This window comes from Spirosoma aerophilum (genome assembly GCF_054782495.1).
The window spans coordinates 1-42,719 of sequence record NZ_BAAGSJ010000022.1; the positions used below are offsets into that span (position 1 = coordinate 1).

Sequence of the window (42,719 nt, forward strand, 5' to 3'; positions counted from 1 at the left end):
GAATACATTAACGAGTCGGTGCCCCATGATCACAAGTTGATCGACCGGGAGTTAAAAAACTTTCCCATTCAGCTGCGACAGGGAATTACTACCCTGTATCTGCGCCAAACCGGCTAGCCACAGGGCGTAAGGGGGATATCCTGTACAAGTGGTACATAAGTTTCACTTACTTAATCACAAGAGTCTGTAACTAATTAGTTATCAGTAGTTTCATGTGCAACTATTTCATTCAAACGGTCGATTGGTTGAAAAAGGAGAGATTTAGCAGAATCTTATCTCTTAAGCCTTTAAAACCGTTTCATCCGGGGCGGCAAGGCTTAGCCACGGCTGGCCACTTGCCATTTGTAAAATCAACCGGGACGTCGGAGCGTTTGCACGAAACCTGCTCATTTATTGAGTTTCTGAAAGGAACCGGGCCGCGCCACGGTGGCTGCCGGAGCAGTATACATCCTGAGTGATTCAGCCATGAAGTCCCCAAAATTAGGCTTGCAAGTAACTTATTGACAATGGATTATAATGTGAGATGAAAGTACTGTACCAATTATACAGGATACCCCGTAAGGGCAGCGTTGACAAGGATAATTTACCGCCTGGACTATAGGCGGAGGGGGGCGACTACGCCCTTGTATCGGATGGGCAAACCACCGGAAAGGCGCCTCTGCCCAGGTAAAGAGCTACAACGTGTCTTGCCCTATTTGGAGTCGGATACTTGATTGAACGGTAATACAGTCAGTATGAGGATGGCCAATTTTTACTATCTGTCAACGGCTATGAGTCGTATACGGCATGTGAATTCACTGAATGCAAGTTCAGGTAATTTGGTTGATCAAATTTTCTTTTTGGTCAATTTATCCGTACTTAAAACGTCAAGTTCGGATCACGGTCATCTCAACTTTTTTAACTGTAGTCAATGACAAAAAGATCAGTCCTACTGGTGGGGTTTATTACCTTGAAGTTTTTGTTGCAGTATGTCTTAATTAGTCCCGAGTATGATTTACATCGGGATGAATATCTGCACCTGGATCAAGCCAACCACCTGGCTTGGGGGTTCATGTCAGTGCCGCCCTTCACTTCCTGGATTGCCCTGATTATCCGCTGGCTTGGGAACCCGGCTTGGGCAGTTCGATTCTTTCCGGCCTTCTTTGGGGCGTTGACCATCCTGATCGTTTGGAAGGCGGTAGAAGAGTTGAAAGGAAATTTATTTGCCTGTGTGCTAGCGGCTACGTGTTTGGTCTTTTCCGTCTTATTACGATTAAACCAGCTTTTTCAGCCCAACTCCTTCGACGTCTTGTGTTGGACCAGCCTGTATTTCGTTTTCATTAAATACATCAATTCCAAAAACAAGCAATGGCTCTTGGTTTTTGGGGCTGTCTTCGCGCTTGGGTTTTTAAATAAGTATAATGTTGTTTTTCTGCTAATTGGACTCTTTCCAGCCCTACTGCTGACCCAGCAGCGTCGGTTGTTGTTGGGTCAGCACGTTTATCTAGCGGTGGGGGTAAGCCTGTTGTTGATCTTGCCCAATTTGATCTGGCAATACCAACATGAGTTTCCCGTCATTCACCACATGCGGCTTCTGGCCCAGACTCAACTGGTCAAGGTGAATCGGGCCGATTTTTTGAAGGAACAACTCCTATACTTTATGGGCTCCTGGGTTGTGATCATCGCTGGATTATATGCCCTTCTCGTTTACAGGCCATTTGTAACTTACCGATCTTTCTTTCTTGCTTTCCTATTCACCTTATCAACCTTCACTTTTTTACGAGCCAAAGGATATTACGCAATCGGGATTTATCCGATTTACTTGGCGTTTGGCGCTGTGTTTATTTCGGTTAAGATACAATCGGTTTGGTTACGAGCCGTCTTGATTGCCATTCCAATTCTGTTGTTTGTTCCAGTATATCAGGTAGCGTTTCCCAATAAAACACCGCAGGAAATCACCCAGCATCCTGAGCGGTATCAAAAACTGGGGCTCTTGCGCTGGGAAGATGGAAAAGAGCATGCATTACCCCAGGATTTTGCGGATATGTTGGGCTGGCGGGAGTTAGCCAAAAAGGTGGATGCGGCTTACACTCATTCTTCCGATCAACGAGCCACACTGGTTCTATGTGACAATTATGGACAGGCCGGGGCGATTAACTATTACACGCGTCAAGGCGTTAAGGCGGTTACTTTCAATGCAGATTATATTAACTGGTTTGAACTTGACAGGAAATATAGCCATCTGATTCGAATCAAAGAAGCCGGACCTGTAGCGAATGAACTGAAGGAGACGGGGCCTTTATTCAAGACGGCTTATGTTGCCGATTCGGTTCGAAGTTCATTTGCCCGGGAGCAGGGGACAACCATCTTTGTCTTTGAGTTTGCTAGAGTAGATATTAATCGACGACTGGCTAAAGAGATTGAGGAAGAACGTTGGTAGTGCTATTGCTGTCTCCTCCGGATTTTATTCGAAGGTTTTTGTGAACGGCGCAACTTAGCTGGAAGGATTCTGTAAAATCATAGTCGCTACCCGTCAATTTTTGTACTTATGCCTGGTAGCAAGCAACTATCTCTACTAAAGCATAGGTAAGTTAATCTGGTTGTGATTTCGAATAGGACTTTGTTGAACGTAGTTGGGAAAACTGGCTAAGATGAATCTTGCTTAATCAGTTCCCCAACGTACTTACTCGTTTTGCCCTTTATAGACGTTCATCGCGATGAGGGAACCCAGCATAATGAGGATGCCAACTAGCTGGATACTGTCGAGACGCTCTTTCAAAAGGAAGTGAGCGGTTATGATGGCTACCGGTAACTCTGCTGTCATCAGGATTCCACTGAGTCCGGCCCCAATAGGAGGAATTCCTTTAGCAAACAAAACCGGAGGTATCACCGTCCCAAATAAGGCCAGGAATAAGGCCCATTTGAGGAGTCCACTACCTATGTGATTTTCAAACATAAGGGTGGGGGCATTGACCGCTAGAATAGCCAGCGCGGAGCCAATCATAATAATGGCACTTTTCGTTAAATAAGGGATACCTTTTCCAACCCGGCTATTGGCTATAATATAACTGGCGTAGGTTAGAGAAGCGACGACGACGTAGAAAACGCCCGACCAGGAAAAACCAGTACGCTTTTCCTCGAGTAGGTTACCGGCCAATACGGTTCCTGCTAGTATAAATAGGGTACTAACCCATTCCATTCGTGTGGGTTTCTTTTGGAAGAGCACCCACTCCAATAAAAGGCCAATCCAGGTAAACTGCATCAATAACACAATGGCCAAGGAAGCTGAGATGGTTTGTACGGATTGGTAATACAGGTAAGTTGATAGGCCGATGGCGGCCCCTGTTCCTAAGAGGGACAGGCTAATTTTCCGTGTCAACAGGCTTTTCTGTTGCTCCCTCTGAGATAACCAGGCTAATGTTGATAAAAGCAAAGCCCCGACCAAGGCTTGTGAAAAGGCTATCTCCGCCGAATTATAGCCCTTTTGGTAGGCTAGCTTTACAAAGGACGAAAGAATGCCAAAACTGGCCGCCCCGGCCAGCACCATACTGATATATTTTGTCATGAGTAAGATTGTCTAATGAATACAATGGACAGGAGAATCCTGATGCGCTGTAAAGTGGCTAAACAACCTGGTTGACTCCTCGACAAAGGGGTGTAACAGAGACACCCTGCTTATGGAACAAGCAGGGATACCGGGAAAATCGAATCCGGTTGGTTAGCTTAAGGAGCAACCGGAGGAGGAAGAATACAAGAAAAAATGGCCGTATGCATTGATAAGGTATTTAAGATTGCAAATGTATAAAAAAGCGTAGGTATGTCATGAAAAAGCCGACAGGCATTGACCCACGTTCTCGGGTTAATTGACGAGTGGTCCTGCCTAATCAGTACCGTCGGATAGAACATCTCATCGGACTTTTCCATCATCAACAGCTCGTGGTTCGGTAAAGACCAGCAATAAGCAACGAATAATCTTATTTTCTAGGGTTTCACCGCTTTACGGCTAAGACTTCGGTTACAAAATAATACTGGGTGCATTTTGCCGTATTGATGGCCATCACTTAAGAGTTATTATATTTGGCATATCCTATAACAAATAAAATTTTATGACATACTCCAGATGTTTACTTTTATTTTTGTTTACTTTTTCTGCAAATTTCAAAATATGTGCCCAGATCAAAGGTAAAGTCGTAGACGCTACTGATAAATCAGCAATCGTCGGGGCATCGGTTAGTATTTCTGGCACTCAGAAAGGAACCGTTACCGATGCAGAAGGGCGGTTTTCCTTAGATGCACCCATTGGGACGGACCTTGATGTTTCATTTGTCGGTTTTGATACCCAAACACTGAAAGCTTCGGCCGAAAACCTGATTAGCTTAACAACAGGGGCTACTACCCTTGCTGAAGTGGTCGTTGCTGTAGGGAGCCGCAATTCCCAGCGAACTCTAACCGACTCGCCCCTTCCGGTAGATATTTTATCGGCTAAAGAGCTTACCGCGACGGGTCAGCCTACCTTCGATAAGGCATTACAGTACCGTATTCCTTCCTTCAACACGGTAAATACGCCGGTCAATGATGCCACGACCTTATTAGATCCCTGGGAGATTCGAAATATGGGGCCAAGTCGAACCCTGATCTTGATCAATGGTAAGCGAAAAAACCTTAGTTCATTATTGTATGTTCAGTTCTCCCCCGGCCGGGGTGAAACCGGGGTCGATTTATCGGCTATACCGCAGCAGGCTATCAAACGGGTAGAAATCCTACGGGATGGGGCCTCCGCTCAATACGGTTCGGATGCTATTGCCGGTGTCATGAACATTATTCTTAAAGACAAATTTGATTACACCTCGCTCAACGTGAATACGGGCGTGACCGCAAAAGGCGATGGCGGCATGATTGATGTTGCGTTTAATAGTGGTAGCAATTTTGCCTCAAAAGGCTACGTAAACTATACCATCGATCTTTCTCAACAAAACAGTGCTGTTCGTTCTGGCATTGTGGATGTGCCGACAGAAATTGCTACGTTTGGTGGTGATGCTGCCCAGAATGCCTTGATAACAAATTACCTGAAAGATTATCCAACTGCCAATAACATCAATGGTACAGGCACGATCACAGCAGGAAAGTTCTTAATCAACGCCGGTATTCCGCTGGGTGACAATAAGGAGTTCTATGCCAATGCCGCCATGGTTACTAAACGGGTGCTGAGTTATGCCAACTTCCGTCCGCCTTACTGGCGACAAGACCGTGGCTTATTGCACAGCCAAGCCGATAATGGCGGTAAAAACTACCTGACAGCTGCCACGCTCGCTTACCCGGCACAAGATAATGTCGATCTGTATAAAGGGTACACGGGCTATGGACCAACATTTGAAGGTAATTTGATCGACTACAACGCCACGGTCGGCGCAAAAGGGGAAACCAATGGCTGGAAGCATGATATAAGTTTAACGACGGGCTACAACGCACAGCTTTACACCGTTGATAATACCGTAAACCGGACACTCGGCAAATCGAGTCCTACCCGGTTTCGGCCAGGTGGTTATGCCTTTAGTCATATTGTAGGCAATATCGATATTTCAAAACAGGCTACCGAAAGATTGGGTATTGCGTTTGGGATAGAAGCCCGCTCGGAAAAATATACGATCACGGCTGGCGACACCGCTTCTTATTCTGGTGAAGGGGCCAATTCGTTCCCAGGTATTAACGCCATGAATGCAGGGGTGTTCCAACGCTTTAACATCGGTGGGTATTTCGATTTAAGCTATGACGTGACCAAAAACTTCCTGGTAAATGGTACGGTTCGTACAGAAAAATATAGCGACTTCGGCAATGCGACTGTTTGGAAGGTATCGTCCCGGTATAAACTAGCGGATGATAAACTAGTCTTTAGGGGTTCTGCCTCAACAGGTTTCAGAGCTCCATCGCTCAGCCAGATTTATGCTCAGTCTACGCAAGCAGCTTTTATTGGGGGGACCATTCAATTATCAGGCTTATTCAACAACAAAAGTACCCAGGCCCGTTTACTGGGTATCCCGGCGTTAAAACCCGAGAAATCAACGAACTTTTCGGTCGGTGTTGCGGTGAATCCGAACCGAAACCTGAGTATCTCGCTGGACTATTTTAATATTAACGTGAAAGACCGAATTGTCTATAGTTCGTCGATTAGTTCATCGGACCTGAACACAACCCTGGGTAAAATCTTAAATCAGGCCGGGGTAAGCTCCATTCAATTCTTCATTAACGGCATTCAAACCACTACCTCTGGTTTAGATTATGTCGTTTCCTACAGAAACCTTCCCCTAGGCCTTGGTAAAGTAGGCCTTAATCTGGCGGGGAACTTCATGTTAGAAAACAAAATCGTCGGTACGCCCGCTGATCCAGAAGCCATTAAGTCGGCGGGGTCAAGTATCCTCAATACACAGATTAAATCGCTGCTCACTGAAAGCCGACCAAAGTACAAGTCTATTTTAGGATTGGACTACACAATGGGCAAATGGAATGTTAACCTGAATAATACCCTTTTCGGGCCTACTTCCTTCCAGGATCTGGATAATGGGGGGGCAATTATGGAAAACATTAAAGCCCAATTTAAACCCGCCGTTGTCACAGATTTAAGCCTAGGGTATTCGTTTAGCAAAAGTCTGTCGGCATCCGTGAATGCCAATAATTTATTGAACATCCTGCCTCAGTGGGAGCTAGTAGGCCTCAATTCAACAGGCACACAGTATCTTGCCAATGCAGAAAATGCATCCTTGCTGAGAGGCTTTCTGTCTTTCAGTGGTCGTTATAGCATTCTAGGTTATAATGGCTCCCAGTTTAGCCAATTAGGAACCACATTTAATGCAAATATAAACCTACGGTTTTAGGGGGGTATTTTGCGAAGCCGAGTATAGTACCACTGGCTGTGGGACAAGTTTTTATCCCACAGCCAGTAGCCCAAAAGGACTGATTTCAATATATATGGAGGTTTTTGTGAACGATTTTATTCTTGACCCGTCCTGCCCGGTCAATTGTTTATAAACCCAAAACCGTTCACGAAAAGGTTGCCTTTCATGAGTGGTGACTTTGAAAAGTACCAAATATTAACAAGGGCAGCAGAGGGTATCCTAACGTTTACTTTATCGATAAAATACCATTTTTAGGGTTAATTGGAACTGGCGACTGGCACCTGGTCAACAACTCGGTTCACCAGTTGACGGACGTTTTATTTGTAAAACAACATGCTCAAAAGTCCCTCAATCCAACTTAATGAGGGGGCTTTTTCCAAACATGGCATAACCTGGGAAGCCGAGTCACCCTAGATCTTTATAAGCATCAAGGATTAAGAATAGCTAATGGTGGAAGAGTAGGTATCAAGGAATTGAGAGCCGCCAGTATGATACATAAAAGCCTTTGCCACTATATAGATTGGCAAAGGCTTTTGAAAGATGGCTACCCCTTGGGAGCTTACCGGCGGACTATGCCTGGGGGCGATCCCAGAAAGCAGGCGGTTCTACACCCAAAGTGCGTAGGTAAACATAAGCCTGACCCCGGTGATGAATTTCATTATCGATCAGGTAGAACAGAAACCAGTAAATAGGCCCTTCATACAGACCAAACGCCTTGTCGACCTCCTGGAAGCGAGCGGGGGGAATCTGGGGCCAATAGGCATTAATCGTCTCGGTCACCCGATCCCACTGCGACAGTACCTGCTCCTTGGTGGTGGCTTTGGGGGATGCTTCCGAACCCTGTCCAAAGGAAGGCCACTGGCCCGAAACAACGCCCTGCATGCTCTGGTCAGCCATTTGCAGAACTTCATCCATCAGCGCCGAGCAAGGTCGCATGCCGCCCAGGGTGAAGGAAAAGAAGTGCTCATCGGGGTAGACTTCGACCAACCGGCGGGTGAGTGCCCGGTGTCCCTGCCAATGGGCCAGAAGTTGCTCGGGTGAGAGAACGATCGGATCCATCGTTTGGCTTAACTGTGCTGTGTTTTCCATGAGTTGCAATTGGTTTATGTTGTCGATTGATTGACCCCACAAAGAAAAGCCAGAGGAGTGACAGCGGTATGTCAGTAGTGAATTCGCTCGCTTAAAACTAATCAACTTCAGCAACACTAGTTATAAGGCTAGCTGATCGAAGCAGTTGCAATTCACAAATGCAGCCACAATAAAGATGACTTACCCCTTTTATGCCTGCAAATCAACGAAATTCACAGCCTTTCAACTTATCATTTGACGTAAGGTGGAGAGCATGACGAAAGGAGTAGAAAACAGCTGGTTTTGCGACCCAATAAAGGCTAGGGTTTCCAAGCCGTTTAATCCAGGCATGTTCATGTCTATTATGACAAGTTGTACGAGATTTCTTTCTAGCAGGTTTAAAATTTCTTTACTTTTTTGACTTCCAGGGTAGCCGAATCACCGATGATGCGCACGATAGCCTGACGCAGGAAACAACGGTCATCGTTACGGTCCGCCAGCGGTCATCATCGGTCAGTAAAATGGCCGACTGTCTTTGGTACATAGTCTGTTTCAGTAATCTTTGAGCAGATTCTTCGTAAACGATCAACTAGATACCTCCGACTTGGGTATGCCATATTTTCCAAAAAACAAAACTCCCACTCTCCACCTAATTCAGCCCTGTCTAAGAGTGGGAGTCTTGTTATGGTTTACATGGGCTTTACCTTTCTAGCAGCCTCAATAATGAAGGTAGCTACTTTGTCAGGCTGAGAAACCTTTGGAACGTGGCTGGACTTGAGCGTAAGGGTAGTTGCCTTGAGCTTTTTGGCGAAGATTTGTTGCAGATCAGGATTGATCATGCGGTCATCACTGGCTACAATGTACCATGAAGTCTTAGTTTTCCAGGCTGCACGGGAAATTTTTTCGGTCGTTGCAGAAGCTGACCAGGGCCCCTGAGTTGCCCAAATCACATTTCGTTCGGTAAGAGGTAAGTCCTGAGCAAAATCCTCCTGTACCCCTTTCCGCGTCAGGGAAAGAAAACCCGATGCATCCGGTTTCGCTTCACCAAGACGGGGAGCAGATGGTAAGCCCTGCGAAGCATCGATCAACGACTGAGCATCATCGGGCGCAAAGGCTGCAACATAAACCAGGCCAGCCACAGCCGGATTATTTCCTGCCTCCGAAATGACTACCCCACCCCACGAGTGACCCACCAAAAGTACAGGGCCGTTTAGTAAAGCAATGGCCCGTTTCGTGGCCGCTACGTCGTCAGCGAGCGATGTTAGTGGATTTTGCACGGCAATAACAGTCAGTCCTTTTGCTTCCAGCAATGGAATCACTTTAGACCAGCTGGAGCCATCAGCAAAGGCACCATGAACCAGTACAACATTCGTTACATTCGATTTTACCGATTGAGCATCGACATCTGGGATAGCTGAAAGGGTCATAATAATACCAGTTAGTACGCCAAAAGCACAGTTAAGTGTGTACAAAGAGATTTAGGTTAACTTGGTTTTGAGTGAAGTTTTTAGTGATCAGCCCATCGACATGCCGCCATCTACGATTAGTTCGGCACCCACCACAAACGAAGAATCTTCCGATGCAAAGAACAGGGCAACCTTCGCTATTTCTTCTGGTCTGCCAAAGCGGCCAAGTGGAACAGCCTGGATAATTCCCTGGTTCATCTGGGTTAATTGCTGCTCTGAAATACCGAGTTTAGCGGCACTATGCAACACTGTATCTACCGGCCCTGGACTTATGGCATTGACTCGTATCTGTCGGGAAATCAGCTCGGTTGATAGATTTTTGGCCATCGTCAATAAGGCTCCTTTCGTGGCTGCGTACACGCTCGCACTGGGTGCGCCAACATGCGCATTGATCGACGTGTTTAAGATAATGGAGCCACCATTTTTGAAAAAAGGCACCAGCGCCTGAATCGTGAAATAAGCTCCTTTGAGATTGGTATTCACACTTTCATCAAAGATGGCTTCCGTCATATTCTCGAAGGGCGCGAATTTGGCTACCCCTGCGTTGATAAAGAGAATGTCGATACTGGAGAAATTAGTCTGGACAAATTCCGACAAATAGCTCACATTGCCCGGAATACTGGCATCCCAAACTATCCCATAGGCTTTTTCGCCTAATTCGGCGGTGATTTGATCCAGGGACTCCTGACTGCGTCCGGTGATCAGGACTATAGCTCCCTGGGCGATAAATTCTTTGGCCGTTGCCAGGCCAATGCCGCTGCTGCCACCCGTAATGATAGCTACCTTGTTTTGAAGACGATTCATGGTTTTATATTAAAGTAGAGTGACAGATTTAGAACGGATATTGCCGGGCAACTTTCTGAACGCTCACCCATTGAACTGTGGTTAGTTCTTCCAGAATAAAATCACCACCGAAGCGACCGGTCCCTGATGATTTTTCACCCCCGAATGGGGTATGTACTTCGTCGTTGGCCGACTGGTCGTTGATGTGCATCATCCCCGTTTCAACTCGGCGTGCCAATTGCATACCCCGGTAAATATCACGTGTATATAGAGCGCCACTCAAGCCAAAATCAGTCGCATTGGCCAATTCAATGGCTTCCTCATCCGTAGCAAAGGAGACCAGTCCTACAGCTGGGCCAAAAATCTCCTCCCTGAACACGCGCATAACCCTGGTTACGCCGGATAGAACGGTGGGTTGCAGGACATTGCCTTTGGCTACGTTTCCCGTTTCGACAACTGCGCCATCGGCTACAGCACTTTGCAATATACCCAGTATACGCTGAACGGACTTATTGTCGATCAAAGGGCCAACCACCGTTTTTTTATCCGCTGGATCACCGTAGGGGAGCTGTTTTACCCGACCCACAAACTTGGCCTTAAACTCTTTGTAGAGGCTTTCGTGAATAAGAATCCGATTGGTTGCCATGCAAACCTGACCCTGATGCAGGAAGCGCCCAAACAAAGCCCCATCGACGGCTTTGTCTATATCGGCGTCATCCAGGACTATGAATACATTGTTGCCTCCTAACTCCAGAGCAGACTTTTTGAGGCCTTCCCCCGCAATCCGTCCGATCCCTTTTCCCACGGGGGTTGACCCCGTGAATGAAACCATTCGTGAATAGGGATGAGCTGTGAAGTAATCGCCCATGATGTCCGAGCGACCAACCACAACGTTAAACACGCCAGTGGGCATGCCAGCTTCTTCCAACAGCTTAGCGATGAGAGTACCGCCCGTAACCAAGGATTGTGAGGCCGGTTTGACGACCATGGTATTGCCAACGGCCAGCGCCGGAGCAATCGTCCGCATGGAAAGGTATAAGGGGAAATTCCAGGGACTTATCAGACTGACAACACCTAACGGTCTTCGGTATACGTAAGTTTCTTTCCCATCAATTGTCGATGCCGTCGTACGGCCATGCATACGGGTAGGAAACGAGGAGGCTTCGACTAGAATATCGTATGATTGCTGCACTTCAAGCAGACCTTTCAAATAGGTACTGCCGGTCTCCCTGGTCAGCCAATCAATGAACTCGGCCTGACGTTCCTTCAGAATAGATGCTGCCTTGAGTAATATATCCCGACGAACGAGCGGATTGGTGGATGCCCAGGTAGGAGAGGCCTGTTTGGCGGCTGCAAAGGCAGTATCCACATCGGTTGTTCCTGCCGAACGAAGTGTATGAATAACGTCATCCGTAAAGGGATTTAGGTTATCAACGGTGGCGTTTTCTTGTCCATCAACCCATTGTCCATTAATAAATTGCTTATTCAACGCTGTGTAGTGGATTGAGGCCGGTTGATCATCAAGGCCAATGGCTGCTTCTAAAGTTAACATGATCGTAAGAGGATTAAACGGTTAATGAATTAGTTCTTGTACCAACAGCAAGTTTTGGTTTTACTTACCTGGAGTCTCTTTCGAAATGGTCTGAAGCAACGTGGTTGTCTCCGTTGGCATCGACAGGAAAGGGCAATGGCTGCTGTTGAGGGTATAGTTGTTCTTGATGCCGGCCGCTGCCACCATTCGTTTTTGCAGATTTAGCCCTACCGCATGATCCTGTGCGGTGTGGATGTAGTACTTGGTTACTTTACCAAAGTTGGCTGCTGTTAGCGTGACTGGATTGGTAAAAGGAATAGCCGGTTCGGCCCGATAGTTATCGACCACTTGTTTTTTTACAGCCTCCGATCCGTCCTGAATGAAGATGGGCGTTAAATTCTCGGTCTTGATACCCAAGGTAAGCTGATCGGTGGACGGGATTAATGCGGGTCCCAGTTGCGAGGTGCTATCTGTGGATGCCAGTACCAGCAGGGATTGCCCATTAGCCGGTAAAAATGCTCCGATATACACCAGCTTGTCGATGCGGCTGGGAATTTTTTCCGCAACGGCCGAAACAACCATCCCACCCATACTATGCCCAACCAGAATCACATTTTCGGAGAGAGCGTTTATGGCAGAAATGACCTTGTCCCGATATACATCCATCGATAGGGTAGCAGGCGACGTATTATCCGCTCCGTGACCGGGCAATTCGACCACCACTACATGTTGACCTTGCTGTACTAACTGATCGTTAACGGCTTGCCAGGCATAGGGCGCCTGCCAAGCTCCGTGTACCAGCACGAACGTTTTGGGGGCGGGCGCAACGGCGTCATTTTTAGTACATGACAGCAGGGTAAAAAAAAGTGATAGAAGCAGTAGCGATGAGAGGAGTATCGTTTTCATGGAGACTGATTAGTTACTGGGTTAGCGGAAAGAGAGTTTGATTAATCACTTATTTTCATTGACTTATTGACCGTTTCTGATTGAGGCAAAGCCTTATCTATCCAGGTCAGAATATAATCGGCATCTTCTTTCCAGGTAGGCTGACCCAGCACAAAGTGATTGCGCCCTTCAAATTCTTTGTAGTCCGTGATGGAGTCAGAATGCTGGTATTTATGGTAATTATCGTAATTGAGCGAGGCCGGAATGGTATGATCTGTACTGCCCGATGTGAGCAGTAGTGGTGCATGAGGTTGGCTAAAATCAACGTGAGCCGCTGACGTGATGGTATCCCGAACGATTAGTTTGGATTCGGGTATGGCAAACTGGTCGTAAGCGGCTTTTTGCTGCTCCAGCGACATGCCATTGGTGAATGCATATTGCCAGTCCTTAAACGGCATCAGATACGGCTCGTCGGTGGAAGTAAAAAAGCCTAACGCACCCCAACCGGATTTAAGAAATGACAGTTTGAAGGTGAATATCCCCTGAGGAGGAACCGAGTGAATCGCAATGCCCGATGCGCCAAGACCTCGTTGCAACAAAAGCTGAACCATCAGCCCACCGATGGAATGACCAATCAGGATAGGTTTTTCGGGAAGCTGTTCTACAATTCGGGCGTAATAATCCGTCAGATCAGCAAGTCGGTTGGCTGCGATCCCAGTATCCGGATGGCGCTTTCGTAATACATCGGCCGTGGCGTCTTTGTGGGGCCACGGAGGGGCGATGGTTGTATAGCCCTTCTGGTTAAAATAAGCTTGCCATTGCTGCCAGCAATCGTTGCTGACAAAGGCACCGGTAATGAAAACGACGGTTTTGGTACGAATAGGTTTCATGATTTCATTGGTTTGGGTAAAACAGTTTCAGGATTCGATCCTGCTAAAGCGGGAACCAACTGTCATACCAAACCAGTAAGTCGGATTTAGAAACAGGCCGACCACCCCTAAATACAGTCTGAACGTTGATAAAAGGCGTTTTAGGAAAATATGAACTTCATTTTTAACCGGTCAGCTAACCAGGGATTTCTGGTTAAATCTGGATACCACTGGAGATTTCTGGAGATTCCGGGAGAACGTATAGGTAAATCGTACCTTATTCAGGCTATAGCTTACCGCCAGACCAGGTTACGCTGATTGGCATTTAAATTGACTTATATCGCTAAGCTGCGAAGATAACTTAACCTGGACCAAGGTTGTGAGTCGAGGAAATGATGGCTAAAAACAATTGGTAAGCCAATCACCTATCGGCTATATACACTATCTTGAATCAATTTTCAGACATTGGAAGATGTCCGGTTTAACCTGTAACATATAGTCCTCTCAAGACTATTTTTTCGGTTGGGAAAAGAGTCTGTTATGGGTGAAATGTGTTGCTTCTCTACTGATACGGTTACATTAACCTGACTTAATTGCCCCTTTCTATGGCCACTTCGCTACGTTGCCGGTATGTATGGGTTGGGATTTGGTTGCTGACAATCTCTATATCGGTGCGGAGACAATTCTTTGCCACGGTGAAGTCGTTAGTTGAACTCAAAAAGCTTTTCTTACTAACGGGAATAGTCCTATCCTCTGCCGAATCAGTCTTCGCACAACTGGCTCTGAATAAGCCATTAGATCAGATACAAGTGCAATATCAGGGTGTGTTGTCAGGGGATAAGCAAGTGGAATTTGCGCTGCAAATGGCCGATTACTATATGTTTAAACACGACGCAACCCGAAGTGAGATAGACAGCGCTTTTACCTTTATTAAACAAGCAGAACTAAAGAACAAAGAACTTCATTCGCGGAAATGGCGAGAAGAAATACTCTACTTTTTAGGCGAGTATTATTATAAGATAGGGGACATAAAAAAAGGCAATCAATATAGTTTACAACTGGCAAATACAATTGGTCAATTAAAATCCATTGAAAACCAGATACATGTATGGCACAGAATTGCATTTATTCTGCCCAAACGAGATACTGTTGGACTGACAAAACTTAATTGTTTCGAACGAATAACGGCTTTGTACCAGCGCTTACATAATACAGTGAAAGTACTCGAAACCCAGATCTATATGGCCGATGTGCATTTAGCGCAAGATAAACTGGATCTGGCCGAAGAGGAATTTAAACAGGTGTTGGCTAACTATAAAGCCATTCATTTTCCAAACCTGCACTATGTCTATAATTATCTTTCGGTCATCAATAACAAGAGAGGAGATTATAAAAAATGCCTGTACTATTCATTGCTTTGTGTAGAGAGCATGGAAAAGACGAATGAAAAAAATGGGGCAGTCAATCTTTACAGCCGGTTGGCAAATATTTATCATGAATTAGGGCAAACAGAAAATTGCATTATCTATTACAGGAAGGTTTTTGGCTGCCCTATCCCTAATCCTGTTGACTTTTACACAGTCAGAGAAGCTGGCCAGTTTGTTCAGGAGTTGATTGCAGCAAACAGGAATAAAGAAGCCGTTACGTTTATTAAAGCCTTTTCAAAAGAACACCCGCCTGCCGATTATTATGGTAAAGCCAGTTTAGCCCGAACATTAGCCTTCTACTTTAAATATATTCACAATGATGAGCTAGCCGACAAGTATGTTAAGCAGATGATCTATTTTTCCAGTTTTTTAGGTAGATATAATGAAATTACCGGCGACGTAGAATATGATATCGGCTCTTATTATTATACTAAAAAACAGTTTACCAAGGCGGTCATTCATTTTAGAAAAGCCTTATTCGAAGCGGATCATGTACATGCGTTTACGACAGTTAGAGATATTGAGAAGATGCTTTTCAAAGCCGATTCATCAAGGGGCGATTATATATCGGCTATCAATCATTTAAACCAGGCTCAACAAATTAATAATACGATTTTTAACGAAGCAAAAAACAAGCAGGTACAGGAAGTACAGGTTAAATATGAAACTGCTAAAAAAGATTTAAATATTCGGTTTTTGACTGAACAGGGGTTACTGCAACAAACGCAGTTGCAACAGGCTAACGAACTGAAAAATGTCACTCTGGTCAGCATCGTTCTTTTATTATTGACCGTAGCGCTGCTCTATAACCGGTACATCATTAAATTAAGAAATAGCCAGCGACTGGAACGTCATCAAAAAGAAATTAACGACAAAAATGACTCACTTCAAGCGTTGGTTAATGAAAAAGAATGGCTGCTGAAAGAGCTTCATCATCGGGTCAAAAATAACCTGCAACTGACGATCAGTCTGCTGCATACCCAGAGTAAATATCTCTCCGATCAGGGGGCCATCCGGGCTATTGAGCAGAGCCAGCACCGGGTGCGTGCCATGGCGCTTATTCATCAGAAGCTATATCGCTCCGACAGCCTGTCGCAGGTTGATATGCCAACGTATATCCGGGAGGTAGTCGACCAGTTAGGCGAATCGTTTAATCAAGACGAGCAAATCACATTCCGCTACCAGTTAGCGCCACTGGAGCTGGATGTTTCACAAGCCGTTCCGTTGGGTCTAATTATTACCGAAGCCATTACCAATGCCCTTAAGTATGCCTTTCCCGCGGGATACCGTTCTGACGATCAGACTAATTCGATAAACCTGGCATTACTTAAAGTCGATCTGGAAAACTACCAGTTAGTGGTTGACGATAATGGCGTGGGCTTACCGGATGACGTTGATCTTCGCCGTCAGGGGTCTATGGGAGCCAACATCATGCGTCGCCTGACGAAACAATTGGGCGGTATACTCCAGATAGAAAACAGCGGGGGAGTCCGAATATCCGTTTCGTTTCCGTTAATCAAACTTCAGCCGCATTATGCCCACGATAACTAATATCCCCGCCGTTGCAGCAAGAATGACTAATCCAGTTGCTCGGGTACTGATTGTGGAGGACGAGTTGCTTATTGCTGACAACCTGGAAGACATTCTTCTAGAAGCTGGCTATACCGTCGTCGGTATAGCCGTTAGTGTGCAGGAAGCGAGGGAACTACTGCTTGACCATCAACCGGATGTAGTGCTACTGGACATCTACCTAAAGGGTGGCGAAACAAGCTTAGACTTTGCCCGGACGTTACGCGCTCAGCACATTCCATTCATCTACATCTCGGCCAATGCGAATGATGGCGTTCTGGACAAAATAAAAGCAACGCAACCCCACGGCTATATTGTCAAACCGTTTCGCACAAAAGACATCCTGTATACGTTGGAAATTGCCTTCTATCGCCACGCCCATAGTTTGGAGCAGAAGCTTCGGGAAGAAAAAATGCTTCAGATTTCGTTGACGAATGCGCTATCGGAGGCCAGTGATTGGACACAAAAGCTATTAGCCGTAGCGACCGATCTTCAGCCCTTTATTCCGTTTGATTTAATTACACTCAGGCTTGACCAGGGAAAGACCACCCGGTCCTGTAGTTTCTTCCGGATCGGACTAAACGAATACCAGACCATTCAGCCGGTTGACTTTCTGCGGATGACGGGGTTGACGGAACACAAGTACGATCAGTTACGGGCAGAACTTTCTGCCCAGGCAAGCATTAACCTGCTTAATGGAAATGAGTACGCGGAAGCTTGTCAACGCTTTCGTTTAAAGCAGATCATCGCCAAAACATTCTCTTTACAAGCTAATTTACTGGTGACCATAGCCACTATGCAGGGAAGCAAGTTTGAAGTCTCCTTCTATAGTCGCCAGCCGGATACTTATCTGCCTGATCACGTATCACTAATTGACCGTTTGCAGCAACCCGTTAGTCTTACATTGGATCGTCTGCTGGCTTTTGATGAGATCGCCCGGCTGAATGAGCAATTAGGTCGGGAAAATAAGTATTTGCAGGAGGAAGTAAAAACAACGGCCAGCTTTAATGACATTGTGGGTAAAAGCCCTAAACTCCATCAGGTGTTCAAACAGCTCGAGAAAGTTGCTCCTACCGATGCGACTGTACTTCTGACGGGTGAAAGCGGTACGGGCAAAGAGTTGTTTGCCCGCGCTATTCATACGTTTTCGTTGCGGAACGATAAATTGCTGGTAAAACTAAATTGCGCGACCCTGCCTGTTAACCTGATCGAATCCGAGTTATTCGGGCACGAAAAAGGGGCATTTACAGGAGCCACCGAACGCCGAATCGGGAAATTTGAATTGGCGCATGGGGGCACCATCTTCTTGGATGAAATCGGAGAAATGCCTATGGACCTGCAAGCGAAACTGCTACGTGTGCTACAGGAAAAATAATTTGAACGGGTAGGCGGTAAAGGAACGCTTCAAACCGATGTACGGGTGATTGCTGCTACAAACCGGCATTTAGAAAAGGAAGTCGCCGAAGGGCGCTTCCGACTGGATTTGTATTATCGATTGAGTGTATTTCCTATTCTGTTACCAGCCTTACAGGAACGACTGGAAGACATCCCATTATTGGCCCATTTCTTTGCTCAGAAGTTTAGCCAGCGAATGGGAAAATCGTACCAGGGAATCAGTGAAGAGACCTTAACCGAGCTCCTTAACTACAGTTGGCCAGGCAATATTCGCGAACTGGAGAACATTATTGAGCAGGCTGTCATCATCAGCGAGGGCCTAGACCTGCTTACGCTGGGCCGATCGTTAGCTAACAACTGGATTATGAATAGCCCACTTTCCACTGGCGCATCAACTTATACGCTAACGACTCATCCAAATCAGATTCCGCCAGTGACCGCTCAACCAAAGACCTTGTCTGAGGTGAAGAACAAGCACGAACAAACCGAGCGCGACTATATCCTATCGATACTTCAGCAAACGAACGGCAAAATTCGGGGTAAAGGGGGAGCCGCTGAGCTAGCGGGGTTGAAACCTACCACCCTGGAATACAGGATTGAGCGATTAGGGATCAAGAAGTAGCTGCTCAATACTTTTCTTGGTTTCCCGTTTATGAAAGCCCATAACTATTATAAGCTATCACCAATCCTAACCAGTGGTCGTTAGGTCTAATAGAATAAGTAGCTACACTTTAAACACGAAAAAAATGGATTTGCAGGTACGCGGAAAAACGGCTTTAGTCACCGGATCAACGGCTGGCATTGGGCTGGCGATTGCTAAAACACTGGCTCAGGAAGGAGTCGAAGTCATACTCAATGGCCGAAATAAGGGCCGCGTCGATGCCTTGGTCCATCAACTATCGGCTGAATTACCCGGTACCCGATTTCGAGGAATTGCCGCTGACTTTAGTCAGGTCGAGGAAATAAACGCCTTATTGGCCCAGCTACCTCAGGTAGACATACTGATTAATAACGTGGGTATATTCGAGCCCAAGGAGTTTACGCAGATACCCGATGAAGACTGGTTCAAGTTTTTCGAGGTCAATGTGATGAGCGGGGTTCGGCTTTCCCGCCATTATTTCCCCAACATGTTGGCCAACGGATGGGGGCGAATCATTTTCGTCTCCAGCGAATCGGCGCTGCAAATCCCGACGGAGATGATTCACTACGGCACGACTAAAACCGCTCAACTGGCCATTTCGCGGGGGTTGGCCGAATTGACCACCGGCACCGAAGTGACCGTTAACTCGGTGCTGCCTGGCCCGACCTTATCCGAAGGGGTTGGTGATTTTATCGGCAGTATGGCAGCCCGCCGTCAGGTGTCTATAGAAGAAATGGAAAAGGACTTCTTCAAGCAGGCCCGCCCGACCTCCATTATCAAACGGTTTGCCACCACCCAGGAAATAGCCAATCTGGTGGCTTATCTGTCGAGTCCGCTGGCCTCAGCCACCAACGGAGCCGCCGTCCGGGTAGATGGAGGTGTTACTAAGACCATTGCCTGATCAAGTACCAGCCTTATCAGTGTGGACTGGCTATCTCTGACTAGATACGATAGTAAATCAACCTTGCGTTTTGGTCAGAAAAGGTGAAGTTTCTACATTTTACGAGACAGCGAGATCCTATTTAAGTTAGTAGAGTAGCTTGTAACAGGTATCCAGTCCACCGGCTATAAACTATATGCACCAGGTGTTGTTCATACTAGATTGATTTGTACAAACTTGGGATTTACTACCACTGTGTATGTTTATGAACTATGTCCGGCGTGGTGCTGGTAAACCGCTGTTACTGCTCCACGGCCTGGGGAGTTCCCTGAAGGTCTGGGATCTGATTATCGGTGAGTTATCCATTCACCGGGAGGTGATTGCGTTGGATCTGCCCGGTTTCGGGCAGTCACCGGGCCTGGTCGGGGAGGTATCCATTCCTACCCTGGCCGATGCGGTGACCGATTTCTTAACCCAGCACCAGCTCTTGGGCATTGATGCCGTCGGCAATTCGATGGGGGCCCGATTAGTTCTTGAATTAGCCCGGCGGGGTAATGTGGTCGGGGCGGTTGTATCCCTGGATCCGGGTGGGTTCTGGCAAGGCTGGCAGGTGGCCTATTTCTACCAATCGGTTCGGCTATCGGCTCAATTATCCAGTCTCATCCAACCAATCTTACCCCCCCTGGTGAGCCATCCGGTGAGCCGAACGCTGTTGTTCGCGCAATTTTCGGCTCATCCCTGGACGATCCCGGCTCGAGTGGCGCTGAATGAATTTCGGGAGTTTTTGCCCACCCCCAGCTTTACCAAACTCCTGGATAGTCTGGCTCATGGTCCCCCGCAGCAGGGAGCACCGCTTGGCTCCATACCCAACCTGGTCATTGGCTGGGGCCGCCAGGACCGAATTTGTCCGCCCAGCCAAGCGAAACGGGCCCTGGCGTTGTTTCCTGACGCGCAACTTCATTGGTTTTCGAATTGTGGCCACGTGCCGCAACTGGATGTACCGGCTGAAACCGTGGCACTGATACTGGCCGTTACGGAGTGCCGCTACGAGCCTCAACCACCAGTCCCTACCTCGGCAAAAGAGTCTGAAGTTACCGGAAAAGTCTTTCTGGGTGTGGGTGTTGCGGTGGTGCTGGTCGGCTTATTTCTCACGTTTGGCCTGAAACGATAAGGTCACATCGGATCACGAAAGCATCTTCTGAGTCTACAACGATTTAGGGGCTATATCTTTAGATTAGTACGGTGAAACCAGCTAAAGTTTTATTCTAAATGTACCATTTTTGACCCTTCAAGTTTGGAAAAGAATTTAATTGCCATTTCTTGAATAAATACAACTTATAGTTATAGTGATTTCGTTCACGAAAACGCTGACCGAATGAACAGGTATCATAACTCAGCTAATAGTCAGCTATTTGTTTAGTGAGGTACAGAAAGGTGCCCTGGGGGCTACCCTGGCGCGGGTCTCTTACGGTCATTTCAGTAACTGTCCAATCTATCAGTAGAATGTTACACAACCTGGCATCTTCATGTTAACTGGCTGTAGTCACCCGCTTGATCAGTCTGCTGACCTGAGTCGCCTGGAATCGGCACCCCCTTGCCGTCGTGAAACCAGCCCGGTTTAATTCGCTGGCTATCTCACTGAGGTTCTTGCCCGCCCTTTGCATGATTTCAGCCATGGAGGTAGCCCGCCGGTTATCTTTATTGGCCAGTGCTGCCCGCCGGGTAGCCTCAGCTCCCTTTTTCCGGGCAGCAAGGCTCAAGTTTTCCGGCTTGCCTAATACGGCGCCCTGGTTAATCTTAGCCCTCAGCGCCGCCTTAGTCCGGGAGCTGATCAATTCTCGCTCATGCTGGGCCAAGGTGGCAAAGATACCAATGGTTAACGTGTTGGCGTCCGGCATATCCACACACTGAAAATTAACACCCGAATCTCTCAGCGTGAAGATGAACGAGGCATTACGGCTCAAGCGATCCAATTTGGCAATGATTAAAACCGCGCGCTCTTTCTTAGCCCGATCGATGGCCGCTGCCAGCTGCGTCCGCTGGTTGTTCTTGCCGGATTCAACCTCTGTGAACTCGGCAAGTATAACCCCTTTCACGTAACCTGCCACGGCCGCGCGCTGGGCCTCCAGTCCTAAGCCAGAATCCCCTTGCGCCCTGGTAGATACCCGGTAGTAAGCTACGTATTTAGTTTGGCCGTTTGTGGCCACGGCTGAAGGTGTGTTTTTCTTTGCCATTGTAGGAATGATGAGTTTCAGTTTTGGAATCGACTTACTCGGGCATTGTAGAGGTCTAAGTGCCTATCACTACCATCACTCAGCGTTAAGAGTTGATGAATATAGGCTAAACGGTTAGCCCGAGCGCTGGCGTTAGCCTCAACGAAAAGCTCCTGCTCGATCCATTCAGCTGTTTTATTAAGTTCCTGGGCCTGATTGATAACGGCGGCAAATAGGCCAGCAGAAACGTCCAAGTCACTCGTCGAGCTAATCATATGAATAAGCATCCTGATATAACGGCCATAAGCCATTTCTACAGAAGAATACTCCTTACTCTGTTTTTCGAAAGCCAATAGCAGGATGATCTGCTTAGCCTCCTCCTTAGTCATTATTGAAGGGTTTTCACGAACGATGTCACTCATGTCTATAATAAATGAGCCATTGATACTAGGCAGGTTAGCTGAGGTCAACATTGACTCGAAACCTTAGATAGGGATACTTCTTGGCCAGCACCACCACGCTTGCCTGTGCATGCATCAAGTCGAGCCCTCTGTAAGGATCCAAACCGGTGGCATTTTCCTTTGTCCCATCTTGGAATAAAATCCTGGATGGGAATCCAGTCTTTACTTGCCCAGTCCCATATCTCTACCTGATAATTAGTCATGCTGACTGATTTGCTTTAGAGCTGGAGGGAAAGCGAGTCCTACGCTCATTGTAGGTATCCAACGTATCATCGTCAACCGGATCAGTACGATATAAAAAAATCCTCACTAAGTCTGATCTTTCTATTCCTTCTGCCAATATCTCAAACCTTATCTCCTGCTCGATCCAAGCCGAAGTCTTACCTAGTTGAATAGCCTGGTTGAGTACAGCCATAAAAATGTACGTGGTTCGATCGGCACTCTGGGTAGCGGTTAAAAGCCTACCGATAACCCGCACATAGTCGGCATAAGTGAAATGAACACCAGGCCGTTCAATCTGTATCCATTCAAAGGCTAAATGCCGGATGAGTTCTTTGTATTGGTCCGATTCCGTTTCTTGATGCGCCAAAGTCTTATTGCTTGTCTACCCCTAAATATAGGCAAAATAGCCCTGATTTTACAAGGCTTGAACGTCCCCGTTGAAGCCTTGTAAAGTTAATGCAAACCTACTTCACTTCTAGCTGAGCAGTAAGAAGGGAAACCATTTAGTCGTTAATTGCCACGTACTAGTCACAATTCATAAATGAGCGTTTATGATTTGTAACAAAAACTAACAAACTTTCATGTATAGGGCGATTACAGTTCAAAGAGGGGAAAACGCAACACTAGGCCATAAGGCTACCGAATCAAGGTCACGAAAGGGGTGTACCGATCAAACTTGCCATCGTCGGAGATCAACGTGAGATTGTCGGCAAAAGCCGTAGCGATTAATAACCGGTCGAAGGGATCGCGGTGATCCTCATACAACGGAATTGACTGATAAGCGTCTAAATGACGGGGCAGGACAGGCAGGAGCTGAATGGCTAATACACCGGTCATTTCCTGAAAGACCTCAGTAGATGACCGGGTAGTGTCCAGTTTGCCAATCTTTTTCTTAATGGAAATTTCGAGCAGCGAAGCGGCACTCACGAAAACCTCATTGGTTGTGCTGCGGATCAACTCCGCTGCCCGGGCTGATAACTGGGGATCAGCTTCCAGTACCCATAGCAATATATGCGTATCAATCAGTAAACGCATTACATGTAGTCTTTCAAGTCGTCCAACGGCTCATTGAAGTCGGGGGTTAGCTTAAAACTTCCCCTCATGGTGCCAAACGGACGTTCTGTCAACTCTGGCCGGTTCAGCGCGACAGGAGGTTTGATCGCTTTGTTCGTGGCGGCCATCTGTCGAATGAAAGCCAATACAGCCTTACCCGTCTCATCGCGATCATCTATTTCCAGTTGATAAATCATAGCTACTACTTGCCTATGCCATTTTAAAATATACTTATGCCAAGTTAACATTTTCCTACAAATACAGGTCAACCTGCCTTGGAAAGAGCAGTTAGAAAGGCACTACCAGCATTTATGGTGTTTCCAAACAGACATCTAATAGAGATTAATTGCTTTGAGGTAACATTTAACAAACGTTCCTTTAATAAATGTTAAACTCAGTACAGCTGTATTTTGCTATATGGTAGCCGTTTGCTTTTGGACTGAAGTACCTATTTCGACCCCGCGAAGACGGAGATACTTATAAAGAGTAGTTTTAGAGATGTGTAACTCGCGGGCGATTTGTTCGACCGAGCACTTGGCTTCTTTGTAAAGACTTTCCCCGATGCGGGCTTTCTGCTCACCAGCTTTAGATAGCCCTGTGCGTCGGCCTAAGAGTTGACCCCGTCGCCGGGCGGAAGCTAAACCGGCTAAAGTCCGCTCCCGAATTACTTCCCGTTCAAACTCGGCTAGACTGGCGAAAATGCGAAAAACGAGCCGACCTTGCGCCGTGGTAGTGTCGATGGGATCGTTCAGACTCACTAGCCCAATATGTTGTTGCTCCAACTGAGTGACGATCTCAATCAAGTGATTTAGGGAACGGCCCAGTCGATCCAGTTTCCAAATCATCAACGTATCCCCCTCCCGGATGATTTCAAGAAGCCTCTTTAATTCAGGCCGTTCGGTTTTAGATCCACTGGCTTTTTCCTGAAAGATTTTCGAGCAACCGGCGGCATTAAGGGCATCTAATTGAAGGGCCAAATTTTGATCTTGCGTAGAGACGCGGGCATAACCTAACTTCATGACGTACTAGTGTCTATCTCACGTCAAGGACGTGAATGGGAGAAATCTATTGTCGATCAAGGAAGCAGGTTGTTGCTATTGAAGGTACAGAATTATCCGTTTATAAGGCTAAAAAAATGATCCCTTTAACTTTTTTTAGAAAGGGGATTACCTTTAAATGACTGATCTGATGGATAAATCATCAATCACGTCTGAACCGTTCACGAAACCGTTCAATTAGTTGAAAAGTGCAATAATGCGCTGCACCTGCACGGCTTGAAATTGCTTGCCTCGACGGGTACGAAATCCATGCTCATTCAACGTAGCCGCTATGTCACTCCAGCTCTCACCCGCCCCACGTAATGACCGGGCAAATGCAGCCGCCCGGCGATTGTTCTCATGCTCACGGGCATTCTGCTGCCGAATCGCTAACCCCTTTTGGGTGGCCTCTGCGGTGAGATTTTCAGGCTTGCCCAATAAATGGCCAGCCCGTTTCTTTTCGGCCAGTGCTTTACGGGTACGATCGCCAATGACTTCCCGCTCGTGCTGGGCCATGGTGGCCATTACTCCGATGGTGAGCGTATTGGCTTCGGGCATATCGGCGCAGACAAACTCAACCCCCGAATCCCTCAATGTGAAAATGAAAGCCACATTCCGAGTCAGCCGGTCGAGCTTGGCGATGAGTAGTATCCCTCCCCTTTCCTTACAATAAGCGATGGCTTTGAGCAATTCAGGTCGGTTGTTTTTTTTGCCCGATTCAATGTCGGTGAATTCGGCGACGATTTCACCCCGATTATAAATGAAGGAACTGACGCTAGTACGTTGAGCTGACAGGCCCAGCCCGCTAGCGCCCTGGCGTTGAGTAGACACCCGGAAATAGGCAACGTACTGTTTGTAACCGTAATGATGTTCCACGACACAATTTTTAAAGTTATTCTGTAAAGATACCTCTGTTTTACATTTTCTAAACGTCCGTTTAGAAAATGTAAAACGAATTATTAATCTTATATTCTGTACAATTTGATATATTTAATGAAATTGTAACTTCTGTAACTTATGTTCAAAACAACTCTTATAGATAGAAAACTACTTTTGTAATCTATGAGTATTACTTACAAATACAGTAATTTGTATATATATGTACAAACGTACAATAATTGCAAAACATACTAACTGATGGAAGTAAGCGAATTGTATAAAGTGTCTGCTCAGGAAGCCAGAGTACAACTCTCCGACCTCATCAACAAAGCCATTTACGGTCGGCAACCCTCTTTGATTACTCGGCAGGGTAAACCCGCGGCAGTGCTGATCTCCTTTGAGCAGTGGCAGGCCTTCCAGCAAGTCCAAAAATCCGAACTTTTACCCTTGAGCAATGAAGCTTCGTCGTCAACTGAAGATGCGGTAATTGTTGAACAGGAACCCAAAACCGATGGTGGCCAGGAGCAGCAACCCGGGCCAGTGCCAAACCCCTGATCGCTTAAATTGGCGGCAATACTTCAGCGAGAAAATGTAGGACAATTTTATTAACTTTTCCGGGTATTCCTTTAACGCTTTTTCTGATTCCGGCTGTCATGACCTTATCGAATCAATCAGTCCAGACTTTACCCGTTCTATTGAATCACTATCGTGATCTAGTCAGTCATAAGTCGGAGTATGAGGCAGATAATCAGTTGATGCATACCTATCACTCCGTGGCCATTGATGGGGGCACGCTTTCCCTGGAAGAAACGAAGTGCTTTATGGGCACGGGATTCCTAGCAGGGGGTAAACCTTGGCATCACCATCTAATGCTAATGGACCATCAACTTGCCCAACAGCAGATGGTAAGTTGGGCCTCTGAACGTGAGCCGTTGAACCGCGCCCGGCTTCAAACCATTGCCGCTTTGATCATGCGCCAGACCGGTGGACCCACCTATACTCTCCTGGATAGCTTCGATTCCAGTCAGGGCGAGTTTCGCACTGACGGTGCGATGGCCAGTGGTCGGATATTTTTGGAAGCCAAAAAAGTGCCTGCCGCCGTTGACAAACTGGTCAAGCAAATCAATACCGCCCTACCCGCTGCCAAAACGATTCGTCAAATGTACGACCTGTCTTTCCAAGCCCATTACGACCTGTTGAGGATTCATCCCTTTGGGGATGGTAATGGTCGGTTGGCTCGACTGCTGATGAATTATGTCCAGCACTACCAGGGCTTACCGATGAGCTTAGTGTTTGTTGAGGATCGTCGGGCGTATATTCAGGCCCTGGAGCAGAGCCGACATCAAGTCTCTCCAAAACCGATGCTTGATTTTATGTATTCACAGTTGACTACCTTTTTACAACTAGAATGCGATCGGCTTAGCGGAGAAATACTTGGGCAATCAAACAAGGTGGTCTTTAGCTAGCTCCCCTTTATACTCGGATCTTTGGTGACAATAAGCGCGCAACTGTAGGGGCAATTAAAATGCAAATTGACAAATTAGGATAGCACATATTTAGCACTTTATGTCTAAAAGCTTGTTGGCTAACCGGATTCCTTATATACAGAGTGGTTGTCGCATCGACAGGACCCTGCCGATGCGACAACCTTCCCCAACTTGGTTGAATGGAATTAGCAGGGAATCAATCATCTGATTGATGGAATCATACAGGGTTGTAAGCCCTTTCACTAAAACGGCCAACTCGTGTAGGAGTTAGCCGATAGCTGAGTCAATCGAGCGCAAAACCAGTATCCAAATTGGATTCTTGATCCTAGTTCCGCTTCTCCCGTTTCATATAAGTAGAGGCCCTAGTGCCTCGTCGGGCTCCCATTTCATGTAGCTGTTGGGCGTCAGCCTGTGATACCAGTTGAAGAGCCGAATACTCCGTTTTGCCCGTAATCAGGGGGAAGCCCGCTACCCGTTGCGCTTGTGAACAATTCACACAGGTTTTAGCCGTTGGCAACGCTTTCAGCCGAGCTTGGGGAATCAACTCACCACATCGGTTACAGTACATAATATTAATATTTTATAGCTACTAGAATAACCCTAAATCCGGGTGAATAGTGCCCTAATCAGCGTCATAAAACAGGGAATCCACTGTAGCTAATGAACTTACCTTCAGACATTTAGAATTAAATCTTTAATCAATTAACTAGATTCACTTAGGGTATCAATTAAGTTATCCGAAACGGGTTTATGCCTCGACAAGCAGCTACATGGAATAAGCAATTCTATACGGCTCGCTTCTAATCAGCTAACTCAGCTTTGCCAAACTACGAGTAAATACCCGTCAGCCGAAACCTAGATTGGCCAAACCATATAGACTGAAATAGGTTAGCTTGACTAAATATAACCTGATCATGAACCTGGATAAACCAACCCCAACTCAGCCCACTCCCTCAACTCCTCAACAACCTGCCAAGCCCACTAGGCCCAAACGACCCCGCATAAAAAAGACGACGTAAAGCCTATGATCAATATAGGGTGGTTGTGGCGAAGAAGATGGTGACATCCGAGCGGATAATTCACGATTCTACACCGGCCGGTACCGGCTCCCCGGACGGGCCGGTGCCGTCATTTGGGGGAGTATCAGTCTCACAAACTCAGTTAAAATTTGAGATTCTGATTTTGTTTAGTGAGATGACAATTTGAGACCGACTCTCGAACAGAATGACTTTGCTAGAACAGCTACTCTACTTATCTCTTTGAACGGGCGTTATCTAAACCATAGTCTAACGAAGAAGTATGCAGAACTATTCGATTTAGAAGAGTGTCTGAAAATGAATTTCTTTAAGAATAGATGGGTATTGCACAGTAATAATCTCGGTGTACATAAAATATTGATTATATCAATCCGGTCCTTGATGACTTCCTGTACTCTGGTCGGTACGTTCGACATACTGTCGTACAACGTTTGCCTCTCTACCTCATCAATACTCACCCAATAACATGACCAAGACGATTCGTTTACAGTATTTGGGTTGGGCATCCAAACCGCAATAACCCGAGTCTGCGCGGTTATCCAGTTAATATCATTCAATCCTACAGACAGTATAACGATTACCTAGCACAGGGAAAAGACGGCCCAGTACAAGGTAGGTTCGGAAACATCAACATCTTCCTTCACGTAAATAAATGTATATAAATTATTAAAAACATATATTTATTATTTACTTTAGTGGCGTTTAATATAAATAATTTACAAATGAAATTTCTAATAATTAGTATCATAATAATATTATCGTATGCAACCAAATGCCTTGGTATTACATACTACGTTAGTCCACTAGGGAGTAATAACAATAATGGATTGGAGGTTTCCAAACCGAAAAATGACTACCAAGGAGTTATCAATGCTACAAGTCCCGGAGATACTGTTTATTTCATGAATGGGACTTATTCGAATATATGTGCTGGATGCAACACTATTGAAATCAAGAATAGCGGAAAGGCAAATGCATACATCGTATTTATAAACTACCCCGGCCACCATCCAAAAATCAAATTTGATGGATGGCAAGGTATCGCTATTGTAAATGGAGCAAGCTACATAAAAATTATTGGTTTTGATATAGAAGGTAATAATTCTCAAGTCTCTTTAAAAGACGCACTTGTTCAGCCTGGAAGTTGTAATAATGCAAATACGTCGATAGTAGATGCTAGGTTCAACGGTAATGGAATTGGCGTTACTAAGCAGAAGGACAAGCATTCTCATCATTTAGTTTTTTCGAAAAATTTGATTCATGATTGTGGCGGAGGTGGAATCGGTGTAAATCAATCAGATTGTATTATTATAGAAGACAATATTATTTATAATAATTGTTGGTATTCAATCTACGGAAGTAGTGGTATATCTATTTATCAATTATGGAATTTTGATAATGTTACTTCTTGTAAAAATTTTATTAGAAGAAATAAATGCTTTAACAATATAAATTATGTGCCAAATCCCAGTTTTAACTGTTTAGTTCAAGATGGTAATGGGATAATCATAGATGATTCGCGTAATACGCAAAATGGCTCAACATTAAACGCCTACAAAGGGAAAACTTTAATTGAAAATAATATTGTTTGGTACAATGGGGGTTCAGGGATTCATACGTTTTTAAGTGAAAATATAGATATTATAAATAATACTGCGTACCTAAATAATCAAAGTCCTGAAATAAACAGCGGACAAATTCTTGCCAATAGTAGTAATAATGTTAAAGTTATTAACAACATTTTATACGCTCCGTCTGGTAAAATGATTAATAACTCATATAATAACAAGAACGTACAATATTATAATAATCTACATTTCAATGGAACAACTGCTATTTTAAACAACTCAAGCTGTATAAACAAAGATCCTTTATTTATAACAGCGAATAAAAGCCTCCAAGCTGATTTTCATACATATAATACAAGCGCTACGATTGACGCAGGCAACCCAACATTCTATAGTCAGACGGATATTGAGTTAACTAAACGACCCATTGGAAAACTGCCAGATATTGGCGCTTTTGAAAATTTGAATGCAAGAATCGGGGATAATATAAAGTATTTTAAACCTAAACAAGATTTGCCAAGTATGAGAGTGAATGAGAGTACTTCGGTCCCTGCCATTTACCCTAAAATCAATGAAAATACAACTTTTGAATCACTTAGTCAACTTGACAATTCATTAATTGATTGTATATTGCTTACGCCAAATCCCGCCGCGTCACAACTAAAGGTTAAGTTTAAACTTGTAAAAGGACAAAAAGCTTATTTGTCAATTTATAATATGAATGGGGAAGTTCTGAATAACATTCAAGTCATTGGAAATGGTAATATCCAAAGTGAAGAATTTATGGTTGAAGAGTTAAAAGAAGGGCGTTATATAGTAGGATTAAATTATAACAAAAACATGATAACAAAGCTTTTGTTGATAAGTAAAACATATTGAGTTGAATGGTCCTGCTTTGCTTAGTTGACATGCGATCCATTTAACTTTTAATGTATATTATGTATGTTGTTAATTAACTATATAGTCTAATTGAAGCTATTGCTCACATGGGAGACCGTTAAAGTGTTTTAGAATAGATTAACTCGCTTTTAATCTAAATACTAATGTGATATTTTGCTGACTTTAAATCGAAATATTTTTTTACTGTGTAGAGAATAATTTTAGCGTGCTGTGCCTGTGGACGGTGGAATGATTTTCGATTTAGCTTAATTTTTCATTGGCCGTTAATCGCTAAAGTACATTACCTACTCCGTGTAATTTAATGGGATATTTGAAAAAAGCGTCAAGAACAAAAGTTACTTTGTCAGAGTTTTATAGATGGTAGCTTGTAAAGGACGAAATTATATTGTTTAGCGATTGAGTTGGGGCCATGGCCTTCATGAACTATCCTGATTTGTAATTTCTTTGCAATTTGATTTTATCAAGTAAATAATAACTATCAACTGTTTTATTGGTAATCATTACTGAGACAGTACTTCTCGGTAAATACTGTCTACCGCTTTGACAATAGTCGCAAGGTTTAGCGTAGTAGTAGAAAGGTTGATCGAGGCTTCTGATAAAGCGGTCCTTAGGGGTAGATCCGTGATGCATTTGGTTAGGCAATTTGACAAAGCTTCAATGTCGCCGACTTGGTAAATGAGTGCATTTTTAGTATCAGTGAGCAGGTCTGGAAGGCCGCCGACAGGTGTAGTAATAACTGGCAAGCCATAGGAAAATGCATCGAGCACAGCCATGGGAAAGCCCTCCGCATAACTTGGAAGACAGAAAATTGATGATCGGCTGAATGCCACAATTTTTTCAAAACCGCTTACCCAGCCAAGGAATGTAACATTTTCTTCAATATTTAACTTTTTTACCAATTGCCTAGCCGCTCCTATCTCGCCATTGCCAGCAAACACCAATTTCCAATCAGGGTGACTGTTTTTTACCGCAGCAAAGGCTTTGATCAAATCTTTATAGCCTTTACGTTGATTGACCGTTCCGGCGAATAAAATATTGTTCTGACGTTCGGTTTCTACTGGTTTTACTTCAGTACAAGGATTGTATACAACAGCCAGTTTATCGGCCAGAAAGGGCCATTTATTTACCACTTCTTGTTCCCAATATTTAGAAAGGACAATAATCTTGTCAGCGCTTTTGAAGATATATTTATACGAAAAACTAAATTTGCTATGGATGGTTGTGGTAGTGCTAAAGGCGTGAAAATGTACGAGCAGCTTCTTATTGAACAGCTTTATTAGAAAGACAAATAGCATTTTTCGAATAGCGGATACCGGCTCACTAAAGTGAAGATGAATCAAATTTGCCGATGGTAAATGATAGAGTAAAATGAATATTGCTTTTATCAACATCCATAACTTAGCCACTTTTGATCGGTCGATATGAGTTTCAATCCAAACCATGTTCCAGTCCTTCCAAAGGGCAGTTTGCCGATAAGCATTAATGACAGATGTAATGCCACCTCGTGTTTGACTGCTGGTTGCAATAGTAATAACTTTATATTGTTTCATATAATTTCAAGTTTTTCACAACGCTTGCAGGATTTCCTGCAACGATTACATTTTCCGGCACATCGCGTATAACGACGCTGCCTGCCGCAATAATTGAATAATTTCCTATTTTAATATCACCGATAATGACAGAATTAGCACCAATATTTACGTTGTTTCCAATTCTTGGACTGCCTCCGTTATTGCGGGCAGTCCCAATGGTTGTGTTATGACGGACTATTACGTTCTCTCCTATAATAGCATTGCTATTTATCACTAAACCGCTTCCATGAAACATGTTAAAATTACGCCCAATTGACGTTGTATCTGGAACATCAATACCTAGTATCCATTGGACAAACATTTTATAACAAATCCTAATAGGAAAGCCAATTATTCGTAAGACTCTGTTCTTTGTAAAGAAAGAACTACTCCGAAAAGCTAATAGGAAAAATAGACCCTTCGGGTTGTTTTTGATAAATTTTATTTCAGAAAATAACGGGTTCGCCATTTTGTTTATAGTATAATTTATATAGGCATGTATTTTTTAAATTGGTGAAATTATCTCCCTTTTTGAGGCATTGCCGCATCGTATATTACCTCCTGATAGATAACAGCTGTATTTTTCTTTGGATAGAAGAAAAAAGTACCTGCTAACTCCTGGATATCACGTAGAAGGAAATACAGGAAATAACCGTAGAAGCTGTGATTTATCTTAACCCGCTGAAAATAAGATTTCGCAGAAATTAATAACACATAGGGTAAAAGACCAACAAGGCCTAAAAAAGGAGTTATACATAAACATAAAAATAAGCCAATGCAGGAGTAGCTATACCTAATAAAGATTTTCCAAAAATGTGGATTTAGCAGGTGTTCCCGGTTAAGTAATCCGACATACAAGAAATCACCATTTCTCATCATTCCTTTCATCCGGTTGATGTCGATATAGCTTACCGTATGGTGATTGACAAATATTCCTCTTAGACGTTTCAGTAAAATATTTCTTTTTGCCAAACGAAGGCCAAAATCATAGTCTTCGCACCGTTTGTAAGAAACATTCATACCACCAACGGACTGAAATGTTTTTTTTCTAATAGCAAATAGACCCCCAACAACGGTTTCTGTTTTGTCTTCGTTTAACAAAATGCCGAAATAGGGTGCTTTATTGATGAACTTGAACGTATTATTTTCGTAGAAATAATTCATTAAGTCGCCAGAAACATAATCGTATTGCGGCTGGCCAGTCGAGTCTAACAAACGACTTGCCAAAAACTCCGGCTGAAGCTCCATATCTCCATCCAGAAAGATTAAGTAGTCGCCATTTGCTTCATGAGCACCAATATTCCGAGCCCCAGCCGCGTTATAATTTTTCTCAATTTTGAAAACTCGAATTGAGGGATAACTTTTGACAATATCGAGCGTTTTATCTGTCGATGACGAATCTATATACAGTATTTCATAATCAGTTAATGCTGCATATTGTAAGGAGTCAAATAGACTTCTGAAGCAGACTTCAGCTGTTGATTCGATGTTTCTTCCGATAATAATAATAGAGATCATACAAGCTGGTAAGGTCGAGTAGTTTTCACAAATGTTATATGATAGCTGGTGATAACGAATAAAAATAAAATCCAGAAAAGGTTGTTAGGCTTTACTAAATTTCCCTCGAAGAAATTATAAACCAGTTGAATAAATAAAAAAGTGAATCCCCAGTAATACTCTTCTTTTCGTTGAATAAAAAAATTGGTGAAAAAGCTCACTAGATATGTCAGAAAAGTAATCAAGAAAAGCAGCAAACCAATAATACCTAAATCAAGCATCATGTCGAGATAACCGTTGTGCGCTGTGTCATAGGTTAAATCAAGTACTGAGTTTATTTTTCCTGATTCGCCTACTTCCCCTAACCAGAAGGCACCGTAGCCATATCCTGTCAACGGTTTCTCGCTCATGCTCTTGACAACCATATCCCATAGGTCAACCCGACCAGTAAACGTCAAGTCTTTACCGGTTAATTTTACAATTATGTTTTCTGCTGAGGTATCAACAATTGCCAGTGCTATAACCAAACTGAAAATCAGTATAAAAGCTATGTATTGAATTTTTACAGGGCTATGCAAAAATCGTTGTAGGAGTGGAAACGTAAAGGCTATGGACAATAGAATAAGTGAGGTAGTAGACCGTGACAGAATGATCAGTACAACTGCCAGAAGCAAACCCACCAGGGCTAGTTTTACGTTCTTCAGTCGCCATAAGGCCAGGTTAATAATGGCGTTCCCAAGCATCACCTGACCCAACGAGTTTTTGTGGGTAAACAAACCGCACCAGGCTCCCTGTAGCTCCGGCGATTCATCATGCATAATACCCTGCTCAGGCAAAATAAAGCCAAACAATAAGCTGCCAATAGCGGCCAAGCTCAAGGCAAGTGCTGTTAGTTTTAGTAGGGACGCTAGTTCAAATCGACAGATTAAATAAAAGGCAAACAAGGTTGGCCCCCATATACCGGTCGTTCTCCGCACTGTAATCTCTAATGCCTGGCTCCAAAAGACTGATCCTGCCAGGTAGAGCAGAAAGACAAGAATTAATGGGTTAAAATTCAGGACAGTTGGAAGGGCCCGGGTTTTAAAAAGTAATAGGCAAAGTGTTAGACCGTAAATACTAAACCATAGGACCTGAAAAGCAGGGTTACCCGCACTGGCGTCGATCACATCGCCGGTACCAACCATAAATAACCGTTGCACCGCACCGCTAAAACAGAATAATCCAACCATGGCGAACAGCTTCTCCCATGCTGTAGGTAGTACATCCGTTTTAATCATATCGATTTACGAGATAACGTTTTCGTGAATATCCGCCAGTCTAAAAGTCGGAAAACGATCAACAGCGTACCATAACAGAACGAGCCGAAAAGCACCATAACCGGTATTTGATATTGGGATGGGCAGTACGGTTTGAGATATAAAACAGCCTGAGACATCAGGCCGGCGGCAAATATTAGCAAACTGGCTTTCCGCCAGGGAATTGGCATTCTATATGACCCTTTACTAAAAAAGAAGCTAATTATCAGAACCAACGTGTCACAAACAATGGTGGATGATAAAGCTCCTGTAGTGCCATACATCGGAATCCACCAGAAATTCAGGCTAATATGAACTGCTGCAGCTATTGCAACGGGCCAAAATTGCAGGTATGTCTTACGACCAAGTTGGAAGGTCTGAACAAAATAGAACCCATATAAACCTGAAACTACCGCCGAGAGTGCCGATAATGGAATAATATGGGCTACCTGATTATTATAGTTTGGTCCCACAAATAAACTGGATATCGGATCGGCCAAAGCTGAAATACCAAACGCAATAGGAGCAGCGACGCCAATTAGTAACAGAAAGTTAATTTCGAGTTTAACATTCGCAGCCACGTAACCTTCTTGGTCGAGCGTGCGGATAATGATAGGATAGAACGCCAGATTGATAGCTTGCATAACTACCCAAATACTCTGTCGGGCGAGTTCATAACCAACTGAATAATAACCTGTATCGGCTTTTCCAATATAATAGGAAATAAAATAGCGATCTGATAAGTTTAATATGCAACCGAAAGCGAACGAAGCTGTGAAGGGTAATCCATACTTTAAGAACTCCTTGTTTACAGTTGGTTGAAACGAGCGAATACTGGCAAACAACTGAATTAGAAATGGACGGGCTCCCAGACTAAGAATAATTATGTTTGCTGCAATAAGGCCCAACAGTACGCCCAAAATGCTGAGATGTTGCCAGACCAACAAGGAACCTACGCTTAATGCCAGCAATGCTTTCAGGGTTCCATAGATGGCGTACTTACCGGGTGACAGACGAGCTCGAAAAAACTCTAGTGTTAACTCAAATAATGCTTCAGACCATAGAAGTATAAGACCTGTCAAAACAAGGGTTATAGACAAGCCTTGTATTTGTCCCAACACAATAGTAGGCAAAACGATTAGTCCGGTTAGTAGACAGGCTCCCAAATAGCCGATAGCCGAACTGGCATACAGCGGTTCAGGGTTGCCAACGCGTGTTGGTAAAAAACGAATTAGTGCTACTCGCTGCCAGAAATAAAACAGCATATTCATCATAGCTACACTGGCGCCAATGAGGGCATACCCTCCATATTCATGTGGAGAAAGAAGCCGGGTGTATATCGAAACGGTCAAGAAACTTAGCAGGCCTGATACGCTCCGACCCGCTAAATAGATCAGGCTGTGCGCTTTAATCATGGATTAACGTTATTATAGACAATGTGTGGATAATTCTGACTAGGCTGAGTGACTACCAGGCATTCTCATTCTTTTTTACCATGCTGGTGATAGTCCACCAGCATATCGCTACGTCAAGCGCTAAACACTGATGCTTTTGATAGAAAAGATCATACTTTACTCGGTGCTTCATCTTCAACGGATGGTCTGTAATACCACGAGCACCTTTTGCCTGCGCTAACCCGGTTATACCAGGATAAACTTGATACCGCTTTCCGTAAAATGGGATTTCGTGCCAAAACTGAGCATCTAGCTGAAGTGGATGAGGACGAGGCCCGATCAGACTCATGTCACCCATCAGAACGTTTAAAAATTGTGGTAACTCATCCAGATTATTTTTTCTAAGCCATCGACCGATTGGTGTTATTCTCGGATCGCATTTTTGAGCTTGTTTAAAGGACTCCTGCCCATTGATATACATTGACCTAAACTTATAACATTGGAAGATCTGGCCATTTTTACCTGTGCGAACCTGAACAAAAAACACAGGCCCAGGCGAGCTTATATAAATAAGTAGACTGATGATTGGTATCAACCAGATTAATAATAAAAGGAAAACTACAATTGACCCCGTTAAGTCAAACAAGCGTTTTGTAACATAGCCGTCATTAACTTTTGAATGAGGGAAAATATTGGGTGGCTCAATGTAGGTACTACTTGGTCGGGTTTGGGTCAACATAATCATTAATAATAAGTGTGATGATACATTCAGATTATGGATACCTGGGTATCGGTATTACCTTTAACCTAGGAGGAGTAGTGCGTGTATTTATAGCTGTAATTAAGATGGTATAAAGCATCCTCAGGTACAGCATTTAAAACAATTAGAGGTTTTGGAAAACGCTTCTCTTCGTTTAGACAATTAATTATTTTAATGCAATTTTTAGGGGTAATGTCATGCCTTACGACAAACAAAGTAATATCAGCAAATGGAGCTAAGAGTTGGGCATCAGAAATAATACCTACTGGAGGAGTGTCAATCAAGACAAACGCAAAGCGTTGTTTTAATAAATTCAGTAATTGCCCTAATCGAGGAGTGCATAGAAGCTCAGCTGCCGAACTGCCTGCCAAGCCGCTGGGTACCAGGAAGAACTGATCATAACCAGGAATGGGTTGAAGAATTTCATCAAGCTCACATTCTCCTTTTAAATAATCACTTATGCCTTTTTTATTAGAAAGACCTAACGCCTGGTGAAGCCTGGGGTTACGTAGATCCATTTCAACCAGCACGGTTGGAAAATTGGCCAATGCCAAACTCGCTCCTAAATTTTGTGAAAGAAATGTTTTTCCTTCTCCACTAATGCTGGAGGTTGTCAGTAAAACCAAGCTTTCCGAAGTCTGGCTTTGCATCAACTGAAGATTAGCTCTTAAGCTTCGAATTTGTTCTGAAATAATTGAATTTTCAGTGTGGGTGATGACCAGTGATTTGGTCGACGGGTACCTAACAAGTTCACCTAGAATTGGGACAATTGTTTGTTCTTCAACGTCTCTTCGCTGATGAATTCGCTTATTCAGAATTTTCTGTCCAGCAATAACTAAAACTGGGCAAACGAATCCAATTAAAATAAAAAAACCAAACACCAGCGGTTTTACCGGTTTAGTGGGGGTAAGAGTTGATTGGGGAAGGTCAATAATAAGGTTATCCGATAAGGTTGCACCTAATGCAACTGTTGTTTCCTCCCTTTTTTTTAGTAAATACGTGTATAATTCATTCTTAATAGCCTGCTGCCTGGTAATGTCAATCAATGTTCGCTCCTGTTGCGGTATATTTCGGATTTTGGTCTCTAAAAGGTTATTACGGCTTACTAATTGCTGCTTTGAACTGCTAAGCATAACGCGCATAGTTTGAATATTTTCCTGAATATTCAACCGAGTCGACTTAATCTGGCTCACCAGATTTTGCACTAAAAAGTTTTGATCTGAAGTGAGTTTTTCAAGATCAGCACGCTCACGCTCAAGTTGGCCTAATCGTTCAATCAAACCAAGTAGCACCTTGTCCTGCAGTCCAAAAATAGCAGGTGCTATACCCTGTTTTCCCGTTTGGTTTTTTATGTATTTTTCAAGATCATCAAGGTTGGCAAGTTGAATCGCTACCTGATTAATCTGGGCATCATTATCCTGCATTGTTTTTAAGGTATAATCAGCCTGATTACTCAAATCGGTAATATTATGTGTTGTCTTATAAGATTCTACTTGTTGCTCTAACCGAGCTACATCAGCAGAAAGACCTTGGACGCGCAGGTCAATGAAATTCAATGAACTAGCCATTAATTCATTCCTGTTCAGTAAAGCAGCCTGTTTATATTCCTTGAGAAGTTGTGTTAGTATAGCTTCTCCTCTGGACGGAATAACATCTTCAATGGTAAGTTGAATAACGGATGAGTTTTTGCCAATGTGTTCTATTTTAAGCTTTTGCAACAGCTCTAATACCTGCTGTTCAATTGGCACAAATCGCACCTTTAATGGCCGATTTTTTGTTGAATTTGATTGATTGGCGGAAATAAGTAATGTGCCAATATTAGTTTGAATTTCCTGTTGAATTGGATATTCCAGACTATCAATACGAACTGTATTCGTAGCTGTTAGAGATATTTCGATTGCTTTATCATATATAAGTGGAGTGGCTTTGATAACCTTGATAGTAAAGGGTATTCCTTCGTACACCTCTCTGTTTACTAAGCTATTAACCTCATAATAGTGAATAGGGAGGTTTAATTTTTCAACAACCCGCTTCATTAAAAATGATGAATGTAAAACCTCTATTTCATTTTCAATATTTTTCTTTGGTGAAACAGGTTGAGATTCTTTAAAAGAATTAATCTCCTCGACCCCACTTTGCTGATCTTTGATTAATAATTTTGCATTAATCTGATAAACTGGCTGTTTATAAAGAATAAATAAGTAGCCTAGACTCGTCGAAATTACCAAAGCCACCAAAAACCAATACCATTTTTGGAGAGAGCGACTTATAAGATCCTCGAAAAATAAATTTTTTGGTTCTTGAATTTGATGAATTACTGCCGGCGAGTGAGTCATACTAATAAATTTTTCTAATTAGAACCTAGTAAAGAATATGGCTAAAGCAGTAAGCGCACCAACAATAAGTGGAGTAATCAGATAAATACGGTCTGTACTGGCAAGTCGAACTTTACTAGGCTCAACATAAATAACATCATTTGAATGCAGGTAATAGTATGAAGAGCGAAATAGGTCACGTTGTGTCATATCGACCTTTGTAAAGACTTTTCGCCCATTTTCTTCCCTGATCACCAGTACATTTGTTCTACGCCCGTAAATAGTAATGTCACCAGCTAACCCTAAAGCTTCCGGTAAAGTAATTTGCTCACTGTTAATCGGGAAAAAGCCAGGACGGGCCACTTCTCCCAAAATGGAAATGTGGAAATTCTGATTTCGAATACTTACGGTTAACTCTTTAAATTGTGGTTTTAATTTATCAAGAATGAGGGTTTCTGCCTGGGAGTTAGTTAAACCCTCTACCTTTATTTTTTCAATAATTGGAATAGTAATATAGCCGTCTTGATTAACCCGATATCCTCTGCCTGTTGACGATGAATTTGTTAGAATAGATTGATCATTTTGGGGAACTGGAGCATAAGAATTAAATAGAGCAGAAGCCTGCGTACTAAGGGTATTAATTTGAATTGACAGGTTGTCCCCTCCTTTGATTTTCTGCTCATAAGGAGCTGGCAAACTTAGTGTATCATCAGCGACCTTAGACGTTTGAAACAGTACTATATGTTTTGAAGAACTACAATTTACTGAGACACCTGAAATTATTATAAACACTAGTACTTGTGTTATTTTATTCATGGGTATAGCTTAAAACCATAAAGTTTTTGTGAAGAGAATTGTGAAAATACAAAGACTAACTACCTGACTAGTAGATGCTTACGGAGAAGGTAGAAAATGAATAAAGTATTCGTAGTGAAATACCTTCGGAATAGTCGGTTAGGCTCCTGGCCTAACCGAAAGAGCCATTCTAAACCAAATCTCTGCATCCAATAGGGTGCTCGGGAAAACTTACCTGCCAGAACGGGCAGCGCTCCGCCAATGCCTAATAATACCCCGGGGATACGGGGTTTCATCCGATCGATCCACACCTCTTGTCGTGGACATCCAAGAGCAACAAAAACTAGTTGCGCACCAGAATCAACAATCCGATTAACGATTACATCTTCTTCTTCAATAGTGAGTTCCCGGAAAGGGGGGGAATAAGTACCCGCAATTGTTAACTTAGGATATTTCTTGTGGCAAATAGTAAGGGTTTCGTGAAGAACACTGAGGGTGCTCCCGTAAAAATAAACGGATATGTTCTCTTCACTGGCGCGCTTTAGAAGATCTGGTAAGAAATCTAAGCCTGTAATTCGTTCTTGGTGACGCTTATGAATAGCACGGATTGCCCAGACCAACGGAACTCCATCTGCAACTACCCAAGTTGCATTATTAACACAGCTAGCGAAGTACTTATTTCGGGTTGCCTCCACCACCATATGAACATTCGCAAAACAAATGGTACTGTTGCGCCTTTCACGAGCTGCCATTATTACTTCTTCCTTAATCTGGCAGTATGTGCCTGAATTGATGTTTAAGCTTATTACCGTAGATTGAGATGATTTGTTCTCTGGCTTGGAAATAAATATAGACATAACAATTAAGTGGATAGTCCAAAAACTGTCACAAAATAAACATGCACTATTTTCGTAAACAAACGATTATAATTAAGCTAAACTTAAGACTGGGGAATTATAATTAAACTATTAGTTTAATAGGCAGTATATAATTAAACTTAAGGTTCTTTTTACAAAAAGTATTATACAAAAACTTTTTCAACCAGAGGGAATCAAATTTGAACACGTTTCTAACTCATCTAGGAACCAGAAACTATAACTAGGCCAACTGCTGCTATTTCGCCCATGACGCATAAGAGATACTCTATATTGACTAAGAGCACGCCGTTACTCACATGGTTTATTTTTGTTTTTTTATGATTAAATTTTCAATTGAAAATTTAATATTGTTGATGAATGGATCTCTTCTGTTTTAAAGTCAATGACGTCTCAATCTGTCCATAAGTACCACTTGGCACATTTCATCCATATTATTAACAAATATTTGATATTCAAGGCTTTATCATAGAGCTTTAGCTAAGGCTCTATGCAGATTAGGAGGTAATTGAAAGCGATTAGGCAATAGCTGTATAACAACTAATATTTGGCAATTATCAAAGCAATATGAGTAAAGTTGTCAAAGGTTTCCACTTGAAAGCATTCAACAAAACGCTTAATGAATAATTGCTGAGTATTTATACGAAATTAGATTTATTAAATAGAAAGACAGATTAGAGTTAGCTTTTCAAATAGAAATATTTTTTAGCTCTAATTTGAGTTGTTTTATATTGACTTAACCCTTTTGAGCTAGCGGGTTAAGTTTAACTAATCTTATCTAAACAAACATTTCTTCACTTATTAATAAAGTACAATACTTTACTACATGGCCAGTTAAAACCCATACGTATATACGTATGGGTTTTAACTGGCCATGTAGTCCTTAAACACTCTTAACTTAAATTGTCAGGTATTTTGCAAGTATTATATTAAGTCAATTTATCATGAAATAGTAATATCTGCTACTATGGGTTTGGTAATAGTTTCTTAATACTGCTCCTTTTGTATGTAAGTGAACCTCCTAAATGTACTTATTTGAAAACAGGACATTCTGATAAATTAAAAGCGATATGCAGGTTGTTATAACCATCAATTTACGTACAAGGAGTAACTAATTTTGGCACTACTAATAAAATTCACCCGATACATAGCCACTTACAGTGGTTTTAATTAAAATAAATTAATAATAGCTTCTTTTTGTATATTACTGTTAAATTATTTTAATATTTATAAATTAATGCATTCAAATATATGGACATTAACAATATCTATTTAATCATAAAGTGTTTAAAAATTTAGTTATTTATTTTCAAATCTATAATAAGTTTAACATAATTTATATGTTTTTTAAATCTAGAAGCGATTTCATGTAAATAATTATATTAATTCATGGACATATAATAATTATATGTTTAGATGATTTATGAATTTTTTCTAACGGCATTCTGTATACGTTATGATACGATTGTCTTACTATGAAATTCCTCGATTGCGTTGGCGCTATTAAATACTAATGACATCATAAGAAAGGCTAGCTTGAGCAATTTTCTTATCATGCCAGGGATTCCGCAGTAAGCTCGTCGATTGAATGGTGTTTTAAAATTTAGCAAGCCTCATTAATGCAATTGTTAAATTCACTCGTATTCTCCTAAAGAGAATCCCGAATAGAAAAATCTGTAGCCATCCATGCATTTCCTAAAGCCACTTCACCCTATAATCGTCAATTCGTATGGGAAAGCAAACGGCAACTTTTGCAGTTATCAATCTACAAGCCGCTGGCATCGATATCTGCTTCTGCGAACATTGGGTAGCAATCAATCATAACAAGGAAACATACAGTATTTGGTCACGGATTAGAGCAAGTTTGAATTGTACTTATAGAAAGACGTATGCGCCTAATGGCGTTTGACAAATATTAAAAAAAGATCCGTCTCTTCAAACGCTCAGAACCTGTATCAGTGAAATCTACATTTTCGGG

The 42,719-nt window shown here is 43.3% G+C and carries 34 protein-coding genes and 1 pseudogene; 10 read left to right on the top strand and 25 right to left on the bottom strand.

What is annotated here, in order from left to right; translation table 11 throughout:
• The first annotated feature begins 910 nt into the window (after nt 1-910).
• Nucleotides 911-2,419: a glycosyltransferase family 39 protein gene (locus ACYVK4_RS25865; protein WP_461130471.1), complete on the top strand. Its 1,509-nt coding sequence runs from the start codon at nt 911-913 to the stop codon at nt 2,417-2,419.
• Between the two features lie 243 nt (nt 2,420-2,662).
• Here the strand turns inward: ACYVK4_RS25865 and ACYVK4_RS25870 are convergent, their stop codons facing one another.
• Complete coding sequence (locus ACYVK4_RS25870) at nt 2,663-3,544, bottom strand: EamA family transporter (RefSeq protein WP_461130472.1); 882 nt, start codon at nt 3,542-3,544, stop codon at nt 2,663-2,665.
• A gap of 571 nt (nt 3,545-4,115) precedes the next feature.
• Here ACYVK4_RS25870 and ACYVK4_RS25875 point away from each other — a divergent pair.
• Nucleotides 4,116-6,848 carry a TonB-dependent receptor gene (locus tag ACYVK4_RS25875; RefSeq protein ID WP_461130473.1) on the top strand — a complete coding sequence of 911 codons (2,733 nt, stop codon included), beginning with the start codon at nt 4,116-4,118 and terminating at the stop codon, nt 6,846-6,848.
• Between the two features lie 591 nt (nt 6,849-7,439).
• On the opposite strand, the gene ACYVK4_RS25880 is transcribed toward ACYVK4_RS25875, so the two are convergent.
• The 8 genes from ACYVK4_RS25880 to ACYVK4_RS25915 form a co-directional block, all read right to left on the bottom strand.
• Nucleotides 7,440-7,958: a DinB family protein gene (locus ACYVK4_RS25880; protein ID WP_461130474.1), complete on the bottom strand. Its 519-nt coding sequence runs from the start codon at nt 7,956-7,958 to the stop codon at nt 7,440-7,442.
• A gap of 222 nt (nt 7,959-8,180) precedes the next feature.
• A complete protein-coding gene (locus ACYVK4_RS25885; RefSeq protein WP_461130475.1) occupies nt 8,181-8,294 on the bottom strand; it encodes a hypothetical protein in 114 nt (37 codons plus the stop codon).
• Nucleotides 8,295-8,346: 52 nt separating this feature from the next.
• Entirely contained in the window at nt 8,347-8,481 is a 135-nt protein-coding gene (locus ACYVK4_RS25890; RefSeq protein WP_461130476.1) for a hypothetical protein, read from the bottom strand.
• 145 nt (nt 8,482-8,626) lie between these two features.
• A complete protein-coding gene (locus ACYVK4_RS25895) occupies nt 8,627-9,364 on the bottom strand; it encodes an alpha/beta fold hydrolase (RefSeq protein WP_461130477.1) in 738 nt (245 codons plus the stop codon).
• 87 nt (nt 9,365-9,451) lie between these two features.
• Entirely contained in the window at nt 9,452-10,207 is a 756-nt protein-coding gene (locus ACYVK4_RS25900) for an SDR family oxidoreductase (protein ID WP_461130478.1), read from the bottom strand.
• Between the two features lie 28 nt (nt 10,208-10,235).
• Nucleotides 10,236-11,738 carry an aldehyde dehydrogenase family protein gene (locus ACYVK4_RS25905; RefSeq protein ID WP_461130479.1) on the bottom strand — a complete coding sequence of 501 codons (1,503 nt, stop codon included), beginning with the start codon at nt 11,736-11,738 and terminating at the stop codon, nt 10,236-10,238.
• Nucleotides 11,739-11,798: 60 nt separating this feature from the next.
• Nucleotides 11,799-12,623: an alpha/beta fold hydrolase gene (locus ACYVK4_RS25910; protein ID WP_461130480.1), complete on the bottom strand. Its 825-nt coding sequence runs from the start codon at nt 12,621-12,623 to the stop codon at nt 11,799-11,801.
• A gap of 41 nt (nt 12,624-12,664) precedes the next feature.
• Entirely contained in the window at nt 12,665-13,492 is an 828-nt protein-coding gene (locus tag ACYVK4_RS25915; RefSeq protein WP_461130481.1) for an alpha/beta hydrolase, read from the bottom strand.
• Between the two features lie 584 nt (nt 13,493-14,076).
• Between ACYVK4_RS25915 and ACYVK4_RS25920 the strand changes: the two genes are divergently transcribed.
• The 5 genes and pseudogenes from ACYVK4_RS25920 (at nt 14,077) to ACYVK4_RS25940 (ending at nt 20,553) form a co-directional block, all read left to right on the top strand.
• Nucleotides 14,077-16,449: a tetratricopeptide repeat-containing sensor histidine kinase gene (locus ACYVK4_RS25920; RefSeq protein WP_461130482.1), complete on the top strand. Its 2,373-nt coding sequence runs from the start codon at nt 14,077-14,079 to the stop codon at nt 16,447-16,449.
• A 22-nt stretch (nt 16,450-16,471) separates the two neighbouring features.
• Nucleotides 16,472-17,968 (top strand): annotated as a pseudogene (locus tag ACYVK4_RS25925) (sigma 54-interacting transcriptional regulator); the annotation flags it as partial.
• Nucleotides 17,963-18,484 carry an AAA-type ATPase lid domain-containing protein gene (locus tag ACYVK4_RS25930; RefSeq protein ID WP_461130504.1) on the top strand — a complete coding sequence of 174 codons (522 nt, stop codon included), beginning with the start codon at nt 17,963-17,965 and terminating at the stop codon, nt 18,482-18,484. The pseudogene ACYVK4_RS25925 and the gene ACYVK4_RS25930, both read left to right, overlap by 6 nt.
• A gap of 124 nt (nt 18,485-18,608) precedes the next feature.
• Nucleotides 18,609-19,403, top strand: coding sequence for an SDR family NAD(P)-dependent oxidoreductase (locus ACYVK4_RS25935; RefSeq protein ID WP_461130483.1), 795 nt, complete (start codon nt 18,609-18,611; stop codon nt 19,401-19,403).
• A gap of 238 nt (nt 19,404-19,641) precedes the next feature.
• A complete protein-coding gene (locus tag ACYVK4_RS25940; RefSeq protein WP_461130484.1) occupies nt 19,642-20,553 on the top strand; it encodes an alpha/beta fold hydrolase in 912 nt (303 codons plus the stop codon).
• Nucleotides 20,554-20,911: 358 nt separating this feature from the next.
• Here ACYVK4_RS25940 and ACYVK4_RS25945 read toward each other — a convergent pair whose 3' ends face one another.
• The 6 genes from ACYVK4_RS25945 to ACYVK4_RS25970 all read right to left on the bottom strand — a co-directional run bounded on the left by ACYVK4_RS25945 (nt 20,912) and on the right by ACYVK4_RS25970 (nt 25,244).
• Nucleotides 20,912-21,616 (bottom strand): recombinase family protein, encoded by a 705-nt coding sequence (locus tag ACYVK4_RS25945; RefSeq protein ID WP_461130485.1) that lies wholly within the window; start codon nt 21,614-21,616, stop codon nt 20,912-20,914.
• 17 nt (nt 21,617-21,633) lie between these two features.
• Nucleotides 21,634-22,017: a hypothetical protein gene (locus ACYVK4_RS25950; protein WP_461130486.1), complete on the bottom strand. Its 384-nt coding sequence runs from the start codon at nt 22,015-22,017 to the stop codon at nt 21,634-21,636.
• An 897-nt stretch (nt 22,018-22,914) separates the two neighbouring features.
• Entirely contained in the window at nt 22,915-23,313 is a 399-nt protein-coding gene (locus ACYVK4_RS25955) for a type II toxin-antitoxin system VapC family toxin (protein WP_461130487.1), read from the bottom strand.
• Nucleotides 23,313-23,528, bottom strand: coding sequence for a hypothetical protein (locus ACYVK4_RS25960; RefSeq protein WP_461130488.1), 216 nt, complete (start codon nt 23,526-23,528; stop codon nt 23,313-23,315). The genes ACYVK4_RS25955 and ACYVK4_RS25960 overlap by 1 nt, the downstream gene beginning before the upstream one ends.
• Nucleotides 23,529-23,744: 216 nt before the next feature.
• Complete coding sequence (locus ACYVK4_RS25965; RefSeq protein WP_461130489.1) at nt 23,745-24,308, bottom strand: recombinase family protein; 564 nt, start codon at nt 24,306-24,308, stop codon at nt 23,745-23,747.
• Nucleotides 24,309-24,566: 258 nt separating this feature from the next.
• A complete protein-coding gene (locus tag ACYVK4_RS25970; RefSeq protein WP_461130490.1) occupies nt 24,567-25,244 on the bottom strand; it encodes a recombinase family protein in 678 nt (225 codons plus the stop codon).
• A 261-nt stretch (nt 25,245-25,505) separates the two neighbouring features.
• Between ACYVK4_RS25970 and ACYVK4_RS25975 the strand changes: the two genes are divergently transcribed.
• Both ACYVK4_RS25975 and ACYVK4_RS25980 read left to right on the top strand, forming a co-directional pair.
• Nucleotides 25,506-25,802 carry a type II toxin-antitoxin system Phd/YefM family antitoxin gene (locus tag ACYVK4_RS25975; RefSeq protein WP_461130491.1) on the top strand — a complete coding sequence of 99 codons (297 nt, stop codon included), beginning with the start codon at nt 25,506-25,508 and terminating at the stop codon, nt 25,800-25,802.
• Nucleotides 25,803-26,122: 320 nt separating this feature from the next.
• Nucleotides 26,123-26,713, top strand: coding sequence for a Fic family protein (locus ACYVK4_RS25980; protein ID WP_461130492.1), 591 nt, complete (start codon nt 26,123-26,125; stop codon nt 26,711-26,713).
• A 346-nt stretch (nt 26,714-27,059) separates the two neighbouring features.
• On the opposite strand, the gene ACYVK4_RS25985 is transcribed toward ACYVK4_RS25980, so the two are convergent.
• Nucleotides 27,060-27,302, bottom strand: coding sequence for a TraR/DksA family transcriptional regulator (locus ACYVK4_RS25985; RefSeq protein ID WP_461130493.1), 243 nt, complete (start codon nt 27,300-27,302; stop codon nt 27,060-27,062).
• A gap of 1,296 nt (nt 27,303-28,598) precedes the next feature.
• Here ACYVK4_RS25985 and ACYVK4_RS25990 point away from each other — a divergent pair.
• Entirely contained in the window at nt 28,599-30,218 is a 1,620-nt protein-coding gene (locus ACYVK4_RS25990; protein ID WP_461130494.1) for a T9SS type A sorting domain-containing protein, read from the top strand.
• A gap of 521 nt (nt 30,219-30,739) precedes the next feature.
• Here ACYVK4_RS25990 and ACYVK4_RS25995 read toward each other — a convergent pair.
• From ACYVK4_RS25995 to ACYVK4_RS26035, 9 genes are all read right to left on the bottom strand, one after another.
• A complete protein-coding gene (locus ACYVK4_RS25995) occupies nt 30,740-31,789 on the bottom strand; it encodes a glycosyltransferase family 4 protein (protein ID WP_461130495.1) in 1,050 nt (349 codons plus the stop codon).
• Nucleotides 31,776-32,132, bottom strand: a complete 357-nt coding sequence (locus ACYVK4_RS26000; RefSeq protein ID WP_461130496.1) for a serine O-acetyltransferase — start codon at nt 32,130-32,132, stop codon at nt 31,776-31,778. Before ACYVK4_RS26000 ends, ACYVK4_RS25995 begins: the two co-directional genes overlap by 14 nt.
• Before the next feature lie 197 nt (nt 32,133-32,329).
• Nucleotides 32,330-33,328: a glycosyltransferase family 2 protein gene (locus ACYVK4_RS26005; protein WP_461130497.1), complete on the bottom strand. Its 999-nt coding sequence runs from the start codon at nt 33,326-33,328 to the stop codon at nt 32,330-32,332.
• On the bottom strand, nt 33,325-34,584 hold the full coding sequence (locus tag ACYVK4_RS26010) for an O-antigen ligase family protein (RefSeq protein ID WP_461130498.1): 1,260 nt from the start codon (nt 34,582-34,584) through the stop codon (nt 33,325-33,327). Before ACYVK4_RS26010 ends, ACYVK4_RS26005 begins: the two co-directional genes overlap by 4 nt.
• Nucleotides 34,581-36,017, bottom strand: a complete 1,437-nt coding sequence (locus ACYVK4_RS26015; RefSeq protein ID WP_461130499.1) for a lipopolysaccharide biosynthesis protein — start codon at nt 36,015-36,017, stop codon at nt 34,581-34,583. The genes ACYVK4_RS26010 and ACYVK4_RS26015 overlap by 4 nt, the downstream gene beginning before the upstream one ends.
• A 52-nt stretch (nt 36,018-36,069) precedes the next feature.
• Nucleotides 36,070-36,735 carry a sugar transferase gene (locus ACYVK4_RS26020; RefSeq protein ID WP_461130500.1) on the bottom strand — a complete coding sequence of 222 codons (666 nt, stop codon included), beginning with the start codon at nt 36,733-36,735 and terminating at the stop codon, nt 36,070-36,072.
• Nucleotides 36,736-36,803: 68 nt separating this feature from the next.
• Complete coding sequence (locus ACYVK4_RS26025) at nt 36,804-39,092, bottom strand: GumC family protein (protein WP_461130501.1); 2,289 nt, start codon at nt 39,090-39,092, stop codon at nt 36,804-36,806.
• An 18-nt stretch (nt 39,093-39,110) separates the two neighbouring features.
• Entirely contained in the window at nt 39,111-39,887 is a 777-nt protein-coding gene (locus ACYVK4_RS26030; RefSeq protein ID WP_461130502.1) for a polysaccharide biosynthesis/export family protein, read from the bottom strand.
• Between the two features lie 59 nt (nt 39,888-39,946).
• Nucleotides 39,947-40,723, bottom strand: coding sequence for a WecB/TagA/CpsF family glycosyltransferase (locus ACYVK4_RS26035; protein ID WP_461130503.1), 777 nt, complete (start codon nt 40,721-40,723; stop codon nt 39,947-39,949).
• Nucleotides 40,724-42,719 lie beyond the last annotated feature (1,996 nt).

What these genes read in the sequence shown, in the direction of transcription:
- ACYVK4_RS25865 (WP_461130471.1), top strand. Translation starts at nt 911, where the DNA reads ATGACAAAAAGATCAGTCCTACTGGTGGGGTTTATTACCTTGAAGTTT.
- ACYVK4_RS25870 (WP_461130472.1), bottom strand. Translation starts at nt 3,544, where the DNA reads ATGACAAAATATATCAGTATGGTGCTGGCCGGGGCGGCCAGTTTTGGC.
- ACYVK4_RS25880 (WP_461130474.1), bottom strand. Translation starts at nt 7,958, where the DNA reads ATGGAAAACACAGCACAGTTAAGCCAAACGATGGATCCGATCGTTCTC.
- ACYVK4_RS25885 (WP_461130475.1), bottom strand. Translation starts at nt 8,294, where the DNA reads ATGAACATGCCTGGATTAAACGGCTTGGAAACCCTAGCCTTTATTGGG.
- ACYVK4_RS25890 (WP_461130476.1), bottom strand. Translation starts at nt 8,481, where the DNA reads ATGTACCAAAGACAGTCGGCCATTTTACTGACCGATGATGACCGCTGG.
- ACYVK4_RS25895 (WP_461130477.1), bottom strand. Translation starts at nt 9,364, where the DNA reads ATGACCCTTTCAGCTATCCCAGATGTCGATGCTCAATCGGTAAAATCG.
- ACYVK4_RS25900 (WP_461130478.1), bottom strand. Translation starts at nt 10,207, where the DNA reads ATGAATCGTCTTCAAAACAAGGTAGCTATCATTACGGGTGGCAGCAGC.
- ACYVK4_RS25905 (WP_461130479.1), bottom strand. Translation starts at nt 11,738, where the DNA reads ATGTTAACTTTAGAAGCAGCCATTGGCCTTGATGATCAACCGGCCTCA.
- ACYVK4_RS25910 (WP_461130480.1), bottom strand. Translation starts at nt 12,623, where the DNA reads ATGAAAACGATACTCCTCTCATCGCTACTGCTTCTATCACTTTTTTTT.
- ACYVK4_RS25915 (WP_461130481.1), bottom strand. Translation starts at nt 13,492, where the DNA reads ATGAAACCTATTCGTACCAAAACCGTCGTTTTCATTACCGGTGCCTTT.
- ACYVK4_RS25920 (WP_461130482.1), top strand. Translation starts at nt 14,077, where the DNA reads ATGGCCACTTCGCTACGTTGCCGGTATGTATGGGTTGGGATTTGGTTG.
- ACYVK4_RS25935 (WP_461130483.1), top strand. Translation starts at nt 18,609, where the DNA reads ATGGATTTGCAGGTACGCGGAAAAACGGCTTTAGTCACCGGATCAACG.
- ACYVK4_RS25940 (WP_461130484.1), top strand. Translation starts at nt 19,642, where the DNA reads ATGTTTATGAACTATGTCCGGCGTGGTGCTGGTAAACCGCTGTTACTG.
- ACYVK4_RS25945 (WP_461130485.1), bottom strand. Translation starts at nt 21,616, where the DNA reads ATGGCAAAGAAAAACACACCTTCAGCCGTGGCCACAAACGGCCAAACT.
- ACYVK4_RS25950 (WP_461130486.1), bottom strand. Translation starts at nt 22,017, where the DNA reads ATGAGTGACATCGTTCGTGAAAACCCTTCAATAATGACTAAGGAGGAG.
- ACYVK4_RS25955 (WP_461130487.1), bottom strand. Translation starts at nt 23,313, where the DNA reads ATGCGTTTACTGATTGATACGCATATATTGCTATGGGTACTGGAAGCT.
- ACYVK4_RS25960 (WP_461130488.1), bottom strand. Translation starts at nt 23,528, where the DNA reads ATGATTTATCAACTGGAAATAGATGATCGCGATGAGACGGGTAAGGCT.
- ACYVK4_RS25975 (WP_461130491.1), top strand. Translation starts at nt 25,506, where the DNA reads ATGGAAGTAAGCGAATTGTATAAAGTGTCTGCTCAGGAAGCCAGAGTA.
- ACYVK4_RS25980 (WP_461130492.1), top strand. Translation starts at nt 26,123, where the DNA reads ATGGACCATCAACTTGCCCAACAGCAGATGGTAAGTTGGGCCTCTGAA.
- ACYVK4_RS25985 (WP_461130493.1), bottom strand. Translation starts at nt 27,302, where the DNA reads ATGTACTGTAACCGATGTGGTGAGTTGATTCCCCAAGCTCGGCTGAAA.
- ACYVK4_RS25995 (WP_461130495.1), bottom strand. Translation starts at nt 31,789, where the DNA reads ATGAAACAATATAAAGTTATTACTATTGCAACCAGCAGTCAAACACGA.
- ACYVK4_RS26000 (WP_461130496.1), bottom strand. Translation starts at nt 32,132, where the DNA reads ATGTTTGTCCAATGGATACTAGGTATTGATGTTCCAGATACAACGTCA.
- ACYVK4_RS26005 (WP_461130497.1), bottom strand. Translation starts at nt 33,328, where the DNA reads ATGATCTCTATTATTATTATCGGAAGAAACATCGAATCAACAGCTGAA.
- ACYVK4_RS26010 (WP_461130498.1), bottom strand. Translation starts at nt 34,584, where the DNA reads ATGATTAAAACGGATGTACTACCTACAGCATGGGAGAAGCTGTTCGCC.
- ACYVK4_RS26015 (WP_461130499.1), bottom strand. Translation starts at nt 36,017, where the DNA reads ATGATTAAAGCGCACAGCCTGATCTATTTAGCGGGTCGGAGCGTATCA.
- ACYVK4_RS26020 (WP_461130500.1), bottom strand. Translation starts at nt 36,735, where the DNA reads ATGTTGACCCAAACCCGACCAAGTAGTACCTACATTGAGCCACCCAAT.
- ACYVK4_RS26025 (WP_461130501.1), bottom strand. Translation starts at nt 39,092, where the DNA reads ATGACTCACTCGCCGGCAGTAATTCATCAAATTCAAGAACCAAAAAAT.
- ACYVK4_RS26030 (WP_461130502.1), bottom strand. Translation starts at nt 39,887, where the DNA reads ATGAATAAAATAACACAAGTACTAGTGTTTATAATAATTTCAGGTGTC.
- ACYVK4_RS26035 (WP_461130503.1), bottom strand. Translation starts at nt 40,723, where the DNA reads ATGTCTATATTTATTTCCAAGCCAGAGAACAAATCATCTCAATCTACG.